We start from the raw sequence: 54,530 nt of genomic DNA on the forward strand, positions 1-54,530 counted from the left end.
GCGACGCCGACCGCAAAGTGGACCGAATCTGGCGAGTACTGTGATCGCTGCGGGGAGGAAACTCAGCGGCTGTGGACCGACGACGAACTGGCTGTCTGCCGGGACTGCAAGGAGTGGTAGCTGGCGGACAGGCTTATTGTGGACGACTGACAACCATTTTACATGGAGTTCGACGTCATCCAGGGGGACATCGCACAGCAGTCAGCAGACGTGCTCGTAAACGCCGCGGGAACGAGTCTCCGGATGGGCTCCGGCGTTGCCGGGGCACTCCGACGCGGCGCTGGCAGCGAAATCAACGAGGAAGCGATGTCGAAGGGCCCGGTCGACCTCGGCGGCGTCGCGGTGACGGACGCCTACGACCTCGACGCAGCGCACGTGATCCACGCGGCGGCGATGCCACACTACGGTGACGGCAAGGCGACAGCCGAAAGTATCGCCGATGCGACCCGGAACACCCTCGAACGGGCAGACGAACTCGGCGCGGAGTCACTCGTCATTCCGGCACTCGGCTGTGGTGTCGCGGGCTTCGATCTCTCCGAGGGTGCACAGATCATCGCCGAGACGATCGCCGAGTACGATGCGAACACACTCGAAGCGGTCTCTCTCATCAGCTACTCTGACGAGGAGTACGAAACAATCGAAGATGCTGTCGAGGGCGTTCGCGGCTGAACGGACAACTCATACTGCCGGCTGTAAGAAACTGAAGAATTGCGCCACCCCAGGGTAGCGCATCTCTTTCCGAATGTACAGCCGGCAGTATCACTCGTGGCCGCTGACAGAGACCGGCTCGTAGGGTGCTTCGAGATACTCGATGTCGCTATCGGAGAGTGAGATATCCAGTGCTTCGACGGCCTCTTCCAGATGTTCGACGCTCGTGGTGCCGACGATCGGTGCGTCGACCCACTCCTTGTGGAGGACCCACGACAGCGCGATCTGGGCCATCGAGGCGTCCTTGTCGGCAGCCAACTCCTGGACGCGCTCGTTGATCTCCTCGCCGTTCCCTTCGAAGTAGGGGTGTTCTCGTGCGTACTCGTCGGACTCCCCGCGGGTCGTTTTGTCGAACTTCTCGTGTGGGCGTGCGAGATAGCCCCGAGCCAGTGGACTCCACGGGATCACGCCGATCCCCTCCTTTTGACAGTACGGCAGCATCTCGCGTTCTTCCTCCCGGTAGAGCAGGCTGTAGTGGTTCTGCATCGTCAGGAACTGATCGAGTCCCAGCCGCTCGCTGGTGTGCTGGGCCTCGGCGAACTGGTGAGTCCACATCGAACTCGCGCCGAGATACCGCACCTTCTCGCGTCTGACCGCGTCGTCGAGCGCGCGCATCGTCTGTTCGATCGGGGTGTCGTAATCCCAGCGGTGGATCTGGTAGAGATCGATCGTCTCCATCCCCAGCCGCTCACGGCTCGCGTCGAGTTCCTGTTCGATCGCCTTCCGCGAGAGCCCGCCCGAGTTCGGGTCGTCGTCGTCCATCTGGAAGTAGCCTTTCGTCGCGACGACCATCTCCTCGCGTCTACCGTCGAGGGCATTGCCGACGATGCGCTCCGATTCACCCTTCGAGTACATGTTCGCGGTATCGAAGAAGTTGATGCCGAGATCGATGGCGCGTTCGATGATCGGCTGGCTCTCCTCTTCGTCGAGAACCCAGTCGCGCCACTCCGGCGTGCCGAAGCTCATACAGCCCAGACAGAGCCGACTGACTTCCATCCCTGTCTCTCCGAGTGTGGTATACTCCATATCTCGCCTCTCGGACGGCGCGAGTGAAAAGGTTCTGTTGAGACTCAAAGACGAACGATTCTTTCTGAGTTCGGATGGACTGAAAACTGGATCTACGACAAGCAAGAAGGTCCCACTCGGCCTGAAAAACCACGCCGGGCGGGACTGAAAGGGGCCGGAGGCTTTCTTGTTGTTCTCGACCGCTCCTCAAGATGCACTCCTCAAATCACATTCTCGATCCCTGCGACCGGGGACTTTTATCACCAACCAACTTACACCGCTGTATGACAGTTCTTTCCTTCGACGAGCACGGTGTCGACGTGGTTTACGAGGGTACCGAATTCCGTCTGGAGAAGACACTCATCGAGGATGCGACACAGAAAGAATACCCCGAGGTTACCGACCACGAGGTGTTACAGATCGTCGAAAAAAATCCCGCCCTCTCGGGCGAGCCGCAACGGATCGCAGAAATACTCGCCTAACAGCTCACAAATTCTCGGTTACGCTTCGACCGATTCGACTGCCTGCTCGGAGACTTCCTGGACCTGGGCCTGGAGGTCCTCGGCCTGATCCTGGACTTCTTCGAACTGCGCCTGCATCTCCTCGACGGCCTCGACGGACTGGCCTTCGAGCTCTTCGTGGGTGTCGTACAGCATCTCCATCTGGTCTTCGAGCATGCTGACGTACTCCTCGCTCATCTCGTCGGCTGCCTCGACACCTTCTTCCATCTCACCGGTGAGGTTGACGAACAGTTCTTCGTGACTTTCGAGCAGTGCCGCGTACTGCTCGTCGACCATCTCACGCAGTTCGAGCACTTGCTCGTCCATCCCCGGCACGTTCGCCTCGACGCCGTCGAGGAAGCTGTGGATCAGATCCTGCTGGAGTTCGACGGCACTTCGCTGGAACGACTCCTGGCTGTCCAGGCTTCCGACCGCCGCCTTCCCGAACTGAGTCTGCATTTCGACGCCCTGCTTGAGCGCGCGCTGTCCCTGCTCGAGTGATTTCCGCTGCATTTCGAACGTCGCTTTGACTGGCTGTGTGTAGTCTACCATTGTGTTGTAATTCTAACTACTCTTCCTGTCTATATAAACCTTTCTTCTATTACCATTGGCTACCATCTGTTGCCACTGGCGGGACTACTCTTCATATCTACACCCCGGGATCGGTCGTCCTCACTGTTTCCACATAACTATAACTTTAGTATAATTATTGGCCAAACAACTCTTAGACGTAATTATCCGGTGAATTAATTGATAGAGCCAGCAAAATTAAGTAGGGTAAATAAAAACACTCTTTACGTAATGGTCCGGAGCGATATACATACAGGAAGTGTCAGGGAGCTGCTACAGGGTGTTCTTGGTGAGGCGTCGGGTGGGCTCTTGCTTGTCAATCCGACACAGCGGACGATCCGGGAACTGGTAGAAACCTATCAGGATTCGGATTCACTCCCTGTCGTTCGGCTTCTCGCTGATGAACAACCGTTGAAGGAACTTACGGAGGACTTTCTCGTTGCGAGTGCGCTCGCAGACCTCGTCGCAGACGGGGCACTCGACGTTCGCATTCTGAGTTCTGTTCCCCGTCATTCGTTGCTTCTCACCGAGGAGTTCGTCGTCTCGCTGGTCGAGGGCGAGGAGATGGTCGCCGGGTTGACGACGCGTGAGGGGGCGTTCGTGGATTCGATCCACGCCGAGTACGAAGACCACTGGTCCGAGGCCAGTGAGTTCTCGTTCCGGACACCACCGCTTTCACACATCCGGGAGACCCTCGAAGCCGACATCGGTTCAGACGTCGTCGAGGATTTCGACCGCGTGCTCGAAAGTCTCGACACCGCCAAAGGTGACGGCAACGGACTCGACGAGGTGACGATCGCGTTGCTGGTCGCGGCGAACAACGGCGAACTGCTGTACGATATCAGCCGCTGGGGGGAAGATATCCGTCTGGCGAGCAAGGCAACCTTCTCCCGAAACAAGAACCGACTCGAAGAGGCCGGGCTGATCGACACGGAGAAAGTGCCGATCGACGTCGGCCGTCCGCGACTCCGGCTGGTGCTGGCGAACGGTTCCTTACAAGAGTCCGACATCGAAGCTGTCGCCGAGCGTGCACAGGAAGAACTCGCGTAGCCGACCGTATCACGGGCTTTTTGCCCCACCGTCGTCTCGGCTAACCTATGACAGTCGGGATCGTCGGCTCCGGACCGGCAGCTGCAGCCGCCGAAGCCGTCCTCGCGGACACAGAGACAGTCCGTACGGAGTCGGTCGGCGACCACGCCCTTTCGATCGTCACCGGACAGACCGGTGATCCGGTCTTCAGACGGGCCAACGAACAGGCACTGGAAACGGCGAGCCCGTGGCTCGCCGTCGAGATCGGCGGGATCGGCGGCCAGTCGTTCGTCCAGGCGAGCATCTCCGCATTTGGCCCCGAATCGGGCTGTTACGAGTGTCTCCGGGGGCGCGTACAGGCCAACAGCGCCCGTCAGGAGGAGCTGACCGACGACGGTCCGGCACACACCGAACGGTTCGCCGGTGCTGTCGCCGCCCGCGAGGCCGCCCGCTATCTGCAGGGCACGGATATTTTCGGACAGGTCGTCACGTTGCCCGTCGAGCGGCGACCCTTTCTCCCGCTCCCGAACTGCGGCTGTGCCGACCCCGTCGACCGGGAACTCGGCCGCGATCACGTCGACCGGGGACTCGACGAGTCGCTCGCACGCGCGGAGCAGGCACTCGACGAACTGGTCGGCATCGTCCAGGAGGTCGGGGAGGCGGAGTCGTTCCCGGTTCCGTACTACCTCGCGCGTGGCTGTGACACGACCGGATTCAGCGACGCGAGCGCTGCCCGGGATGCAGCCGGCGTCGCGATCGACTGGAACAGCGCCTTCATGAAAGCACTCGGCGAGGCACTCGAACGGTACTGTGCCGGCGTCTACCGGACCGAGCCACTCGAAACAGCCCCACCGAACGAGATGAGACACGCAGTCGACCCCTCGGCGTTCGTCTGCGAGGGTAACCCGGATCCGACGACACCGATCGAGTTTGCCGAGGGAGAACATCTCGCGACACGCGAGCGCGTCTCGCTGCCGGCGGAGTTCGTCTACCATCCGCCACCGGCCAGCCGGTATCACTCCCCGGTGACGACCGGGCTGGGGCTGGGCAACTCCACCGTCGAGGCGATCCTCGCTGGGCTGTACGAGGTACTCGAACGGGACGCGATGATGCTCTCGTGGTACTCCACGTTCGAGCCACTGGGATTGCAACTCGACGACCCGACCTACGAGACGCTCACCAGCCGCGCTCGCTCGGAGGATCTCACCGTCTCGACGCTGTTGCTCACACAGGATGTCGACGTCCCCGTCGTCGCCGCGGCTGTCCAGCGAGACTCGTGGCCGAAACTCGCCTTCGGGACGGGGGCTCATCTCGACGTCACCCGGGCTGCCAACTCGGCGCTGGCGGAAGCACTGCAGAACTGGACGGAACTCCGTGGGATGGGTGCCGACGAGGCCGGGAACGCACTGGGTGCGATCGGACAGTACGCCGACGAGCCGGGTGCGGCAGCCGAATTCGTCGATCACGATGCCGCCGTTCCGGCCGACTCCGTCGGCCCGGCCGACTGTCCAACTGGCGAGGCCCAGCTCGATGCCGTCCTCGACCGGGTCGACGAGACCGGACTCGATGCCTACGCAGTCCGTCTGACCACCCGCGACGTCGCAGGGATCGGCTTCGAAGCTGTCCGTGCGCTCGTTCCCTCGGCACAGCCGCTGACGTTCGGCTCACACACGTTTGGGGAGCGCGCTGTCTCGGTCCCCGAAGCGCTCGGGTTCGAGTCAGCGCTGGAGATGGACCATCATCCGTTCCCGTAAGACTGGCCCCTTCCTGGCTACAGCAACCGCTTGGCGTACTCTGCATACTCCGCAGGAACGAGTTCGTCCAGATCCTCGGTGTCGCCGTCGGCGTTGACGAGATACGCCCGGCCGCGCCGGTCGCCGTAGACGCGCTGGAAGTCGTAGACGAAACCGTACACCGTCACATCCTCGGGCACATCGTTGCTCTCGATCAGAAATTCTACCTGTCTGTCGACGTTGAACTCGACGAGTTGATCGACCAGACTCACGTCACGGTCCGGATCGACCCGGTCGTCTTCGAGGCCGTCCTCGACGACCGGCTTCAGGAGGCTGATCCACTTCTCGACCCCGGGCGGTGTTTCGGCTTTTCGCCCATTCTGTACGGTATCGAGTGCGGCCGTTATCGCACCACAGCCCGTGTGCCCGACGACGAGTGCCATCTTCGTCTCGGTATAGGCCATCGGGTAGAGCATACTGCCATCGACGACTCGCTCCCCGTCGTGGCGGTCCCAGACCTGGTTGCCGATCGTACTCGGGGTGAACAACCAGCCCGGTGTCTCGACGGACCACATCCCCTCCTGGGCGACACGGGAATCCGAACAGCACATAGAGACTGTCGCAGGCTTTTGACCCGCCTCGACATCGGCGAAGTACTCCTCCGGAAGTGAATCGACGTGTCTGGAATTTCGTTCGAAAAGCTCTACCAGGCTCGTTACTGACATACCCCGAATAAAATACTACTCCAGTTAATATCTGTGGACTCTGTCTCGGGGAATATTTGATTTTCTATCACGGCGTCGTCGGGGGTGGTGGCTACTCGGTATACTCAGGGCTCGTGTCCGATCGTAATATCACCGAGACTGGTGTGACAGTCGCCACACCGGTACTCTCTGACGATACCGTCCGAGCTCAGTTCGACGACGTCGCTTCCACAGTCACAGGCGTTGAGCTGTGAGGGTGGTGAGCATCGCTTCCAGTTCATCATCTGTGCTCCGTCGTGTAGCAACTAAACGTTGTTTTCACTTTCAGTGACAGTAGTTTCGACGCCCGAACATGTGGGCGTCTCGCCATTTTCGGTCCTTATTCGACGTTTCGTCTTCGTGTGATTTCTGTGGTTGCTCTCTTCGAGTGACCAAAAAACATACATCCTGTATCCGAATAGGAGGAACCATCTTCCTGCGCTGGTGTTTCATCTTTCATTCATGACTCCACAAGGCGACCGCTCTTCGAGGCAGGCTCTCACTGCCGGTGTTCGCAGGCTCTGGGCGCAACTCGCACCGATCCGTAGCCGGATCCACGCTCGTGCAACCGTCGAGACGCGATCGCTCGCCGCGTTCCGGATCGCACTCGCGACCGTCATCCTGGTCGATCTCCTCCATCGCTCCAGACACCTGGCGCTGTTTTACACCGATCAGGGGGGATACCCGGTGGCTGCCTACGAGGTGACCTACACCGAGTACACCGGCGTCTCGATCCACGCCCTCTCCGGTGCTCTGTGGTTCCAGCAGTTCATGTTCTTCGTTGCGGGGTTGTTCGCGGTCGCGATGCTCGTCGGCTACCGGACACGTCTCGTGACGTTTGTCTCCTTCCTGTTGCTTGTCTCCCTGCACGCCCGCAATCCGGGCGTTATCAACGGCGGCGACAAACTGCTCCGGCTGTTGCTCTTTCTCGCGGTGCTCCCGCCGACCGGTGAGCGGTGGTCGATCGACGCACTCCGACGCGGGACTGCACGTGATCACGTCGCCAGTTTCGGGACTGCTGTCGTGTTGATCCAGCCCGTCGTCGTCTTCACACAGAATGCCATCCGCAAACACAGGGGTGAACAGTGGTACGCGGGTGAGGCCCTCGAAATCGCGCTCTCGAGCGACGCGATGCGGATCGGGCTGGGGAACGTGATCGTCGAGTATCCGGCACTGCTGACGGTTCTCGACTACGGCTGGATCACGCTGCTCGCTGGCTCCTCGGTGTTCCTGCTGCTGACGGTCGGACGGCTGCGAACACTCGCAGCACTCACCTACATCGCCGCGTTCGTCGGGATGTTGACGGCGATGGCTGTCGGCCTGTTCCCGCTCGTGTTGATCGCATCCGTTCTGCCTTTCCTGACGGCGCCGTTCTGGGACCGGCTGGCTGCTCGTGTTCCCGCACGCTGGGTCGATCGGCTTCCCGACAGCGACCAGCTCGGCCCGCTCGGCAACCCACCGTTCGAGCGGCGGCTACTCGACAGACTCCGGGAGCGCGGCCACACCTCGTTTGTCACGTTCCCCCGCTCCCTGCTGACTGTGTTCGGAGCCCTGGTATTCGTCTGGATACTGCTGTTTTCTGCCAGCGCTGTCAGCGGATACGAGGTCCCCGATCGGATCGACTACGATCACCTCGATCAGCAGGACTGGGGGCTGTACGCACCCGATCCGCCGACAACGTACAGCTGGTACGTCGTCGAAGCGGAGCAAGAAGACGGGAGGAGAGTCGACGCGATCGACGGCGGTGCTGTCGACTTCGACCGGCCACCAGACGGCTCGGCCGCCTACAAAACGTTCCGCCATCGCAAGTTCATGCGGCTGGTCCGGAGCTCCGGACAGGGTCACACCTCGTCTACCGTCGCAGATAGCTACGGCGAGTGGGCATGTAGACAGGCCAACGACCGGTACGACGGGGCCACAGAGCGTGTGACCGTCTACCAGCTGCTCCAGTCGATCCCACTCGATGGGCGCTACGAGGAGCCAGACCGGCGTCTCGTCCTCCAGCAGGGCTGTGAATCCACCTGAACCGACCGCGCTACCTCCCGGAAACCGCCAGATTCAGTGTCTCCCCAAGAAAACCTCCACCGAGAACCGATGACTCGAATGCCAACACAGACATTACCGACAGGTGACGAACTCCCCCAGCTCGGCTTTGGCACCTACGCGCTCGACGGCGAAGAAACGACAGACGCTGTCAGAACCGCCCTGGAGGCGGGATACACGCACATCGACACTGCGGAGGGGTACGAAAACGAGGCGGAGGTCGGCGACGCGATTGCCGACGTCGACCGCGAAGAACTGTTTCTCACCTCGAAAGTCCTGCCGAAACACCTCGGCTACGACTCGCTGATCCAGTCCTGTGAGGCCTCGCTGGACCGACTCGGAACAGACTACCTCGATCTCTATCTCATCCACTGGCCGAATCCAGCCGTCTCGTTGCGGGAATCGCTGGATGCGATGGAGACGCTCGTGGATCGTGGGCTCGTCCGTAACGTCGGCGTCTCGAATTTCACAGCCTATCAGCTCGACTGTGCCCAGCACATCTCCGACGTTCCGATCGCGGTCAACCAGATCGAGTTTCACCCCTGGTTCCAGCGTCCCGACCTCGTCGAGTTTTGCCAGGAGGCCGGTGTCGTCGTCGAAGCGGCGGCACCGCTTGCCCGCGCCGAGGTGTTCGAGGACGACCTCCTCCAGGACCTCGCCGAAACGTACGACCGATCGATCCCGCAGATCGTCGTCAACTGGGCACTCCAGCACGATATCGTCGCTTTGCCGAAATCCTCCTCGCCATCACACATCCGGGAGAACTTGGACGTCTTCGACTGGGAACTCGACGCCGAGGATCTCGCAGCGATCGACGAGCGGGACCGCGAGTACCCGGTCTACGATACGCTGACACGGGACTGGTCGAACGACACCTACGGTATTCCGCGGTGAACCGCCTCGGCTTGCTCCACCTGTAGACCGTCGGCGGGTCACCCGAGGAAGATGTCGACTGCGTTGCCGGAGGACTGGCCCTTGTACAGTTCGGAGTAGCCACAGCTGGTACAGGAGATGACGGTGAAACTCCGGTTCTGTACGTCGAAATACTTCGAGAGTCCGGAGCCGGTCGTCGAGATCTCGTCGACTTCGGTCTCTTCGTGTCCACATTTCGGACAGCCGTGCTCGTCGTGGTCGAGGGGTGAGTCAGGGCGACTCATACGTTCCATTTCATAGTTCACCGACAAATTCTTTTATGTTTTCTGGACTACGTAGTAGCCGATGATCGAGATCGTGTTTCTCCTCGTGGTGCTGTCGCTGCTCGTGGGTGGTCCGCTCCTGTTGTATCTGGCGATCGACCGGGAAACGTCGGACCCGACGGTGGTGAACCGTTCGGAAGCCGAACAGATCGCACAGGACCGCGGTGGTCGCCCCGAAGCCCGTGAGCGGCGTCGGGAGCAGGAGACAGACGACTTCGGTGAGTGGGGCACTGACGACGAGTGGGGAGCGTCGCGAGACCGAGACGACCGCCGGTAACTGTCCCCCCGACTACAGCACAGAGAGTGCGAGCCCCGCTGTCGTCGTACTGATCAGCAGCCAGCCTGCGAAGTTCCACCACGGCACCGCCCGGTATCGGGGGCCGGGCAGGTCGTCAGTGTACGTCCAGTACCCCTCTTCGACACCTCTGTGATCTGTGAGTAGATCGTACGTCGTTGCGAGTCCTGTGGCTGCGATAACTGCCGGCCAGCCGCTGGTCACGAGAAGCACGGTCCGGACGGCGACGTAGACGACACCGGTCCAGCCGAACAGCACGTACAGGGGAACGCCGGCCAGTTTCGGCCCGATGTGGTGTTCGAGCCACCCCAGATGTACGACGGCGGCTTCGGCGACGAACGCGACGACTGCGCCACCACCGAACAGCGCGAGCACTGCGCTGGTCGGCCACGTCAACACGGCGTGACCGAGTGCCAGCGAACCGATGCTGACAGTGGCGAGTGCAAACTGCTTGCTGTCTCTCACTGCTGACCTGTTCGGCCGGATTATACAAAATCCCATAGGTACAGTGGCTGGTCTCGGCCAATCGTTCTGTCTCGCTATCATTCGCCGCTACAAACTTTTTGTCACCCACGCTCCCGGTTCGAGCCATGAAAGCTGTGTTCAACGACGAGTCGGAGAAGTGGCACTTGCTGGGTGCACGCGGCTGTGGCGCCCGGCCCGATGGGGAAACGCTCGACGCCGCCTGGTCGAAAATCCGGGATCGGGTGGAACGGGACACCGGCTCCCGGTGCAAGAACTGCGACTGGCCCTGAACGCTCCTGACCCTCGCTTCCATTTATCATTATTTTTCACCACATGAATCTCACATCTGTCCTGCATTATGGCGTATAACTTCGGACTATGTGAACTATTCTCGGATAGTCGCAAAAACAACACATAATTAACTCTCGATGGGTATGCACGAACACCCTCAATGGATTCCCGTTCCAGCTCGACGCGACTGCAGCTATCGTTGCTCAAATACCAGCACATTCTGGTTTTTCTGGCGCCCGTGTTGTTCGTGGTCGGCGTGTTCTTCGCCGCGCCGACAGGAGGTAGTTCGGGGGCTGCCTACTGGCTCGAATACTGGTGGCTGTTCCCGTGTTTCCTGCTCGGTGCGACGATCGTCAACACTGTCGGGATCAGTGGCTCGGCGCTTTTCGTCCCGTTTTTGATCTTCGTCTTTCCGGTGTTTGCGTTCGATCTGGAGCCGACGACGATCGTGAAAGTCGGACTGATAAGCGAGTCCTTCGGCCTTTCCAGTTCCGCGCTCGCGTTCATTCAGTACGGACTCGTCGACAGACGGCTGGCACTGTCGCTCGTCGTCGGTTCGATCCCCTTCGTCGTCGGCGGCGCGTTACTGTCCTTTGTCATTCCGGAACCGCTGTTTCAGTTCCTGCTCGGCTGTGCGTTGCTCGCCTCTGCCATCCTCCTCCTGCGTGCGGATCTCGACCACGGGGAACCGGGCGCTGGCTCGGACGACGCCTCGACAGCCCAGCAAAGCGTCAAAGCGGATGGTGGTGTCGAGGAAACGCTCCCGGACGACGACAACAAACTCGGCCCAGCAGGGACCTCGACGGACGACGAGGGTGTCGTCACGCGCGTCGACCGGGACGGCGACGATTACCGGTACACGCGAGTTGGCTACCTGGAGCGATTCGGTAACTACAGCATCGGCGGCACGTTCCAGGGGCTGGCCGGCTTCGGAATCGGCGAACTCGGCATCATCTCGATGCTGCGAACGTCGGTGCCGGTTCGTGTCGCCATCGGTACGAACCACATCGTCGTCGCTCTGACGGCGGTGCTCGCCTCGCTCGTCCACGTGTTCGGCGGCGGGCTGGTCGGTGGTCACTCGATGGATCTCGCCTCGACGCCCTGGAATATGGTCGTCTGGACTGTCCCTGCGACGGTGACCGGCGGCCAGATCGCCCCCTACGTCGCCTCGGCGCTCGATACCGAAATCCTCAAACACGGTCTCGCGGTCCTGTTTGCGCTCGTCGCGACAGCACTGTTCGGTATCGCTGTCGGCGGGCTGTAATTGGCATCGCGCGTTTCAGCGCGAGTTTATTTTCGCCACACGTTCGACTGGGTGGGAAAAGAGGTATGCCACCTCCCAGCATTTGGACCGTTTATCACTCTCAGTTATTCGTTTCCAGTAACCCATACTTTTGTTTATATAAATTTACTAATAATTAAAAAGAAGTCAAGAATGGTCTCCCAGTCATTCGGTTTCTCGTCACAGACTAGCCCACCTGACAGACAACCATTACTCGTGCTGGTGCATAAATTGGGGAACACATAGCGACGACCAACAGTTGTCGAGTGAATCGGAAACGGTTCGACTGTGAGTGGCATACTCGTGAGCATGAACATCGACGAGGCGACGATCCAGAGGCGGTGTCCCGACGCCGTCTTCGAGCGCGGTGTGAACTACCGCGACGAGGGACGCATCCAGCGCCTCGACCGATTCGACGATCTAGTTACGGCGACAGTCCAGGGGTCGAACTTGTACGACGTGACTGTCGAATTCGACGAGGAGGACCTCGAAACGCGGTGTACCTGTCCGTACGACGGGAGCGGCGACTGCAAGCACGTCGTCGCCGTATTACTGGATGTCGCCGCGAGCCCACCACGAGACGAAAGTGAGGACATCGAGACAGTCCTCGCAGACGTCTCAGCCGAGGAGCTACAAGCGTTCGTCCGCGAAGCCCTCGCCGAGAATGCGGAGCTGCGCGACCGGTTTCTCGCACGTTTCGGCGATGACCACAAATCGGTTGGCGAGTACCGCGAGGAAATAGGCCAACTGTTCGAGGCACACGCTGACCCGGTCGTGTTCGAGGCTATCGACTTCTCGCGGTTTTTCAAGGTTGCCGAGCGGTACCGCGACCGCGATCGGTCTCTCGGGGCTGCCGCTGTCTACCGGGCAATCTTCGAGGAGGTCGACGAAAGATCTAACATAGTCGACGGTGCCTACGATCACTACGCCCGGACCATCCAGCGGGCACTCGATGGCTACGTGGAGTGTGTCCTCGCGACCGATCCGGATCCCGAGGCGTTCGACACGTACGCCGGCGTGCTAGAGGCGCGAGCTACGACGGAGCCACGAATCAACGATGACCAGTTCTGGCGCGCGCTCAACGACCTCGAAGATCGATACAATACCTGATGCCACACGACATCACACCGCTGCCGAGCACACTTGCGGACACTTCGTTGTCACCCATCGATACCGCCCGGCACGATGTCGCTGGGTGTGAACAGTAACACGTCGTCACGTTCCGCAGCCACCTGTTGCAGGCCATCGGAAAACCCGGAGCGACAGAAACAACAGTACTGCTCCGTCCCATCGCTTTCGTTGGATGGCGTCCACTGGACCTCCGATGCTGTCCGTTCGAGGTCGGCCAGGTCGCCTTCGGTCATCTCTCGGCTGGTGTACTTGCACTCTCCTGCGGCGAGTGTCCCGTCGCTCGCGAGCCCCACGACATCGAGTTCGTGCTGCTTGTGCCACCAGTAGCCGATGCCATGGTACGTCTTTGGAATCAGCGATGGGAGCACATTCTGACAGACGCGCTCGAACATCGTCCCCATGTAGTCGGTGAAGGTCGGTTCGACCATTTGCTCGTAGGCGTCGTCGCCGAGCTGGACGAGTTCTCCCTGCTGGCCGTAGACGTACCGGAACCAGAACCGGAACAGCGGTTCCTTCAGCCGGTAGCGACTCTTCCGCGTCGAGTTGGGATCGGCGGTCACGGGTATGTCCCGTTCGACGAGCCTGAGACGCCGGAGCTTCGAGAGGTACGAACCCAGCGCGTTGGAGTCGACACCAGCGAACCCGGCGATCTCGTTTGCCGCGCGTTTCCCGGTCGCGATCGCCCGAAGAATCGTGTAGTACGTCTGTGGCTCGCGGATACCGAACTCGGTCCGTAAGAGGAACTCCGGTTCGTTGTGGAGGACGCCGTGCTCCGAGAGTACCTGCGACTGGACGTTCTCGGCCAGCGAGCGGGACGGGTCGAGTGCCTGGAGATAGTACGGCGTCCCGCCGAAGACACTCCAGACCTGGATGACCTCGTCCGGGTCGTCACCGGGGTAGAACTGCTGTGCATCCGTGAGATCGAGTGGTGGCAGGTCGATGGTCGCCGTCCGGCGGCCGTACAGCGGACTCCCTCCGCTGAGAACCGTGTCTTCCATGATGCTGATCGACGACCCGACGAGCACGAGTGTCGTCTCCGTCTCCTCAAGATGCGTGTCCCAGACGCGCTGTATCTTCGACGGGAGCGCATCGTCCGATTCGACGAGATAGGGGAACTCGTCCAGGACGACGATTGCGTCTTCGCGACCGAGTGCCCGGAGCAGGGCTTCCCAGTCGCGCTGGATGTCCGCCAGTAATGGAACCGTCTCGCTGGCCGTGTCGACGAAGTTAGCGAGTTGTGCGGCCGCGGTCTCCTCGGTTGCCTGCCAGTATATCGCATTCTCCCGGTCCCGAACTGCTTCGCGCACGAGCGCACTCTTGCCGAGTCGTCGTCGTCCGTAGATGACGAGCAGTTCGGCACTGTCGCTCTCGAACCGCGAATTCAGCAATTCGAGTTCGTCCTCGCGATCGACGAAACGCTGGGTGGTCCTAACCCCTGTTCCACCCCCAACGACTGTTATACTTCTGATTATCTTAATCGTGATTTTACTAACTGAGATTTTATAACTCGGGTTGAGCAGTCCCGGCGCCCACCGTCGAGAGAACAGTCACGGTATCGGTTCGATAAGAGAATGTGACTCGTCTGGTTCAATTCCGGTTCAAGCATACCGCGGCGAGCGAAGCGAGTCGCGGTTTCACCGGACGCGACCGCAGGGAGCGTCCGGCAGTTTTTCACCTAGTTTTTGCGACTGAGTGGTTCACGAGCGGAGCGAGCGAACCCGAAGGAGTAAAAAGAGGTATGCCGCCTCCCGGATTGTGAACCACGCCCGAGACGTTCCTGCTCGCTTCGCTGCGCGGGCTGCGTCTCGTCTGGTTCAAATCGCGGTCGGCGTCGTTTCTTCGAACTGCGACCGCTCGCTACGCTCCCGGTCTTGTTCTCAGAATATGCCGCCTCCCGGATTTGAACCGGGGACAGCTCGATCTTCAGTCGAGTGCTCTCCCAGTCTGAGCTAAGGCGGCCTGCACTCACCTCTCTTGTGAGGTACAAAAAAAGAATTACGATTACGCGGCCATCCTGTGATCCAGTCTAGAGTCGCTGAATATGTCCGGCGACGACGGCCGAAAACCCCATCGGAACGATCGCTGCGATCCCGAAAAAGAAGACGAACATCGTATTCAGGGCTAGCAGGGTGGTATAGGCGATCAGTTTCTGTCCCAGCGAGATCATAGGCCCCTGTTTTTTGCCACGATGGTATGTATCTTGCCCTGATCAGTCGACGTGGTCTCTCGGCATCAACGCGTCAAACTCCCGGGCCGACAGCCAGTCGGCGAGATCGACCAGCTGCTCCGTCGCAGCCTCGAACAGCTGCTGGCCCTTCTCGGCTGTCGCATCGGTCTGATCCCCGAGGACACCGTTGTCGGTGTTGTCGATCGCGTCGTAAAACGTTCGCGCGCCGTGCATCCGCACGTCGTCCATCTCCCAGTCGGTCAGCCCGCCGTCCCGGGCTGTCTCTAGCTTGTCTTCCCGCACCAGCTCCGGTGCAATGTGTTGGATCATCGCCGTCTCTTTCGGGCCGCCGTGGGGCCCGTTCGTCTCGAAGAGGTCGTCGACCAGCTCCGGGATGCTCTCGTCCCACATCCACTCGATCGCGTACAGACACTCCGAATCGCGGAGCCGCCGCCCGACCTCGCGGAGATGTTCGACGTTACCACCGTGGGCGTTGACGTAGATGACGCGGTCGATCCCGTGGTAGGCCAGGTTGCGCGTGAGACTCTCCATGTACTCCCGGAAGACCGGTGCGTCGACCCACATCGTTCCGTGGAACTGCCGGTGGTGTGGGCTGACACCGATGTTGACCGTCGGCGTACAGAGATAACCACTCCGGTCGGCCGCTTCCCGCGCCAGGGACTCGGCGATCAGGTGATCCGTCGCCTCGGGGAGATGCGGACCGTGCTGCTCTGTCGATCCGACAGGAACGAACGCGAGTGATTCCGACTCGAAGTACGACCCAAGCTCCGGCCAACGCTGGTCGGCGAGATACATACTCCAGCTATTGGGCGAGAGTGTCTTATAGTGATTGTTGCGGTTATTTTCGTGACCGAGTCACGGATATCGACGTGTCACGGCGTGTAACACAGAATTTGCGTCGCTAGAGCGGTACAGACTCGCAACAATCACTATTAGTCCCCGTGGATCGGCTGTCGTCGTCAGGTCACTGCGTTGCCACTGCTGCGGATCGGGTCGGCAGTCGACAAAAGCAGTGCGTCGTTATGCGCCAGCGGATTCGAGTGCGTCTTCGAGGTCGCCAGCCTGCGTAACGCCGACAAATCGCTCGACGATACCGTCGTCGTTCTCGATGATCAGCGTCGGAAGCGAACGGACCTGGTACTCGTTTGCGATATCCTGCTCCTCGTCGACGTCGATTTTTTCGAACGAGACACTCTCCCACTCCTCTTCTAACTCCTCGAGAATCGGATCCTGTGTCTTGCACGGCCCACACCAGTCCGCGTAGAAATCTTTCAGTGTAACACTCATGGATTCTTTACAGAGTAGCCTTCCGAATCTGATAAGCGTTTTTGTCCAGTGTACGGGGCCGACACAACCACATCTGTTGACAGTTCCGATCGACGCGTACGTTTGTAAATATATAACACCCGTATCTATATATCATAATGAAAAAGTATATGTATCAATTCATGAAATAATGTCTGTATGTTCACCCCCTTCGATTCACCCGAGACAACAGTACTAGGGGGCACGCTCGTCGTCCTGGGATATCTCCTCGCTGTTCACGGCTGGACGTTCCTCGTCGCCGGCTACGGCGAGGACACCGACATTCCACAGGCTGTCGTGGCCGACCAGATCGGCCGGTTCGCACTGGTCGTCGGCACGGCGACGATCGGATTCGGTGCCCTCACGTCAAGTGAGAGCTACGGCTTCGGCTGGCAGGGGATCGTCTTCGGTGCGACCGTCCTCCTCGCGACAGTCGGGCTCACCTACCGGCTCAACACCTCCGAAGAATCGGGGCCGTCGATCCCCGAGCCGGCCGATCAGCCGGCGGGTTCGCCCGAACCGCCGACCCACGAGCGAGCCACCGCCCAACCGTCGGCCGACTCACAGCCGGCCCGGCCGGTCGAAGAACCCACGGCTGGTACTGTCGAGTTGTCGGCAACGCCGGTCAGCCAACCAGCTCGGACGCCAGCCGAGAGCGCGACAGAATCCGCCGTCGAGGATCCGTCCCAGGCCGAAAAGCAGCCGGTCGAAATCTCGAACTGATCGCACGATCTGATTAGCCGAGCCACTCGTCGAGAATCAGCCGTGTTTTCGTATTCACTACCTCGTCGAGTTCGCGCGCTCGCGAAATGAGCTGGTTGAGATCGGTCGTATCGGCCGCGTCGACGACCATGATGATGTCGTCCTCGCCGGAGACCTGCCAGACGAAATCGACCCGCTCCCACTCGGCCATCTCTTCGGTGAGATCGCCGGTGTGGACATCGACGTCGACGCTGATCTCGATCATCCCCTTGACGTTACCCGTCCGCGTCGAGATCGTGAACCGCTCGATCACGCCGGAGTCGATCATCCCCTCGACGCGGTTACGGATCGTTCCCTCGGAGGTGCCGACCTGATCTGCGATCTCCGTGTACGGCGTCCGGGCGTCCCGCCGGAGGATGTCGAGTATTTCGCGGTCGAGGTCGTCCATCGAGATCTGTACCTTTCCCGGGGTCGTACTTGAACGCTACGAATTTCGTAACTCATCTTCGAAAGCAACGCTTATCTGCGGTACTTTCATACGCATCTCGTAATGACTGACGCCTACGTCGCCATCGAAGGCGAACGCATCATCGAGGCGCGTGCTCGCTCGCCCGGCACCACCCGCGGCGAACTGGTATTTACGACTGCCTATACGGGCTACGAGGAGAGCCTGACCGACCCCAGCTACGAGGAGCAGTTGCTCACCTTCTCGTACCCGCTGATCGGCAACTACGGCGTCCGGGAGGAGCGATTCGAGTCCGACCGCGTCCACCCACGCGGCGTGCTCGCCCGCGAACTGACCGAGGACGTCGCGGAGTGGCTCACCGAGGAAGGCGTCCCGGCCGTCGACCACCTCGACACCCGCGAGATCGTCACCGAGATCCGCGACGAGGGTGCGATGAAGTGTGGGATCGCCGCCGGGCCGGACGTCACCGAGGAGGACGCACTCGCCGAACTCGAAAAATGTGTCCACATGTCCGAGCACACCGATATCGGCTCGCAGGTCTCCGTCCGGGAGGCGACGGTCCACAACGAGGACGGCTCGGGGCCGGACGTCGCCCTGATCGACTGCGGCGCGAAAGGCTCGATCATCTCCTCGCTGATCGAACGTGATGCAGTCGTCCACCAGCTGCCCTACGACGCGACCGAGGAAGAAGTCGAGGCCGTCGACCCCGACGTGCTGTTCATCTCGAACGGCCCGGGCGATCCGAAGAACTTCGAACAGGCCGGCGAAATCGTCGAGAAGTACGCCGGCGAACTCCCGCTGGCGGGTATCTGTCTCGGCCAGCAGGTCGTCGCAAACGCACTCGGCGGTCGCACCACGAAGATGGAGTTTGGCCACCGCGGTGTCAACCAGCCGGTCCGTGATCTCCGGACCGACCAGGTCGTGATGACGACACAGAACCACGGCTACACGGTCGCCGATCCGGGTGACAAACTCGACGTGACGCAGGTCAACGTCAACGACGAGACGCCGGAAGGGCTGGACAACGACGAGCTGGGCATCATCACTCGCCAGTACCACCCCGAAGCGAACCCGGGGCCACACGACTCGCTTTCCTTCTTCGACGACGTCGTCGAACTCGTCGAGGAGTAAGCGCCAACAGATGGGCTTTTCACCACCCACCGTCGAGAAAGGATAATGAGTGAACGTGGGACCCAGATCCGACTCGCCACACGCGGCTCGGATCTCGCGCGCTGGCAGGCGGCACTGATCGAAGAGCAACTGAGCCAGCGCCGGCTGTCGGTCGAACTCGTCGAAGTCGAGACCACTGGTGACCAGATCCAGGACGAACTCATCCACGAACTGGGCACGACTGGAGCCTTTGTCCGGAGTCTCGACCAGAAAGTGCTCGACGGCGAGGTCGACGCTGCGGTCCACTCGATGAAGGATATGCCGACAGACCAGCCCGACGACCTCGTCGTCGCCGGGATTCCGGAACGTGCGAGCGCGGGTGACGTCCTCGTCACGCCGGACGGCACGAACCTGGAACACCTCCCGCCGGGCGCGACGATCGGGACCTCCAGTCTCCGGCGTGGGGCCCAGATTCTCGCCGAACGACCGGAACTGGAGATCGAACCACTCCGTGGGAACGTGGATACACGCGTCGAGAAACTGCTCGCCCCCTCGCTACAGGCTGAACACGAACGCCGCCTGGACGACGAGGAGACCGATATGGGAGAGTACGACTCGGCGAACAACGACGAAAAGAGTGACGACTCCGAGTACGACCAGACCGCCCAGGAGTGGTTCGATGGCCTCTCCGAGATCGAACGTCAGGCACTCGGCCGGGAGGTCGAGACGGAGTACGACGCGATCTGTCTGGCCGAGGCTGGCCTCGAACGGAGCGGTTTGCTTCACCATCTTGCGTACCAGCGTCTGGACCCGACGCGAATCGTCCCCGCACCAGCACAGGGGACGATCGCCGTTACTGCCCTCGACGGTGATATTTCCGACCAGATCAACGAGATCGTGGATCACCCGCCGACACGGATCGAGACGACCGTCGAGCGGACGATCCTCTCCGAACTCGGTGGCGGCTGTGTCGCCCCGGTCGGTATCTACGCCCGACTCCAGGGCGAGGTCGTCAACACGGCCGTGCGCGTCCTTTCCCAGGATGGCACCGAGCAGGTCCGGGGAACACGCGAACTGTCGGTGGGCCAGCACGCCAGGGCTGCCCGCGAGTTTGCGTCCCACCTCGCCGAGCAGGGTGCGAGCGAACTGATCGAACAGGCACGGCGGGCAGAACCCGACGACGCAAAACGAGTATGAGTAACCCGGACGACACCGATACGGCGGGACGTATCTACCTCGTCGGGGCCGGCCCGGGTGACCCTGAACTGCTGACGGTGAAGGCACGGCGACTCCTCGACGAGGCGGACATCATTCTTCACGACAAACTTTCCGGCCCGGATATCCTGGCCCAGATCGACGAGGACCGACTGGAGGATGTCGGCACACGCGGCCACGGTGACACCACACCCCAATCGTACGTCAACGACCGGATGGTCGAACTCGCCCGCGAGGGCAAAGCAGTCGTCCGGCTAAAGGGCGGTGATCCGACGGTGTTCGGTCGCGGTGGCGAGGAGATGGCCCACCTCGCCGAGGCGGGCGTCCCCTTCGAGGTCGTCCCCGGCATCAGTTCGGCGATCGCAGCCTCGGAGGCCGCCGGCATCCCGGTCACCCACCGGGAGCACGCTTCGACCTTCTCGGTCGTGACAGGCCACGAGGACCCGAACAAAGCGGAGTCCGCGGTCGACTGGGAAGCACTCGCTGCGACCGGTGGCACGATCGTCGTCCTGATGGGCGTCGGTCGGCTGCCGGAGTACACGGAATCACTGACGGCAGCCGGGATGGATCCCGAGACGCCCGTCGCGCTGGTCGAACGCGCCACCTGGCCGGACCAGCAGGTCGCAACGGGGACACTCGAAACCATCGCAACGGCCGCCGAAGACGCCGGGATCGAACCGCCAGCGGTCACAGTGATCGGCGAGGTCGCGAGCACGCGCGAGGAGGTGTTGGAGTTTCTCCGATGACACGGCCGACAGTCGCAGTGTTTCGGCCGGACGACGAGCGCGCGGCGAACGCGATATCGCTTCTCGACGAACTGGGTGTCGAGCCGCTCTCCGATCCGATGCTCGCGATCGAGGCGACGGGTAATCAGCCCAGAACTGACGCCGACTACACGATTTTGACGAGCAAGACCGGTGTGGAGTTGCTCGACGCCGACTGGCAGCCCGGTGGGACACTCTGTGCAATCGGCGAGACGACCGCCGGCCAACTCCGCGAGGCTGGCTACGATGTCGATATCGTCCCGGAGGAGTACACGTCGAGTGGACTCGTCGACCGGCTCGCGGCCGAGGTCGACGGTGCGCGCGTGGAAGTGGCCCGGAGCGATCACGGCTCGGACGTGTTGCTGGACGGGCTGGAAGGGGCTGGCGCGTTCGTTCACGAGACGATCCTCTACCGCCTTACCCGCCCGGCTGGTGCGGGACGCGCTGCCGAACTGGCGGCGGCGGGCGACCTCGATGCGGTGCTATTCACCTCGACGCTCACTGTCGAGAACTTCCTCGACGCGGCCACGGAGCGCGGCCTGCGCGAGGCGACAATCGAAGAATTGAACGACGCTGTCGTCGGCGCGATCGGTCCGCCGACCGCCGAGACTGCCCGGGAACGGGGGATCGAGGTCGATCTCGTTCCCGACACAGCCGATTTCGAGGTTCTCGCTCGGCGTGCCGTCGGACTGCTCGAACGGTAGCGTGCGACAGTCGAGGTATCGAACTACTCCTGACGTGCTCAAAAGGCTCGGAGTGCGTCGAGTCGATCTGCCCCAGAGCCATCGGCGATCACCTCGCGTGCAATCGCCAGTCCCTCTTCGAGTGAGTCAGCGCCGCTCCCGGCGTAGATCCGTATCGCCGCGTTGAGTGCGATCGCGTCCGCGAACGCGTCCTCTCGCTCGCCTGCGAGCACCTCTTCGGTGATCCGTGCCGAGTCGACAGCCACGTCGTCGACGGCGAGCTGTTCGCGTTCGAAATCCATGCCGTACTGTTCGGTCTCGATCTCGTAGTCGTCGAACTCGCCGTCGTACTCCGCGACGACGGTCGAACCGGGACGGATGTCGTCGTACCCCTCCAGCCCCTGAAACATGATGACACGGGGGACGTCCTGACGCTCCATCTCGCCGAAGGTGTCGACGATACGCTTCGCGAAGGCGAGATGATAGAAACTGCCCAGGTGGACGTCCGCATTCGCCGGGTTCGCGAGCGTTTCGATGGTGTTGACGAACGTCCGGACACCCATCTCTGCCCGGCGGTCGTAGAGGTCGGTGACGCCGTGGTTGAAGTTGGGCTGGTAGTAGAAGCCGAAGCCGACCTCGTCCGTCATCGCGGTGCTATCTTCGGGGTGGAGATCCGTCCGGACGCCGAGTTCGTCGAGGACGTGTTTGTAGGCGTCGTGTTCCTGTGTCGGAATGCGGTCGCCGCTGTGGGTGACGACTGGTGTGCCCGCCGCCGCAGCGACGAGTCCGGCCCCGACACCGAGCAGTGCCGTCCGATCTTTGCCGTCGTAGTTCGCCCCACAGTCGACCGGATCGCAGTCAGGTGTTGCCGTCTCGACGCTCTCCTCGCGCATCACGTCAGTGAAGGCAGCGAGTTCCGTGGGTGTGTTTCGTTTCCAGCGGTTTGCCAGCCAGAATGCACCGAGTGTCGTTTCCCGGGGCTCGCCGGACAGGATCCGCGAAAACGCTTCGCGGGCCTGTTCACGGGTCATATCCTCCGCGGATTTGTGTCCCGAGCCGACAACGTCGGTCATCAGTCGGCGCAACGGCCAGTCACCGCTCGTATCGCTCATGCCCCCGGTAGGGGAACCGTCGTCTAAAACAGCCCGTTACCAGCGATTTTTCGTGTCAGGCACAATAATTTTTGACTACCCGGAAACCTTTTGGGTGCTGTCGCCACTAGATACGACAGAATGAGTGGTACAGAGCCAGCGACGGTTCTCGTCGTCGACGACGAGCCGGACGTTGCTGACGCCTACGCGGCCCAACTGCAGGACGAGTTCATCGTTTCGACGGCCTACGGTGGGCAGGAGGCTCTCGACAAGATCGACGATGCGGTCGACGTCGTCCTGCTCGACAGACGGATGCCCGGCATCTCGGGTGACGAAGTGCTCGCCAAGATCCGCGAACGCGAACTCCGGATCCGCGTGGCGATGGTCACCGCGGTCGATCCGGATTTCGATATCATCGAGATGCCGTTCGACGATTACGTGATCAAACCAGTCTCGCGGGAGGATCTTTTCGAGACGATCAACCGGCTTCTCAGGACCTCGGAGTACGAAGAACGGCTCCGCCGGTACTACGCACTGACAGCGAAACACGCCACGCTGATGGCGAACAAACCCGAGTCGGAGCTGGCCGAAAGCGACCAGTTCCGCCAGCTCGAATCCGAACTTGGTGGGATTCGTGACGCGCTCAACGACACGATCTCGGAGTTCGACGACGACGATTTCGCCGCTGCGTTCCGTGATCTCGACCACGAAACTAGCCCCACCTCCGAGTAACGCTGTTTTGCCGAATGGTTTTCTAACTGGCCCGCTGACTCTCCACTGTGAGTGAGCTCTCCCTCAGCTTCGATGCGGGAACGATCCGCGTCGAGGGTGCAGAGGCGATCGAGTTGCCGGCGCTCGATCTCGAATCTGATCCGCGCTCGAACACCGGCCGGCTCCCTGCCGTCCAGTACGCCCAGCTGGTCGACCGTCTCCGCGAGCAGGGTGTTTCCGTCGACGATCGCGTATTCGATCTCCCCGATCTCGATCTCGACTCGGCCTACCAGCTCCGGGAGTATCAGGAGGAGGCGCTCACTGCCTGGCGGAGGAACGACAACCGTGGGGTGCTCGAACTGCCGACCGGGAGCGGCAAGACCGTTATCGGACTCGCCGCAATCGAGGCGCTCGGGACGCCCACGCTCGTCGTCGTCCCGACGATCGATCTGCTCGACCAGTGGGGCGACGAACTCGCAGAGTCCTTCGACGTTCCGATCGGCCGCCTCGGCGGTGGAACACAGCAGATCGAGGATATCACGGTCTCGACGTACGACTCGGCGTATCTGCGAGCCGAAGATATCGGCGACCGGTTCGGACTGGTCGTCTTCGACGAGGTCCACCACCTCGGCGGCGAGGGCTACCGCGATATCGCCCGCCTGCTCGCCGCGCCGGCCCGACTCGGGCTCACCGCGACGTTCGAACGACCCGACGGCGCCGAGGAGACGGTCGCCGAACTGATCGGCGACGTCGTCTACCGACTCGATCCCGAAGAACTCGCTGGCGACTATCTCGCGGCCTACGACATCAAACGGATCGAGGTCGCCCTGACGCCCGAGGAGCGCGAAACCTACGAACAGAACCAGGAGATCTTCACCGACTATCTCGCCCAGTCGAATATCCAGTTACGTTCCGGCAGTGACTACCAGGAACTGGTCAAACGTTCCGGCACCGATCCGCAGGCACGCGAGGCGTTGCTCGCGAAACAGCGCGCACGGGACGTCATGATGAACGCCGAGCGGAAGGTCGACCGACTGACCGAGATTCTCGACCGCCATCGCGCGGACCGGATCATCGTCTTCACCGCCCACACGGATCTGGTTTACCGCCTTTCGGAGCGGTTTCTCATCCCGGCGATCACCAACGAAACGGCTGCGAGTGAGCGCCGGCGGATTCTCGACCGCTTCCGCGAGGGCACCTACTCCCGTGTCGTCACTGCGAACGTTCTCGACGAGGGGGTCGACGTGCCTGCGGCAAATGTCGCGGTCGTGCTCTCGGGGTCGGGCAGCGAACGCGAGTTCACGCAACGACTCGGCCGGATCCTTCGACCGACCGCAGACGACAGACGGGCAATTCTGTACGAACTCGTCACCGAGGAAACTGCAGAAGAACGTGTCGCACGTCGGCGGCGGTGACGACCGTTTCTCGATACCGGCACATCCGATAGATCAGTCGTCGTCCTCGGAGACGTCCTCGACGAGCACGACTGCTTCGCCATCGATTGCTGTCTTCTCACCGTCCACAACGCGTGTCTGGAGCCGATACTGGTTGTTGCCGAGATCCTCGATAATCTCGCACTCGGCGGTCACACGGTCGCCGACCCGGACCGGGTTGTGAAACTCCAGATCCTGTGAGAGATAGATGACGAGCCCGGGAATCCGTGCTAGCGCGGCGCTGATCAGCCCGCCGACGAGCGTTCCGTGGGCGATGCGGCCCTTGAATCGCGTCTCCTCGGCGAACTCGTCGTCGAGATGGAGCGGGTTCGTGTCACCGCTCGCGGCGGCGAACCGTCTGATGTCCTCGTCGCTGATCGTCTTCGTGAACTCGAAGTAGTCGCCGACTGTGAGTTCTGTGGGATCGTCCGCGCTCGTCTCCGAGTGCCACTCCGGCAGCTCCGCGGCCGGCTCGATCTGGTCGATCGACGGCTCCGCTGTAGACTCCTCACTGCCCGACGACGGAAGATTCCACGCCTGTACTGCTGCCCTGTTGACGGTCAGGGCACTCTCGACGAACTGGGTCGAGGTCTCGGCCCAGTTGTCGAGTAGGGGGTTTCCGTACCAGTTTGTGCTCATACTGTCTAATGGCATTGAATGGTATTAAATGGTATTGGTTGGTCCCACACACTGGGAACAGCTCGGCGTGTCGCTGGTCTGGCGGTCGTCGGGCGCAGGAACAGGTACATACCGATCCCTGCCGAAGAAAGAACGTGTCCGAGCATTCGCCAGAGATACCGCTGTACGAGGGACAGCAAGCCATCGAGGAGGCCTACCAGCTGGCCGAAACCGAGCAGGAGCCGTTTTTTGCCGTCGAGCGGTACGAAGAGGGGTACGCGATCACGTTCGATCTGTTGCCGGCCGGCAAACAGCTCGCGCCGACAGCACGCAAGGAGGTCCAGACCAGACTCACCCACCAGATCGAACAGATCGTCGGTGACAGCTCCCTGCCCACGACCGAGGTGAGCAAGTCAGTCAACGATTCGCTGGGGAGCGTCTCGCTTTTCGACCGCGAGGAGAGCGCCCGCCGGGTCGCCAGGGCCGTTGCACCGATCGTCCTCGACGAGGCCAACTGGGTCGACGCTTCTCGATAACTCCCGGGCTGTTTTTGAGCCTCGCGGACGGAGACTCTCCTGTGCTGACGAAGGATCTGCTCCGGCTCTCCCGGCGCGGTGGCGGCTACCAGCCACAGTTTGCCACCGACAGCGACGAATCTCTCGCGGGCCGGGTGATCGGCTGTTATCAGGGCCACGTTGGTGAGATGCGAAGCGATCTACAGGATGCGCTCACTGCCATCGAACGCGACAGCGACGATTTCAAACTCGTCCGGGGCTTTGCGAAACTGCTCGACCGGGAGGCAGCCTGGGAGACAGACGCCGCGATCGAGCCACCCCGTGCCCGCGAGGCCGCTTTCGAAGCCGCCGAGGCAGTCAATGTCGTCACGGAAACCGAGCGCGAGCAGGCACTCGAACGCGCTGCGGACAGCCTCGATTCGACTGCTGATGCGGTCGAACGCTCGCTGTACGCCGACCGAGAGCGTCGCGAGAATCTCACAGACCTGACCGTTCGCTGGACCCCTGTCGAACTGGTCGATCGGTACAATCTCTCGCTCGCCCAGACGGCGCTTTTCGATTCGACCGAGGTTCGCATCCGGAGCTCCGACCCGCGGGAACTGATCTCGGCGATCAAGTGGCACGGGCTGATGTACGAGGTCCACAGCGAGGACGGCGACTGGGAGATCGTCGTGACGGGGCCGGACTCCCTGTTCAGGTCGACCCGGCGGTACGGAACGCGGTTTGCCAAACTCCTCCGGACAGTCGCCAGCGCCGCCGAGTGGAACCTCACCGCGACTATCGACGACCGTGGGACCGAGCGGACGATGCAACTTTCGGACGACGATCCGGTCACGGTTCCCGATGCTGCCCCCGAGGTCAGCTTCGACAGCGAGGTCGAGGCGGATTTCGCGGCCCGGTTCCAGTCGCTCGATCTGGACTGGGAACTCGTCCGGGAGCCGGAACCGCTCGTCGTCGGCGAGAGTGTGATGATCCCGGATTTCGCCTTCGACTATAGATTCGCCGACTACCGGCTCTTTTTCGAGATCATGGGTTTCTGGACGCCCGAGTACGTCGAGAAGAAACTCGACCAGCTCGAAGCGGTCGACGGCGTAGAGATGCTCGTCGCCGTCGACGAGAGCCTGGGCGTGAGCGAGGAGATCGAGGCCCGGGATCACCGGGCGATCACCTACTCGGAGTCGATCCGGCTCAAAGACGTTCGCTCGGTCCTGCGGCGCTACGAGGACGATCTGGAGCGTGCATCTGTCGCCGACCTGCCCGACGAACTCGTACCGGACGCGGATACGATCTCACTGGCGGCGCTGGCTTCGGAGTACGGCGTGAGCGAGTCTGCACTCGACGATCTCTCTTTCCCCGACCACGAGCAGGTCGGACGGACACTGGTTCGGCCGAGCGTGCTGGACGACATCGGCGCCAGACTCGACGCGGGGATGTCGCTCGAAACGGCCGAGGAGATCCTGGCAGAACACGATCTGTCCGAGACCAGTGCGGTACTCGCCGAACTCGGATACCGTGTCGAGTGGGAGGGACTCGGCGGCGGGACGGTGCAGAAACGCTGACTCTAGAGCTCGCGTCGCCGGCCTTTCGGTACCATCGACCGGAGTTCGCCGTAGGTAAAGAGGCCGACACCGATCGGTTCGGGCTCGCCAGCGAGGTCGTGGGTCACGATCAGGTATCCCCAGTCGCCGTCCCAGTCGATCTCCTGATCCTCGCCGGCCATGAACTGTTTCGCTCGCCCCGCTGTGAGATGGAGTCGGTTTTTCGTGGCGTGGTGACCGAACCGCTGGACAGCCTCCAGTGTGGGTTTCCAGTGCTCCTGACGGGTTCGCAGGGCCGTCATCCCCAGCCCCTCGATATCGACAGGTGAGGTAAGATCACCGTTGAACGCCCAGATCTTCCCTGCACCGCGCTCCCAGAACGTGTACGACTCGAACACTGTCGGTTCGATGCCGAACCGCTCCTCGAACCAGTCCAGTATCTCCTGGCGAGTGGCCCGGCCCTCGACAGTTCGCTCGGCTGCGGTCGCGGGCACTCTGTCGAACTGGGTGCTGACGTTCGTGGCCTGGTCGCTCATCAGCCGGTCACCTCCAGTTTCGCACAGCAAAAGCCACCCGTGTCGTTGAGATGCGGGTAGATCCGTTTGGCGTGTGTAACGCTCTCGTCGAATGCCATCGGTTCGTCGAGGTGGTCGTCGTCCCATTCTGTGACACCGGGCGCTGCCTCCAGTCCGATCTCGAAGGGCACGACTCGGCAGTCTTCCGCTTCGAGGACGTAATCGAGGACGGCCTCGTTTTCCTCGGGTGCGAAGGTGCACGTCGAGTAGACGACGGTGCCGCCCTCGCGTGTGGCCTGGATCGCTCGCCGGAGGATGCCCTTCTGGACGCCAGCCGTGCCCTGGACCTGCTCGTAGTTCCACTCGTCGAGTACGTCGGCGTTTTTCCGGATCGTCCCCTCACACGAGCAGGGGACATCCACCAGCGCACGGTCGTAGGGTTCACTATCGAACGGTTTCAGCGAGTGGTTGCGTGCGTCCTCGACGGTGAGTGCGAGATTCGTCACGCCCAGTCGTTCGGCGTTCGAGCGCAGGGCGGAGACACGACCCATGTTGTTGTCGGTGGCGACGAGCAGGCCGCGGTCGTCCATCAGCGCCGCGAGCTGGCTCGTCTTGCTTCCCGGCGCGGCACAGGCATCCCAGACGCGTTCGCCGGGTTGCGGGTCGAGTACCGTCGCCGGCAGCGCCGAGACCTCCTCCTGGCCGTGGAGCCAGCCGTGGACGTACGGCCAGTTCGCGCCGGGCTGATCCACGGGGAGTCGCAGGAGGCCCGGCAGCCAGTCGGTCTCTTCGTATGCGATGCCTGCGTCGTCGAGTGCGACTTTTCCGCGTTCGACGGTCGTCTTGATCGTGTTGACGCGAACGGCGGAGGGGAGCGGCCGCTCACAGGCCTCGCGAAAGGCCTCGACGTCGTCGATGAGCGGCTCGTACCGTTCGAGAACGGTCATTGCCCGCCCTACTCCGTGCCGGTGTTTGTGGGTTTCGACTCCCGGTCGGAGCGTTCGCCGCCAGCAGACCACTCCAGATCCAAAGAAAATTGACCACGCAGACCTGACCCACGGATATGGCCGTTGCAAACCGCGTCAGAGATGGGATCCGGGCGCGCCCGCTCGTGATAACCGCTATCTTGTCCATCCTCGGGTACATCCTCGTCATCGGGACGTTCGCCGGGGCGTTCGACTTCTATCCCGAACTGTCCGCAGACGGTGTCCGACTCTTCGCCCACGCGATCGCAGTCATCAACTCCCTCGCACTGGGGGCCCTGCTCCTCGGCGTCTACTACGTCAAAAACGGGGCGTATCGCAAACACCGCGCAGCGATGCTCACCGCCTTCGGGCTGATCTTGCTCTTTCTGGTCGTCTACCTGACCAAGGTCGGCGGCGGCTTCGAGCGCGAGATCGTCGGCGCACCGACGGGAATCTACGAGGCGTATCTGGCGATGCTCGCGATCCACATCCTGCTCTCGATTCTCTCGGTCCCAGTCGTCCTCTACGTAATCTTGCTGGGGTTGACTCACTCTTTCTCGGAGCTCGCCGAGACGAACAAGGCCCGTGTCGGGCGGATCGCAGCCAGCGCGTGGATTCTCAGCCTGGCACTCGGCATCGTCACCTATCTGCTGCTCAACCACGTTTACGGTGCACAGCCCCGGGAGCCACGCGGTGCCCTGTTGCTGCTGGCTGTCGGTACTGCGCCGGCGAGGGCGTATCTGCGCTCCGTCGCCAGTTCGCTGGCCCTGTCGTGAGCGGGGTGTGACGGGTCGACTTCAACCGTCCTGCCGACAAAACGGCCCCGAAACTCAAAATGTCCGACGTACACCCGGGTCAGCACGCCGACCCGAGCCAGTTTTGCGATCTGTGGTCGCCCTCCCGACAGTGTTTAATATTTCCGTTTCGTACAGCCAAACTGTAATGTCGGAAGTCTGCTCGACGTGTGGGCTGCCCGAAGAGCTTTGCGTCTGCGAAGATGTCGCCAAAGACTCCCAGGAGATCAGCATCCACATCGACGAGCGCCGCTACGGAAAAGAGGTAACGATCATCGAAGGATTCGACCCCAGTGACGTCGATATGGACAGTCTGTCCTCGGACCTGAAATCGAAGTTCGCCTGCGGGGGGACAGTCGACGATGGACAGATCGAACTCCAGGGGAACCATCTCGGCCGGGTGGAAGATTTCCTCCGGGACCAGGGATTCAACGTTGCCTAGCTGACTGATCTTTTGTGGCTGCCGACTGGTCGCGCTGCCACACTGTCGCTGCTTCGTTCTGTCGGTAGTCACGGCTCCGTCGATCAGAAGAATTTGAACAGATCGTCGCGCTGGGCGTCGTGGAGATGCTCGCGGATCGCCTCGTTCAGCGCCTCGATATTGCCGCGTTTGGCGCTGATCGGTGCGATGGTCTCCTGCCACTGCTCCCAGGGGGGCATCAGCCCGAACCGGTCGCCGATCTCGTTGAGTCGGGCGTCCCGGTCGTCGACCTTGTCCATCTTGTTGACGGCGATCACGGGCGTGATCCCGACATCCCGGAGGAAGTGGTAGAGTTCGACAGTGTGTGGGATCGAATCCGGGCCGGTGTGGCGGTCGATGATGTCGATCGCCGCCTTCCCGTCGAGGACGATCACGCCGACGAGGATGTTGTCGGCGTACTCCTCGATGTACTGCACGATGTCGGTTTTGATCGCCTCGCGGACGTCCTCGGGGACACCTTTCATGAACCCGAAGCCGGGCAGGTCGGTGAGCATGAAATCCTCCGGTGCCCAGTCGTAGTGGTTGGGTTTGCGAGTCACGCCCGGGCGTTGCCCGGTATCGAAGCTGTGGCCCGTGATCTCTCGCATCAGCGTCGACTTGCCGACGTTGGATCGTCCGACGAGGACGATCTCGTCCGTGCGATCCGGTCGTGTCTCGAACATACCGATCCTTGGATACCGACTCTGAAAGCGTACCCGGTCCGGGGCTCTACAGTGCCGTCGACACGCTCGAAGTCGTGACTGGGTGGCAGCGAAACGAATAAAAACGGCGGACTCAGGCGTACGTTTCTTCGAGATACTCGACGATATCGTTGCTTTCGGCCATCCCTTCGACGCCGTGTTCCTCGTCCACGAGGACGGGGACACCTGTCTGCCCGCTGATTTTCTCTACTTCGGTCCGCTCGCTGTGCGATCGCGGGACCATATGAGACTCGTATTCGAGGTCGAGTTCGTCGAGTTTGTCGGTCACTTTTGCACAGTACGGACAGCCTTCGAGTTCGTACAGTTCGAGGTTTGCCATCATCTTCGATAGGTGATGCGGATACAAGAAACGGACGGTACTGTGTCCGTAGAATACACGAGCGAACTGGTCGAAGCGACGATCACTCCGGTCGGTCGGCGTCGGCGAGCAACTGCGAGGCGGTCAACAGTGACTGGAGTTCGATATCGTGTTTGGCCAGGTTCTCTGCTGCACCTTCCTCGCGGTCGACGACCACCAGCACGCGATCGACAACTACTCCCGCATCGCGGAGTGCCTCGACGGCATCGATTGCGCTCTGCCCGGTCGTCGCGATGTCTTCGAGGACGACGATCTCCTCGCCGTCCTCGAACCGACCTTCGATCTGGTTGCCCGTGCCGTACTCTTTTGCCTTCTTCCGGACGATGACGTAGGGGTTGCCCGATTCGACGCTCGTCGCGGCGGTCAGCGGGACGGCTCCGAGGGCGACCCCACCGAGGGTCGTGTCGCCGACCCGTTCGGCGAAGGCTTCGGCGATGGCCGCCAGACAGTCGGGGTCGGTGTTGAAGATGTACTTGTCGACGTAGTAGTCACTCGTCCCGCCGTGTGAGAGTTCGAACTCGCCGAATTTTACTGCATCTACCTCGCGGAGGAGATCGATCAGCGACTGCGTATCCATACCTCGGGCAAGGATGTGGCTCCTTTTGGATTTGCCGGTTGGCGTTTCTGAGCGTGTGGTATCAGTGGTTCTGAATGAGTGGGCTTGGATTTGAACAGCAAGAAAGCCCCGGGCAGCTAAGATCCCGCGACTCGTTGCGCGCGCTCGCTACGCTCGCGTGCTTACGTCGTCGGGGTTCGCTTAGCTGCCCGCCCCTTTCAGTCCCGCCCAGCCTGGAAAATTACGTCAGGCGGGACTGAAAGGGGCCGGTCGCTCGCAGAGCGAGATGACGCAAGCACTGCAGCGAACGCAGTGAGCGAAGGGCGCAGCGAGTCGCAGCCTGCGAGCGACCGGGGGCTTTCTTGCTGTTCCCAACAATTCCGGTAGCCCAATCTACTACTCCCCCTAGGAGCGCAACCACTATGCCGGCCGGGTACACAAGTCCATGCGAATGGATATATTCGGATCGAGCGGCGTTCGGGGTGTTGCACTCGAGGGGTTGACACCCGCGTTCGCACTCGAGATCGCACAGGCGGCTGGCACCGTCTACGGGGAGGGCTACGACCGCGTCGCACTCGGCCGTGACACCCGGAAAACTGGCCGACTGCTCGTCGATGCTGTCTCCAGTGGCCTCGCAAGCGTCGGCTGTGACGTCGACCGCATCGGCGTCGTCCCGACCCCGTCGCTGCAGGCTTACTGCGCTCGCGAGGGCGTCCCTGGGGTGATGGTGACAGCCTCACACAACCCGCCGGAGTTCAACGGGATCAAACTCGTCGGCGCCTCCGGCGTCGAACTGACCGAGGAGACACTCGAAAATGTCGAACGACACCTCATCGACGGCGTCGACTGCGTCTCCTGGGACGAGTCCGGGACGATCCGCTCCGTCGACGGCGCGAACCGGGCCTACCACGAGGAGTTACTCGATGCGGTCGACCGCGAGCGCATCGAAGCCGCAGACCTGACTGTGGCACTCGATCCCGGCCACGGCGCGGGGACGCTGACCAGCCCGAAGTTCTTCCGCGATCTCGGCTGTGACGTCGTGACGGTCAACGCCCAGGCAGACGGCCGGTTCCCGGGCCGTGACCCCGAACCGGTCGAGGCACACATGACAGATCTCGAACGACTCGTCCGGTCCAGCGACGCCGATCTGGGTGTTGCCCACGACGGCGACGCCGACCGGGCGATGTTCGTCGACGAGAACGGCGAGTTCGTCTCCGGTGAGGCCCTGCTCGCCGCGCTGACCGCGAACGAAATCTCCGAGGGCGATATGGTCGTCTCGGCTGTCAACACCTCGCAACGACTCGTCGACGTGACACAGAATGCCGGCGCTGATCTCCACCTGACGCCGATCGGCAGTACGTACATCATGACCCAGATCCGGGAACTGCTCGATTCCGGACGGCGGGTTCCGATCGCTGGCGAGGGCAACGGTGGGATCATCTTCCCCGACTACCGGATCGCACGCGACGGCGCGTACACGGCAGCGAGGTTCTTCGAACTCGTCGCCGACAGCACAGTTAGCGAGGTCATCGCACAGTACGACGGCTACCACAGCGTGCAGGCGAATCTCGAATACGAGGACGACGACCAGCGCGCAGCGATGATCCAGGCGATCGAACGAACGGCCCGGGAGGCCGACGTCGAGGCCGATACGATCGACGGCTACCGGCTGGATTACGGCGACGCGTGGGTACTCGCCAGACCGAGCGGGACGGAACCGGTGATCCGCGTCTACGCGGAGGCCCGCGAGGAAGCACGGGCGAGAGAACTGCTCGACGGAATGGTCAGTGCGATCGAAGCAGTGATGTAACGCTTCACTCCTTCCTGACGGCTTCGCCGTCCGTTTCTTCGAGTTCCGTCCGGGCGTATTCGAGAGCACTCTCGCCGGCCACGCGGGCGTGTTCCACTGCAGCTGTCAGGTGTTCAGTGGCTGCCTCGACTTCCATCCGGATACTCTCTTCTGGATCTGACAGCTCCTCTGTTTCCGATTCCGGTTGTTCTTCGGCTGACTCGTCCGACTCCGGTTGTTCTTCGGTTGACTCGTCTGATTCCGGTTGTTCTTCGGTTGACTCGTCTGATTCCGGTTGTTCTTCGGTTGACTCGTCTGATTCCGGTTGTTCTTCGGTTGACTCGTCCGACTCCGGTTGTTCTTCGGTTGACTCGTCCGACTCCGGTTGTTCTTCTGTTGACTCGTCCGACTCCGGTTGTTCTTCTGTTGACTCGTCCGACCGATTCCGGATCGCTCTCAGTGTGACGATGCCAACGAGGAGCCCGGCGGCCCCGATCAGACCATTTCTTATTTTACTCATGGCGGATACTGCACAGGAGATAGCATAAAAAGCCTGCTCGGGATACGAAATCGGTATCTTCTTTTTATTTTCTATAGTAAAGAGTATTAATTTATTTTGCTACTGGCCTCTATCTGTATCTATACTTATATAACTTGTAGTTACTACTATCCGGGCAGCACAGATGATGGACACGACGAATGGTTGCGATGGCCATCGACTCTGCGTTTCCTGCGAGGCACGCTTCCCGTGCATCTCTTCGGTCACCTTGGTCACGTCCCAGAACGCTTTTATTTTCGCCTGCCAATCCGTCACACATGGTGTCCGAACCCCACCGACTGCGAACCGCCCGCAAGCCACCGCGAGCGACGGGGTTCGGCTTCTTTTTCGAGCGCTGACGGACGGCGGAGCCGGCCGCGGTGCCGGGCCGGTGAAACCGTCCGACCACGAGTGAGAACCGTTAACTGACTAACCCGCGGTGTATCCACCAACAAAACTCATGCAACTCCCCGAAGCACAGGTCGCGGTCCTCACAACCGCCGACAGTAACGCGGATCGCCCGATAACCGAGATCGCCGATGAGGCGGAGCTAAAACCCGAGACCGCCACACGCGCGGCGTTCGAACTCGAAGACGCGGGGCTGCTCGCCGTCACCGAACGGACCGAAACGTCGATCGAACTCACTGACGAAGCCCACGAGTACCTCGAAACTGGTCTCCCGGAACTCCGCCTCTACGAGGCCGCAGTCGACGCCGGGGCCGACGAGGAGCCGGTCTCACTCGGTCAGCTACTCGGCGAAGCCGGCCTCGACGGTCCTGCAGTCGATATCGCACTCGCAAACTTCGCCCGGAAAGGCTACGGCGAGGTCGACAGCGGTTCGGTTGCTGCCGACCCCACCGCCGACACCGAAACCGACGGTGAACTGCTCGCACTCGAATCGCTCGCGGCCGGCGAACCGGTCGACGACGAGAATATCCTCGACCAGCTCGACCGCCGTGGTCTCGTCGAGCGAAGCGACTCGACGGTCCGACTCGTTCAGGTGAGCGACGACGGTGTCACCGCCCTGATGGAGGGCGTCGAAGCAGCCGAGACGGTCGACCGGCTCACGCCCGAACTCATCACCAGCGGTGAGTGGGAGTCGGTCGAGTTCACCGAGTACAACGTCGAAGCCGAAGCCGAGGAGCCACCACAGGGGAAAGAACACATTCTTCGGCAGACCGCAAATCGCGTCAAGGACGTCCTCGTCGGGATGGGATTCAAGGAGATGGAGGGTCCCCACGTCGACGCGCAGTTCTGGATCAACGACTGTCTGTTCATGCCCCAGGACCATCCTGCTCGGACGCACTGGGACCAGTTCGACCTCGAATCGCCCGACCAGATCGAGGATCTTCCGGACGATCTGGTCGAGAACGTCCGATCCGCACATCTGGAGGGTGTCGGCGACGACGGCGAGGGCTACCATTCGCCGTGGGAGAGAGAGGTGGCAGCATCGCTCGATCTACGAGGGCACACCACGTCGCTCTCGATGCGACACCTGTCTGGGCACGCGAAAGGTGACCTCGAACCGCCCGAACGGTACTTCAGCGTCGAGAAGGTGTACCGTAACGACACACTTGATCCGACCCACCTGCTTGAGTTCTTCCAGATCGAGGGCTGGGTGCTCGCAGAGGATCTCTCTGCTCGGGATCTGATGGGCACGTTCACGGAGTTCTACGAGCAGTTTGGGATCACCGATCTGGATTTCAAACCCCACTACAACCCCTACACGGAGCCATCGTTCGAACTGTTCGGGACCCACCCCGAGACCGGCGAGATCGTCGAGGTCGGCAACTCGGGGATCTTCCGCGAGGAGGTGCTGCGACCGCTCGGTGTCGAGGCCGACGTAATGGCCTGGGGGCTCTCACTGGAACGACTCCTCATGCTCATGTACGGATTCGAGGACATCCGCGACGTCCACGGGACGCTGTGTGATCTGGAACTGCTGCGGGACGTGGAGGTGGTGTACTGATGCCCGTCGTCGACGTCGATCCCGACGAACTCCGCGACCTCGTCGGCACGACGAAAGACGACGACGAACTCCGCGAGGATCTGTTCGCGCTCGGCCTCGAATTCGAGGGCTGGACAGAGGACGACGAGTTCCAGCTGGAGTTCGCTCCCGACCGCCTCGACCGCCTCTCCGTCGAGGGGATCGCCCGCTCGCTGCGCTACCAGTACGGCACCGATCGTGGTGTCTACATCCCGAACACGAACGACGCCGAGTGGACGATCGAGGTCGACGGCCCACCAGCGGAGCGTCCCTACGTGACAGGTGCAGTGGTTCGTGGCCTCGATTTCGACGCCGAGTCGCTGGAGTCACTGATCCAGGTCCAGGAGAAACTCCACGCGACGATGGGTCGCCAGCGCGCCAAGGGCGCGATCGGTGTCCACGATCTCGTGGCCCTGAAGGGGACAGCGGGTGCAGAAGGCGAGAAGTCCATCACGTACACCTCGATGGACCCCGACGAGGAGACGTTCGTCCCGCTGGAAAGCGACGAGGAGCTGACCCCGAGAGAAGTCACGGAGCGCCACCACATGGGCTCCGACTACGTGGATCTCGTCGCCGATCTCGACGAATACCCCGCCATCTACGACGACCTCGGGCTGTTCTCGTTCCCACCGGTGATCAACGGCCGCCGGACGGAGGTCTCGGAGCAGTCCCGCGATCTTCTCATCGAGATGACTGGAACCGACCAGTGGACGATCGATCACATGTGCAATATTGTCTGCTACGCGCTCTCGGCCCGCGGCGGGCAGGTCGAGCGCGTCAACGTGGAGTATACCGACGACACGTCCGGCGAGTACGCCGGCCACACGCTCGACCGACCGGACTTCTCGGTCAAGACGAAACGCGTCGCCCACGACCGGATCGAGTCCATCATCGGTGTCGAGTTCGACGCGGAAACCGTCGTCGACTGCGCCGAACGGGCCGGGCTGGACGCCACGGAGTATACAGAAGACGGCGAGACGATCTACGAGGTCGATATTCCGCCGTACCGCGTCGACGTACTCCACCCACTCGACGTGATCGACGACATCGGCCGTGCCTACGGTTTCAACGATCTCGAACCGACGTATCCCGACGTGTCGACGGTGGGTGGTCGCCACGAGCGCTCGCGGCTGGAAGACGCCGCCCGTGACAGTCTCGTCGGCCTCGGCTTCGAAGATCTGCTCAACTTCCACATGATCTCCCAGGAGGAGAACTTCGACCGCCTCGGGATCAGTCCGGGCGACGACTATCTCGGTGGCGGCGAGCCGGTGACGATCCGCGAACCCTACAGTGAGGCCTACGAGATTCTCCGGACCTGGGCACTCCCATCCTTGCTGCTGGTGCTCGAAAACAACACCCACCGCGAGTACCCCCAGCATCTCGCGGAGATCGGTCTCGCGGCCCACCTCGACGATTCGGCGAACACCGGTGTCGAGGAGTACCAGACCGTGGCGGGTGTCCTCGCCGAGACAGATGTCTCCTACGAGGACGCACGCGCACGTCTGCAAGCACTCGCTGGTGCTTTCGGCGCGGAACTCGAAACGCCGCCGACCGAGCATCCGGCCTTCATTTCCGGTCGAACTGCCGAGGTCGTCTTCGGCGGCGAATCCGTCGGTGTGATCGGCGAGATCCACCCGAAGGTGCTGGTCGAACACGACCTGGAGTTGCCGGTCGCTGCCTTCGAGTTCCGGCTGGATGCGTTGCGGTAACGGATTTGCCGTTCCGCGAGCGAACGGCGTGAGCGAGCGGCCTTTGTGATCCAGATTTTTGCCGTGAGTGATCGCCGCAGGCGATCCGAGCGGAAAAAAGGTGGGGTCCTACCGGCCAATCCGCTCGCGGCTGATGCTGACACCGGTCGGCGTGATGATCAGTTGATCGTCGTCTTTCTGGACGATGTCGCCGTGGACTTCCTTGGCGACCTGTTTCAGTTCGTCGGTGATGTGTTCCATCGTTCGATCCTGTGTGCTGTGGCGTGTGATATCGGCGATGACGATGTTGCCGTCGTACACTTCGTCTTTGATGTCGATGACGTCTGTTTTCTCGCCGATTTTGGCGATTTTGATCTGCATCTCTGCGTCGACATCCTCCGTCGCGAGATCGTCGGCGCTGAGCTCTACGTAATCCTCGGTCTGGCGGGACGACCCCGACTCTCCGAGTATCTTGCTCATTAGTCCCATATATCTCGAACCGGTCGCTGGGTGTATAGGTTTTACGTCAGACAGGTTCATACTGCCGGCAGTATCAGAACTCGCCCAGCGTCGACTGGCCGCTCTCGCCCGCGTACTCGGCTGCCACCTGCAGTGCCTCGTCGAAGGCTGTCTGCTGTCCCGGGTCGTACAGCGTCGCCGCCGGATGGACACAGACGAGTACCTGCCACCGCTGGCCGTCGATCTCGATCTCGTCGATATCGCCGGCCTCGCTCGTGACGGCGACGGATCTGTCGAGCACCAGCTCCCCCGGCACCTTCCCGAGTGTGACGATCACTGCGGGGTCGACGGCGGCGATCTCGCGGTCGAGATACCCCCCACAGCTGTCCAGCTCTTCGCTCGTCGGATCGCGGTTCTCCGGTGGGCGACAGCGCACGCAGTTCGTGATCCGCACGTCCTGTCTGGCGAGGCCGACGTCCCGGAGCCCATCGTCGAGAACGTCCCCGCTGCGGCCGACGAACGGTTCACCCTGCTCGTCCTCGTTCGCGCCGGGAGCCTCGCCGACGAACAGCAAGTCTGCGTCGTCGGGACCGACGCCGTTGACGATCTGGCTGCGGGAGTCGACCAGTTCGGGACAGCGCTCACAGCCCACCACACCCACACGCTCCGTCCGCCAGCAGTCCGCTCCAGCGTCTTCGGTCATACCGCTCCCGACGGCTCCGGCACGCAAAGAAGCTACTATTCTCGGTGTTTCGGATCTCGCCACATTTACTTGCTGCTTCGAAAAATGTTTAGAGAATGCTCGGCGTGAATGTGGCCGGTACGCATGCTTTCGGTGTCGTGCCGACGACATTTCTGATCTGGTACGTCTGGCCCGAACGTCGGAAACCCGCCGTGCTCTGGTTTCTCGCCGCCAGGGGAGTCGGAACTGCGTGGCAGTTCCTCGGCGGGGTCAACATGTTGCTCGACCATCGGTTACTCTTCGGGGAGCACGATCCCGACGACGTTTCCACCGTCGCCGTTCGACTCGTAGCGGATGCGTCCGCCCGACCGGCTGACGATCAGGTTGACGAGCCACAGCCCGAGTCCGCTGCCGTGGTACACTGCGGTCTGATTTTCGTTCCCGAGCAGGACGGCCCGTTCCATCTCCGGGATCGGGGGGCCGTTGTCGACCACGCCGATCGTGGTCGCGTCGTCCGTTACCGTGGCTGTCACCGACACCCTGGCATCCGTGGTGTCGTTGTGGACGATGGCGTTGGTCACGAGTTCTTCGAGTGCCTGCTCGAACTCCCCGGAGACAGCGACTGTCACCTGGGCCGGACAGTCGATCGCTATCTCCGCCTCGGGATACTCCGTCCTGAGCTTGTATTCGATGTGGGCGAGGAGGTCGGCGAGGTCGACCTCGACCGACTGTGGGGCCTCGAGCAACAGCTCCGTAATCGCCCGCTCTTTCTCTGCCAGCTCGGTCAGCTGTTGGCTTTTCCGGATGATCTGCTCGGGCCCGTCCACGTCCTCGGTCCCTGCCTTGATCGTCTCTGCCCATCCCTGGACGACGTTCATCTCGTTTCGGATGTTGTGTCGCAGTACCCGCCCCAGCACCTCGAGCTGTTTCTCGCGTTGTTTGCGATCGGTGACGTCCTGCTGGAATCCGACGTAGTTGACGACCTCGCCGCTGTCGTCTCTGACCGGGGCGACAGTGAGCTGATTCCAGAACTCTGTCCCGTTTTTCCGGTAGTTTCGGAGTTCGACTGTGACCGGCTCCTCGGCGTCGATCGCCGCCCGGAGTCTGGCTACCTGGTCGGGATCGGTGTTCTCACCCTGGAGGAACCGACAGTTCCTGCCCGTGGTTTCGGCCGCCGTGTAGCCGGTTAGTTGTTCGAAGGCCTCGTTGACGTAGATCAGCGGGTTGTCCGACTGGGCGGGATCGCTGATCGTGATCCCGACGGGTGCCCGCTCGATCGCCTGTGTCCGGCGTTCGAGGGCTTCCTCGCGTTGCTTTCGCTCGGTGATATCCGTCTGGACCGCGACGAACGCACTGATCTCCCCCGACTCTTCGATCGGGGCGATCGTCTGCGTGGCGTAGTATCGTTCGCCGCTTTTTTTGCGGTCGACGAGCTCTCCCTGCCATATCTCGCCGTCGAGGAGTGTCTCCCAGAGGTCCTCGAAGTAGTGGTCGGGCATCTCCCTGGAGTGCAGCAGTTTGGGTGTCTGCCCGACCGCTTCCGACTGGCTGTAGCCCGTGATCTCCTCGAAGGCCGGATTGACGTACTTTATCTCCCCATCCCGGTCCGTAATATACACCGCGTTGCCAGAGTTGTCGACGGCCCGCCGGAACAGCTCCAGGGTGTCTGTCCGTTGCTGGAGAGTCAGCGACTGGATGCGCAGTCGGACGAGTGCCTGTATCCGCCACTCGAGTTCCGCCTGCCGGATCGGTAGTGAGACGATCTCGTCGACGGTCGTCGCGAAGACGTTGTCGGCGATTGCACCCCCGTCGGTGTCGATCACGTCGGTTCGTGTCTCAGGCAACAACAGGAGCACCGGCAGCAGTATCGGTGCCGCCTCGGCTTTGGCCTCCTGGAGACGCTCCCTGTACTGTTTGAGTGTCTCGCCGTCGACGATGCAGAGATCGAACTCGGCATCTGTGATCGGTATCTCGGTATCAGCGGCCCGATGACTGTCGTGGTCGGCGATCCACTCCTGGAGCACGCGCCGGTTCCCGGTATCGGCGATGAGCGGATAGATCGTCGCCCACTCGCGAACGTCGGACGGCTCCGTCCCCTCTTCGACCAGATCAGAAAGCGGCGTATCCTCTGGCATCACTGTCCTGTGGTACCCTCCCACTCTGGTGTTCCTGTCAGGATTCCCCGCAGCTCTGACAGCGGTTCGCCGACCTGGATGCCGTCGTCCGTGATCTCCAGTTCGCGGAGTCGGGGTTCGTACGAACTCGTCCGCTTTTTCAGGACGCCGACAACTTTCCGGAGTTTCCCCCTGTGTTCTACGTGCCGGAGAATGACGATCGTATCGGCGAGGTGGCTTATCTTCTGTTCGGTCGCCTGGAACTCCCCGGTGATCTGGTGGACCTCGTTCGTGACGATTCCTGTCACGCCCATATTCCGCAGATACCGTCCGAGCTTGACGAGTGGTCCCATCGGATCCGTGCCGAGACCGATCAGTGACTGCTCGAACCCGGTCGTGCCGTCGATCATGACGATCTCGGCCCCCTCGGTTTCGACTTCGTCCTGGACCTGGCTGGTAAACTCGTCGACAGTGAGTTCGTCCGGCCCGATCTCTTCGATCCGGAGGGTGCCCGTCTCGACCATCTCGTCGAACGGGATTCCGATCGATTCGGCACGGGTGCGCAGGGTCTGTGTGTCCTCCTCGAAACTGTACATGACGGAGCGAGTACCGTTGCGGGCCGCCTCACTCATAAATTGGATACCGGTGGTCGTCTTCCCGACACCTGTCGGGCCGCTGAAGAAGGTGATCGTTCCCGTGGTGAGACCACCGGAGAGCAACCGATCGAGTTCCGCGACGCCCGAGGAGAGGGTGGTCTGTTCCCGGTCCCGGCCGTGACGGCCCGGATCGAGCTGTGGCCAGACACGCATCCCGCTGTCGCTGATCGTGACCGTGTGCCGGCCGCTCCGTGTCGACGATCCCCGGAACTTCGGGATCGCTACCGTCCGCCGTCCGTCTCCGTCTTCGACGGTGACCACGGCGTCGGCGAGAAACTGTAGATCGTCGTCGGGCATCGACGCCGCAGCCTGGGAGGTCAACACCACGGTCGCTTCCTCGTTTTTGAGGAAATCTAACAGCCCGAGAATCTGTGTCCGGAACTGGTGTTCGTCAGCCGTCAGATATCTGAACTCGGTCGCGGGGTCGATGACGACCCGGTCCGGACTGACTGTCTCGATCTCTTCGCGGATGTTTTCGACGAGCGACGGCCCCTCGACCTCTGCCGAACTGAACAGATCGTACGTCTCGTCGCTTTGAAACTCCTCGCCGGTCGCAGACAGTGGGAGGAACTTTACCGGATCGATGGCGAGTCCGAACTGTTCTGCGGTCTCGCGGACGTACTCGACTGGTTCGCCGAGATTGACGTACAGTCCGGTCTCGTCGGCCTGGACACCGGCAGCGAGAAAGTGGAGTCCGAAGATCGTCTTTCCGGCCCCGGGTGCCCCCCTGAGAAGCGTCGCAGAGCGGCGTCGCAATCCACCTCCGAGCAGTTCGTCCATCCCTGGAATACCGGTCTCCAGTCGCTCCGTCGCGGTGGAATCTGATCCAGTCATACAGGTTTGTTCTACAGACGGCTAGGATGTTCATAACTGTTTTTGCTCTTTCGCTGGCCGGTAAGCTATCATCGTGGAGTGTGAACGGCTAGTAATGAGTACCGCCCAGACACTCCGAGAACTGCTCGCATCGGGCAGCGAGATCAACATCATCTGTCACAACAATCCGGATCCGGACTGCCTCGCGAGTGCGCTCGCGCTCGGCCGGATCGCGGCCGCGGCCGGCATCGACGAGCGACGCATCCTCTACAGTGGCGACATCTCACACCAGCAAAACCGCGCGTTCGTCAATCTGCTGGATATCAAACTCCGCCCGTTCGAGCCCGCTGCGATCGAGGATCGTCCCGAGGATTCGCTTCTGGCGTTCGTCGATCACGCCGTCCCGGGTGCGAACAACCGGGTTCCGGAGGAAACATCGGTCGATATCGTGATCGACCACCACCCCAACGAGGAAATCGAGGCCCGCTTTGTCGACCACCGCGAACACGTCGGTGCGACGGCGACGATCCTGACCGAGTACGTTCGGGAACTGGAACTCGACGCCGACACCGCGCTCGCGACTGCACTGCTGTTTGCGCTCCACCGGGAGACGCTCGACTTTCTCCGCGGCGCGACCGCAGCCGAACACGAGGCGGCGGCCTATCTCCACGAGTATGCGGATCACGACCTGCTCCGGCAGCTGTCGACGCCCTCGGTGACGGGCGCGACGATCGACGCGATCTCGACGGCGATCGACAACCGACTGATCAGGGATGCGGTGCTCATCTCACACGTCGGCCGGACCTCGGAGCGTGACTCGCTCCCGCAGGCAGCCGACTATCTCGCGACGCTCGAAGGTGTCGAGACGGCGATCGTGTTCGGTCTCGTCAAGGATGCGATCCACATAAGTGCCCGGTCGACAGACGCACGCACCCACATCGGCGACGCACTGGCCGAGGCGTTCGAAGACGTCGGCAGCGCTGGCGGCCACCAGGAGATGGCCGGTGGCGAGATTCAACTCGGCATCTTCGCGGACTACACGACTGACGACGACCAGCTATTCGAGATTGTCGAATCAGTCATCACGTCTCGACTCATCGCCGGTCTCAACCTCACCGACGGCTCGGACGATAGCTAACTGTTCGGACGGATCCCGCCGTAGTACAGCAGGTGTGCGCCGGTGGCGATCATTCCGAACCCGACGAGTCGGACCCGTCGTTTCGTCCGCTCGCCCGGTTCGAATCGAACACCGAGAATCCGGTCGTAGCCCACGCCTGCTAGCCACAGCAACAGCCCCGGCACGAGCAGGTGGGCAAGGCCGGCAAAGAGTAGCACCGCCCCGAACGGGCGCGGGGCCGCCGCTGTGACTGTTACTGTCTCATCGAGTATCGAACTGTCGCCGTCGGCTGTCGATGCTGCCATACGTGCCAGTTCGGTCTTCATGCACTACGGCGTATCGTTCGCGGCGGGACGCCACACAAATAGTTGCTGGTGAGATGAGGGTTCGATGCACAGTGGGGGTGGATTAAGGCTGCCCCGCTCTAGCCATCTGGTATGAGCGAGCCATTCGTTGTCGCCGGTGGTGACGCTGCCGGACTGAGCGCTGCGAGCAAATGTAAACGTGAGGACCCTGATCGAGAGGTGATCGTCTACGAAAAGGGTGACTGGATCTCCTACGCCCACTGCGGGATGCCCTACTACGTCAAGGGTGAGGTCGACTCGATCGGTGACCTGCTCTCGCTGTCGCCCGCCGAGGTCCGCGACCGCGGGATCGACCTGCACCGCAACCACGAGGTGCTCTCCGTCGATCCGGACAGCCAGACTGTCCGGGTCACCACTGGGGAGGACACGTTCGAGCAGTCCTATGGCGATCTCCTCGTGGCGACGGGTGCGCGAGCGCTGACGGCACCGATCGAGGGGACGGAACTCGACGACGTGTTCACGATGCACCACATGCACTCCGCGGCAGCACTTCGAGCGTTTCTCACACCACCAGAGGAGGCCGACGACTCGATTTTCGACGCTGGCTACGTGGATCTCGACGAGGTGTCACCGTACTTCGAGCGCGAACCACCCGAAACGGTCGCGATCGTCGGCGGCGGCTACGTCGGCGTCGAGATGGCCGAGGCCTTCCGCGGCTGGGACCTCGAAACACACCTCTATCAGCGCTCCGGGCAGCCCGCCCCTCCCTTCGGAGCTGCTGTCGGCGAGGCGATCACCGATACCCTCCGTGAAGCCGGTGTCGAACTGCATCTCGACACGGTCGTCGAATCCCTCGAAGGGACAGAGGGCGTCGAGCAGGTCCTCGCAGAAGATGGAACCCTCGACGTCGACTGCGTGCTCGTCGGTATCGGCATCCGGCCGAACACCGAGCTGGTCGCAGACACTGGCGTCGAGTTCGGGGAGTCGGGTGCAATCGCGATCGACGACTACGGACGGACAGCAGTCGACAACGTCTACGCGGCGGGTGACTGTGCGGAGAAAGTCCACACCGTCACTGGCGACCCGGACTGGGTCCCACTCGGGCTGACTGCGAACCGCGCCGGCCGTGCGATCGGACAGACTGTCGGCGGCGAGCCCGAACCGATCGGCGAGATCGCCGGGACGGCCGTCATCAAGGCCTTCGAACTGGAGTGTGGCCGGACAGGAATCATCGATCACGACCGGGCCCGAAAGGCAGGGTTCGATCCCGTCTCGGAGACGATAACCGCCGGCTCGCGGTCGGGGTACTATCCGGGTAACGAGGCGACGACAGTGACGCTGACGGCCGACAGGAAGAGTGGACGACTGCTCGGCGGAACGATCAACGGCGAGGATCGGGCGGCCGTGCGGATCAACAGCCTCGCAGGAGCACTGCACGAGGGGACGACTGTAGGGGAGTTCGAACGGTACGATCTGGCCTACGCGCCACCCTTTAGCCCGGTCTGGGACCCGCTGCTCGTCGCCGCGAAAGTGCTCAACGGAACAGTTGAGCAGTAGTCTCTCTGGTCGTCGGTCACTCCGAGGTGTTCGACTGACGGCTCTTCTTGGACTCGTACATTGCGAGCATGATGTCGTTCGTCTTCCGACGGATCTCGACGGGGTTGTTCGTATCGAAAGAGACGATGTAGCCGTCCGGATCGACGTTCGTCTCGTAGCCTTCGAACACCGCTTCGGGAAGATCGACGAAGACGGACGGATTGCTCCCTCCGGCACCGTCGACGCCGTAGAATTTGAATTTAACCTCACAGTGGCCACAGATGACGACACCGCGACAGCGGTAGAGGATCGCCTTCACTTTTATATCACGTCTCCCACCCAGCCGGATTGCGTCCAGTTGTTCGATCGACGAGCGGACAGCACCTCGTCGCGCGTGAATCAGTGACTCGAAGCTGATGATGACGACGACGATGATGCCGACCAGTGAGGCGATGTCGATCAACGAGGCCATGGATAGTTCCGGGCCTACTGTGGTGGCTCGTCGCTCTCACCGGGGACACCGCGGCCCTGGTAGAAATCCCCACCCCACTGGCTGATCCAGATCTCCTGGTTGGCGAGATACAGTGACTGCTCGGTGTCGAACCGGTCGTCGGTCACCGTCCACTCGTCAGCCTCGCTGTCGTACTGGATCTCGGCGTTGTACACCGCGGCCTGCCCGAACTCGCCGCCGGCCATCGGCGGGAGTGGGAGGGTGTGTTCTGCGTTTTCGTCGCGTGACTGCGGTCGCTCCGCCCGCTGGAGGTGACCGCGGTTGATCGTCTGGTCGAAGTACTCCGCGTAGATCTCCTGAACGTCCATACCGAGGACGGCATCGGCGGCGTTGAGTCCGCCGGTGATATCGCCGGCATCGCGAGCGGAGATCGTGTAGGTGGTCGCGTCCACACTGCTCGCGAAGGTCCCTGACTCCGCGTCCCAGAGTTCGTCGACCAGGTAGCCGAGGACATCCTCCGCCATGTCGGTGTGGTCGACACCATCGAGTTGCGAGGCCCACACGAGCCCCTGTCCGACGATTCCCTGTGTTGCGGCCTGATTCTCTGCGCCGTTTTCGACTCTGCCGTCGTCCGCGAGGTTGACCTCGATGACTTCTGCGAGTCCGTTCGCGTACTCCGCGGCAGCCGAGCGGCGGTCGTCGTTGCCGGCCTGTGGGCCGTAGTAGCCGACGGCACCGAGCATCTCGCCGACCGACCGCGTCGACTCCTGGTTGGCGACGTCTTCGGGTGCGAACAGCTCCATCGTCGTCTGTGCGACACCGTCGGTGATCTCCTGAATCCCGACAGGTGGGTCGAAGACGCCCTCGCTGTCGTTGTCTTTCGGGATCAGTGGCTGTGGGTTGACGTAGCCGAACCAGCCGTTCTGGGCGAGACTCGTGATATCCGCGAGGAACCACAGCATCGCGGAGTGGTGGTGTGGTCGCCGGCTGTCGTCCTCGATGACACCCTCCGACGGTCGGTACTGTGAGAGCAGTTCGAACGTGTTCTCGCTGGTGAGTGCACCGTTGTCCCGGGAGCCACCGTCCAGCAGCGCGGCTCTGATTCCGACCTGTGCGAGTGTCGTCAGAAGCTGGGCGCGGAACTTCGGTGCCATCCCTTCCGGCAGCACGTCGAAGTGTGCCTGGAAGTTTTTCGCCCAGGTGATGCCCTTGAGGTGGCTCCAGGCCAGCGAGGACGGCGAGACGACCCCGGAGGACTGTTCCATATCCCACGCGAGTGTCGATGCGTCGGGTCGACCCGTATCGTCCTCCAGCACTGGCTGCTGTGTGAAGGATGGGTCGCCCTCGGTGAAGGGGGCGAAGGTCAGGTTGGGGTTGTTGATCGGCGGCATCTCGACGTCGGCGTTTTCGACCATCGCAGGCAGACGCTGATCACGCAGGGTGGCCATCTGATCGTTGCCCGGAATCGGAAACGGGACGCCGTTGCCCGCCATCGCGATGTTGGTACTCATGTTGTACAGCGAGTACCAGTACGAATCCCAGGTGGCCTCCGTCCAGTCGTAACTGGCGGTCGTCTCTTCGGTTTCGATCCCCGCGAGAGCGAGCAACTGGTTCAGTCCGTCTGCCGCCGAACTGCTCTCGACGTCCTCCGGTGGTTCGGTGCCCGGTCCCGGCGTCGCCTCGGAGACGACGACGAGTCCGACCATGCCGAGCCCCTCGTGTGGCGTGCAGTAGTAGTTGTAGACGCCCGGCTCTTCGAATGTGTATTCGAACGTGTCGCCCTCTGATATCACTCCGGAGTTGAACGATGCGACACCTGTCGGGACCCGGTTCGGCCTGTCGTTGTTCGGGTGGTACGCCGTCACGGAGTGGCTCCCGCTTGCGTTCTCCCAGGTGATCGTCCCCCCTTCTTCGAGCCAGACGACTGCAGGTGAGAAGACGTTCTGGCCCGCTCCCTGGTCCGAGTCGAGTGCCAGCACCTCGACCGTGGCCTCCGACTGGAGGTCGTCGGCCCCACCCAGTACGTCCGCCCCCGGGGGGTGGTCGCCCCCGTTGTCCATCCCGTCGTCGTCCGTCTCGTTACTGTCACCTATTCCATCGTCCCCCGCATCGCCCTCTCCGTTGTCGGAGCTGCCACAGCCAGCGAGCGAGACGACCGACCCCGCAGCGAGTGCTTTCAGTACATTCCGTCTATCTGCAAATGGGAACTCGTCCATTGGTGTTCGTTCGGGGCTACCATTCACCACCGGTTAAGAGCAGTCGAGTCGTGCGTAACCCACGCAGATGTGGAAAAGTTATATATATGACAGCTATGGTTGGCCCAGCCTACTCGTCGAGGAACTCCGCCGCCCGGGTCCGGCCGAGCGTCATCAACTCGTCGATAAACTTCCGGTCACGGTCGAGTTTCGTCGAGCAGTGGTACCGTTTCTTCATCTGGATGCGGTCGATCGAGGTTTTCGAGAACTCGTCGGCCGGGAGTGTTCCGTCTTCGACCCACTCGTTTACTCGCTCGATGAAGCCAAGCTCCTGGTTCAGCGAGATGTTCCCCGAGAGTTCGTTCCGTCGGTCGGCGATCTCGTCGAGGTGGGTCGGATTGCCGTCCAGTTCCTGTGGATTGATCTGGACGATCCAGAGTTCGTCGGGTTTCCGGTCGGCCGGCTGGTGCATCAGATCGCTCACCGGCGGGTTCTGTGAGAATAGCCCGTCCCAGTGGAGGTGGCCGTGGATCTCGACTGCCTCGAAGAGATTCGGCACGGCTGCCGACGCGAGCACCGCGTCGACGGTGACCGCCTCGTTGGTGAACGTCTCGAAGACACCGGCGTTGATGTTGACAGTGCCGACGACCAGCTCCGGTGTGGTGGCCCGGCAGTACTCCGGGACCTGCTCGAAGTCGATATGCGTTTCCAGAATATCTCGGATGCGTTTCTTGCCGAGTTCGGGTCCCGGGATCTGGTACGGGCTAAACTGTGGGAACGGCATCCCGTTGCTCTGCATCTTGTCGAGTATCTGGAGCCACCGGTTCGTCGTTCGCTCCGAGTAGCTGTCCGCCGCGAGGTCGTCCCAGATGTCGGTGACCATCTCCGCGGCCACCTCCTCGCCCTCTGTAACAAGTCCGTACCAGGCCGCGAGTGCGTTGAAGGCACCGCCCGAGGTCCCACTCAGGCCGACGAGTTCGTGATCCTCGGGCCAGTTCTCGAACAGTTCGGCGAGTACCCCCGCGGTAAAAGCCGTGTGGCTGCCGCCGCCCTGGCAGGCGATGGCGACGTTCGTCTGCTCCGAACTCATTCGTAGGTCTTCGTGTAGCCACCGTCCCAGAGCATGTCCGCGCCGTTGAGATGTTTCCCGTGGTGGGAGAGACCGAACGTGAACAGGTTCGCAACTTCAGCGGGGGTCATCATCTCTTTCGTGCGCGCCTGCCCGAGCATCACGTTCTCGATGACCTCTTCCTGGGAGATACCGCGCTCTTCGGCGGTGTCCGCGATCTGGTTGACCATCAGCGGGGTCAGCACGTACCCGACCGAGACCGAAAAGCTCCGCAGTGTTCCAGAGCCCTCGGCCGCGATCGACCGCGTAAGTCCACTCAGCGCGTGTTTGGCCGTGATATAAGCCGCCTTGCTGTTGGTCGCGTAGTGGCCGTGGACCGAGGACATGTTCGCGATTGCCCCGACGCCGTCGTCTGTTGCCTCGATGTGTGGAATCGCCTTCTTCGCAGTGAGAAACGGCGCGCGGACCATGATATCCTGCAACAGATCGTATTTTTCCATCGGGAACTCGGCGATGGAGTCGATGTGTTGCATCCCGGCGATGTTCGCGACGTAACGCAGCGAGCCTTCCTCTGCAGCCGCCTCGACGACTGCGCCGACGTCCTCGTCGTCGGTCAGATTCGTCTCGACCGGGTGGAACTCTCCGGCTGCGTCGAACTCCTCGATTGTCGCTGCGGTGTTTTCCATCCCACTTTCGTCGATGTCGGCCCCGACGACTGTTAGCCCGTTCGTCGCCAGCGCGATCGCTGTCGCCTCACCGATCCCCGAGGCTGCACCCGTCACTAGCGCGACGTTGTCGGTCGTGAATCGTGGATCGTCGAGCAAGAGGAGGTCGTCTTTCGTCAGTTCCGGTGCCGTCAGATCGGTTGTCTCGTCAGTCACGTATCATGTTACGTCAGACTCGAATATAACAGTAGCTCACACTGCCGTAACCTGTTCTTTTACTGCGGTCTTCCAGCCGGCCTGGCCTGCAGTCACAGATAGATTTGTCCGCTGGCAGTTCACAGCTATCGCCGTGGCAGCCAGTTGCCCTACGGCGGCCAGATCGGGTTCGTCCTCGATGGTCTCGCTTTGCCAGGCGTACTGGATCTGTCTGTCGGGATCGACGACGAACACCGTCGACTTGGCCCAGTCGCTGCCAAGTTGGTCTCAAATGGGTCTGTTGGTCGGGACGAATCTATCGCAGTAGCCGCCCGAAAAACCCTTCCTGGTTGTCGAGTGATTCCTCCTCTTCGTAGTAGATGTACTTGAGCAGCCGACCGGATCGACTGTTCAGGGAGACGTGTCCGCGGTCGTCGTCGTAATCGACGACGCCGGCTTTTGCCATCTTGGGGAGATGGCACTGGTAGAGGCCGACGTAGGTTCGTTTGCGCTGCTGGGAGTTCAGCTGGCTGATCTCGCAGTCACATTCCTTACTCGCGATGTGCTCGGCAAGCTCCCCGATGTCCGCCCCTCCGTCATTTTTGTGTAGATACTCTAGTACTTCCTGACGCCGATCAGCACTTAGTATCTCGAAAATCTGTGTTTTCGATAGCTGCTTCTCGTCCTGGGTTGTCCTGTCTATGTCACCGACCGTCTGTTCCGGAGAGTCACTCATTATCAGACCCCTCTACTCAGTACTTCCGAGCATACAAGTTAGTTAGATAGACATTATTGCAGAGTAAGTACAGAAACTGCATTCTGTGGTCCCAACATACTCCGGGTAGAATCGCATCGTTCGACCACGGCTGCTATCGGATCGCACAGCTGATACTGGTGGCTGTCCGTTCGGACAGATCGCCGACCACCGTGAGAACGAGTGCTCACCGGTCGACGTTCTTTAGTTTGGTATAACTACCAGTATGACTCTCGAATCCCCGTTTGCGGTCCTCCAGTCGCGGCGACACCTCGCAGTGGACTCGGCGACGTTCGACGTCTGGCCCGAGTGCAATCGTGCCTGATGCGATAACTTCCAGTACGGCGATGGACCACAGTCTGTTTCCGAGCAGCCGCCCGACCAGGGGCTGCTGGTGGACCGACAGCCGTGGTGACCAGTATGGTCAGACAATCCCAGGCGGAACGTAAGGCACTGGCAGCTGGTTGTCTGCTGTCGAATCATCTACAGCTGTAGTGTCTTTTTATTTATATAACCGGGGCCGATGGTAAGGAACATATTAACTGGTTTACGGGCCTGAAAATCCCATCTTACCGGTGTTTGATGATTGTAGACACATATTAGTATCATATAAATTATTTATTTTAGATTATTATTTATACTGTAACTAGCGGGTCGCCGGTTCAGATCAAGCAACAAATTACTACGTCCGATACACCCCGAGAGATCAACGATGGTAGAACACATCTCGGAAGAAGAACTGCAGCGGATTCAGGAATTTGTCGATACCCCGGCGTACGAGCGAGAGCCAGAGCAGTTGATGCCGGAAGAGCAGGCAACGAAGGAATAAGGTGTCTGTGGTATCGACCCGTCGTGTCTGATTCGCTGCCCCCCGGTCCCCCAGTTATTCCGAACCGTCACCAGCAGTAGCTACGGTGGTCGACGATCTGTCCGAACGGACAACCACCAGTCTCGGTTCGATCGGGGCAGTGAGCTCGATCTCCCAGCCGTTTGCCCGCCTGTCGCATACCGCCTTAGTTCTGTAACTCGGACGGAATCGACTGCTTGTCCTGGAGTCGGTCGACGGCGTGCGCTGTTGCCGTGACGACAAATGCAGCGACGATAAACGCCGCGACGACCGCTTCGGAGATTGCCCCAAAAAAGAGAACATTCGCTACTGTCAGTCCGAGCAGTACAGTACTCGTCGCAGCGAGTCCGAGATACACCCACTGCCAGGGGAGTTCGTCGTCAGAGGAGTTGAGATAGGTGTCGATCTCGTCGGCATCCGGCTGAAGCATGACCATCCCCGAGTCTTTGTCGTAGCTTACGACGCCAGCCTCGTCGAGACGTGGAATATGTGTCTGGTACAGCGAGACGTAGACACGCTTTCGTTCCTGCTCGGTAATCTCTTCGATGCTCGTATTGTTTTCCCAGGCTGCGACCTGTTCTGCGAGGGTCGTCAGCTCGATCGGTTCGTTTGCTTCCCGGAGATGATACAACACGTACCGTCGTCTGGGACTACTAAGCAGCTCGAAAACATCGTCTTGCGAGAGAGATTGTTCGCTCGGGGCCATTTACTAGTGAATTTTCATCGACTGTGTTCGTTGTGAAATTCGCCTGCGACAGCACGGTATCAGCCACCCTCGTCCATGGACCGATACCCGGGGTATCGTCTGATAGGCGATCAGAGACTGTTCCCTGTCTACGTAGACCAACTAACCATCACTACTTTGTTACATTCGAAATACCGGGTGGAATAGTGCTGTCTCCCAGAATACACTCTACTTACCGTGGCTGCTCTTCCTCCTCGGCTTTTTTATCAAACTGTATACTATAATAGGAGTTATGTAACTATATAGAACGCATACTTCGGCTGGTCGGAACCATTTGTTAAGACCTTCCTACTCTGTTTCGTTCGCTCGAAAAGAGCCTCAGGCGGTCAGAGAACGCCACCTGGGACCACTGAAATAATGAGCGACCCATTCGCTGGCGATGCTGACTGGACGGATAGCACGGATGGGTACGAACTGGCTGACCTACTTTTTTTAATTGCTGGCTCTCAGAATCCTTTTCAGTAAAAACAAAACGAACGGTAAGAAGACTTTTATCGGTTCGTTCAGTAAGCTTAGCAGACAGAAATTGCACGCGAACCATTACTGCAATGACTAATTCAGACAGCGGCACGGGACAATCGCCACAGACGGGTGAAGCGGTCCAGGGACCGAAACCCGGTACACAGGAGACAATGGATGATGCACAGTCGGGTGAGCCCGATACAAACTCCCAAGACTCAGCGGAAGAGGCAACGTTGCCACTCGATCAGGCCTTCGAGATTCTGAAAAACAGCCGCCGCAGGGAGACACTTCATTATCTGAACGAACACGGTGGGACGGCAACTCTAAGCAGTCTGGCCGAGCATATCGCGGCGATCGAAAACGACACCACCGTTCAGCAGATCACCTCCTCGCAACGCAAACGCGTCTACGTCGGTCTCTATCAGTGCCATCTCCCCAAGATGGATAGTATGGACGTAATCGATTTCGACAAAAATCGAGGGACTATCGAGCTTGCGAGAAACGCGGAACAGGTCTGTTCGTACCTCGGTGACTCGGACAGTGGCGACTGGTACAAACTCTATCTCGGACTCGCTGTCGCCGGCAGTCTCCTCTTTGTGATCTCCATCGGAGGCGCTGCAAAGTACGGCCTCCAGCCATCAGTCGTCCTGTTTTTGCTTCTCGGTGGTATGTTCCTCGGCTCGGTCGCGCACGCGATGGGAGTGGATGTACGCTCCCGTACCAGCTGAACTCCCATCTAAACCGCCGATTTCCTGCAGTAGGAACGTATTAACACTCTTTTCTGGAGGGTATGGGCGTATTATCTCCGCGCATTCGGCCTGATATCTCCCGTTTTTGTAACTCGGTTCTCGTGAGTGATCCACTTGGTGTCCCCAATCTGCATGTATAGTACATCTATACTGTACGTAAAACTGGTAAACTGTGGGCCGAATAAACCGAAATCGGCAGAACGACTTTTACAGTAGGAGTATCTTAACCTATTGTATGGTTGGACTAGAGGTGCTCGGGAACTAACTATGACGGAGGAAGGAAACAGTAACACTGATTCTGACCGGTCAGTGAAAGGTCGGAAACCCCAGCACAGTGCGTCAGGTGCCTGGTCGCGGGCAGACTGGGAAGCACTCGAGTCGGATCCGGATTTCGGGGACGATTTCGAGTACGAACTCACAGAGTGGGAGCAGTTCGAAACTCTCGATGGGACTGATCAGGTAATGTTCCTCCCGAGTGACGAGTCCGAACTCAAAGACGCGGCGTTCGTCGTCGCCGAAGAAACCGATCTCCTCGAACTCTCGAATCACTGCTAACTGTCGACCGTTGGCCGTTCCTTACCGCGCCAGGTCGCACGGCGAGTCCGTACTGGGTTACTCGTCCGCGTTTTCGAGGACGGCGGATTGTTCCTGGTAGCGGTTTCGAATCGTTACCTCTGTCACCTGGGCGACGTCGGCGATTTCTGACTGGGTTACCTTCGTCTCGGTGTCGGTCGCTGCGATGTAGATAGCTGCACCGGCCAGCCCCGTCGGTGATTTTCCGGAGTGGACTCCCTCTTCTGCGGTCCGCTCCAGAATCCCCTGGGCTTCCCGCTGGATATCCTGTCCGAGTTCGAGCTCCGAACAGAAGCGGGGGACGAACTGCTTGGGATCGATCGGCCGCATCTCCAGATCCTGCTCTGTGACCAGGCTCCGGTAGCTGCGACCGATCTCGCTCCGGTCGACGCGGGCGATCTTGTCGAACTCGTCGAGACTCCGTGGGATTCCCTGTTTCCG

The 54,530-nt window shown here is 61.2% G+C and carries 61 protein-coding genes and 1 tRNA gene (2 of these 62 running past the window's edge); 29 read left to right on the forward strand and 33 right to left on the reverse strand.

Annotated elements, in window-relative coordinates; translation table 11 throughout:
• Nucleotides 1-120, forward strand: the final stretch of a protein-coding gene (locus EOW68_RS06235; protein ID WP_128224298.1) for a DUF7573 domain-containing protein. Its footprint begins 183 nt before the window's first position; 120 of the gene's 303 nt are visible here — the last part of the coding sequence; its start codon lies off the left edge, out of view; it ends in the stop codon at nt 118-120.
• Nucleotides 121-162: 42 nt separating this feature from the next.
• Nucleotides 163-669, forward strand: a complete 507-nt coding sequence (locus tag EOW68_RS06240; RefSeq protein ID WP_128224299.1) for a macro domain-containing protein — start codon at nt 163-165, stop codon at nt 667-669.
• Nucleotides 670-759: 90 nt separating this feature from the next.
• Here EOW68_RS06240 and EOW68_RS06245 read toward each other — a convergent pair whose 3' ends face one another.
• Nucleotides 760-1,734, reverse strand: a complete 975-nt coding sequence (locus EOW68_RS06245; RefSeq protein ID WP_128224300.1) for an aldo/keto reductase — start codon at nt 1,732-1,734, stop codon at nt 760-762.
• Between the two features lie 263 nt (nt 1,735-1,997).
• On the opposite strand from EOW68_RS06245, the gene EOW68_RS06250 reads away from it, so the two are divergent.
• Nucleotides 1,998-2,195 carry a DUF5800 family protein gene (locus EOW68_RS06250; RefSeq protein ID WP_128224301.1) on the forward strand — a complete coding sequence of 66 codons (198 nt, stop codon included), beginning with the start codon at nt 1,998-2,000 and terminating at the stop codon, nt 2,193-2,195.
• A gap of 18 nt (nt 2,196-2,213) precedes the next feature.
• Here EOW68_RS06250 and EOW68_RS06255 read toward each other — a convergent pair whose 3' ends face one another.
• Nucleotides 2,214-2,765 (reverse strand): hypothetical protein, encoded by a 552-nt coding sequence (locus tag EOW68_RS06255; protein WP_128224302.1) that lies wholly within the window; start codon nt 2,763-2,765, stop codon nt 2,214-2,216.
• A gap of 249 nt (nt 2,766-3,014) precedes the next feature.
• On the opposite strand from EOW68_RS06255, the gene tbsP reads away from it, so the two are divergent.
• Both tbsP and EOW68_RS06265 read left to right on the forward strand, forming a co-directional pair.
• Nucleotides 3,015-3,833: a transcriptional regulator TbsP gene (tbsP, locus tag EOW68_RS06260; RefSeq protein WP_128224303.1), complete on the forward strand. Its 819-nt coding sequence runs from the start codon at nt 3,015-3,017 to the stop codon at nt 3,831-3,833.
• A gap of 47 nt (nt 3,834-3,880) precedes the next feature.
• Nucleotides 3,881-5,566, forward strand: coding sequence for a YcaO-like family protein (locus tag EOW68_RS06265; RefSeq protein WP_128224304.1), 1,686 nt, complete (start codon nt 3,881-3,883; stop codon nt 5,564-5,566).
• 17 nt (nt 5,567-5,583) lie between these two features.
• Here the strand turns inward: EOW68_RS06265 and EOW68_RS06270 are convergent, their stop codons facing one another.
• Together EOW68_RS06270 and EOW68_RS18535 are read right to left on the reverse strand one after the other, a co-directional pair.
• Entirely contained in the window at nt 5,584-6,270 is a 687-nt protein-coding gene (locus EOW68_RS06270; RefSeq protein WP_128224305.1) for a carbonic anhydrase, read from the reverse strand.
• A 104-nt stretch (nt 6,271-6,374) separates the two neighbouring features.
• Nucleotides 6,375-6,530, reverse strand: a complete 156-nt coding sequence (locus tag EOW68_RS18535) for a hypothetical protein (RefSeq protein ID WP_431358775.1) — start codon at nt 6,528-6,530, stop codon at nt 6,375-6,377.
• 220 nt (nt 6,531-6,750) lie between these two features.
• Between EOW68_RS18535 and EOW68_RS06275 the strand changes: the two genes are divergently transcribed.
• Nucleotides 6,751-8,313: an HTTM domain-containing protein gene (locus EOW68_RS06275; RefSeq protein WP_128224306.1), complete on the forward strand. Its 1,563-nt coding sequence runs from the start codon at nt 6,751-6,753 to the stop codon at nt 8,311-8,313.
• Nucleotides 8,314-8,382: 69 nt separating this feature from the next.
• On the forward strand, nt 8,383-9,225 hold the full coding sequence (locus EOW68_RS06280; RefSeq protein ID WP_128224307.1) for an aldo/keto reductase: 843 nt from the start codon (nt 8,383-8,385) through the stop codon (nt 9,223-9,225).
• Nucleotides 9,226-9,263: 38 nt separating this feature from the next.
• Here EOW68_RS06280 and EOW68_RS06285 read toward each other — a convergent pair whose 3' ends face one another.
• Nucleotides 9,264-9,488 carry a zinc ribbon domain-containing protein gene (locus EOW68_RS06285; RefSeq protein WP_128224308.1) on the reverse strand — a complete coding sequence of 75 codons (225 nt, stop codon included), beginning with the start codon at nt 9,486-9,488 and terminating at the stop codon, nt 9,264-9,266.
• A 61-nt stretch (nt 9,489-9,549) separates the two neighbouring features.
• Between EOW68_RS06285 and EOW68_RS06290 the strand changes: the two genes are divergently transcribed.
• Entirely contained in the window at nt 9,550-9,804 is a 255-nt protein-coding gene (locus EOW68_RS06290) for a DUF8143 family protein (protein WP_128224309.1), read from the forward strand.
• Nucleotides 9,805-9,816: 12 nt separating this feature from the next.
• Here the strand turns inward: EOW68_RS06290 and EOW68_RS06295 are convergent, their stop codons facing one another.
• Entirely contained in the window at nt 9,817-10,287 is a 471-nt protein-coding gene (locus EOW68_RS06295) for a carotenoid biosynthesis protein (RefSeq protein WP_128224310.1), read from the reverse strand.
• A 125-nt stretch (nt 10,288-10,412) separates the two neighbouring features.
• Between EOW68_RS06295 and EOW68_RS18540 the strand changes: the two genes are divergently transcribed.
• The 3 genes from EOW68_RS18540 to EOW68_RS06305 all read left to right on the forward strand — a co-directional run bounded on the left by EOW68_RS18540 (nt 10,413) and on the right by EOW68_RS06305 (nt 12,970).
• Nucleotides 10,413-10,577, forward strand: coding sequence for a hypothetical protein (locus EOW68_RS18540; protein WP_431358776.1), 165 nt, complete (start codon nt 10,413-10,415; stop codon nt 10,575-10,577).
• 161 nt (nt 10,578-10,738) lie between these two features.
• A complete protein-coding gene (locus tag EOW68_RS06300; RefSeq protein WP_128224311.1) occupies nt 10,739-11,842 on the forward strand; it encodes a sulfite exporter TauE/SafE family protein in 1,104 nt (367 codons plus the stop codon).
• 327 nt (nt 11,843-12,169) lie between these two features.
• Nucleotides 12,170-12,970 carry an SWIM zinc finger family protein gene (locus tag EOW68_RS06305; protein WP_128224460.1) on the forward strand — a complete coding sequence of 267 codons (801 nt, stop codon included), beginning with the start codon at nt 12,170-12,172 and terminating at the stop codon, nt 12,968-12,970.
• Between the two features lie 50 nt (nt 12,971-13,020).
• Here the strand turns inward: EOW68_RS06305 and EOW68_RS06310 are convergent, their stop codons facing one another.
• From EOW68_RS06310 to EOW68_RS06325, 5 genes are all read right to left on the reverse strand, one after another.
• Nucleotides 13,021-14,451, reverse strand: a complete 1,431-nt coding sequence (locus EOW68_RS06310) for an ATP-binding protein (RefSeq protein WP_128224312.1) — start codon at nt 14,449-14,451, stop codon at nt 13,021-13,023.
• 425 nt (nt 14,452-14,876) lie between these two features.
• Nucleotides 14,877-14,950 (reverse strand) — tRNA-Phe (locus EOW68_RS06315).
• Nucleotides 14,951-15,017: 67 nt separating this feature from the next.
• Nucleotides 15,018-15,158, reverse strand: a complete 141-nt coding sequence (locus EOW68_RS18545; RefSeq protein WP_431358777.1) for a hypothetical protein — start codon at nt 15,156-15,158, stop codon at nt 15,018-15,020.
• Nucleotides 15,159-15,200: 42 nt separating this feature from the next.
• Nucleotides 15,201-15,974 (reverse strand): creatininase family protein, encoded by a 774-nt coding sequence (locus EOW68_RS06320; protein WP_128224313.1) that lies wholly within the window; start codon nt 15,972-15,974, stop codon nt 15,201-15,203.
• A 225-nt stretch (nt 15,975-16,199) separates the two neighbouring features.
• Nucleotides 16,200-16,466, reverse strand: coding sequence for a thioredoxin family protein (locus EOW68_RS06325; protein ID WP_128224314.1), 267 nt, complete (start codon nt 16,464-16,466; stop codon nt 16,200-16,202).
• Between the two features lie 177 nt (nt 16,467-16,643).
• Here EOW68_RS06325 and EOW68_RS06330 point away from each other — a divergent pair, with 177 nt between their 5' ends.
• Entirely contained in the window at nt 16,644-17,207 is a 564-nt protein-coding gene (locus EOW68_RS06330) for a DUF3784 domain-containing protein (protein ID WP_128224315.1), read from the forward strand.
• Nucleotides 17,208-17,220: 13 nt separating this feature from the next.
• On the opposite strand, the gene EOW68_RS06335 is transcribed toward EOW68_RS06330, so the two are convergent.
• Nucleotides 17,221-17,634 (reverse strand): Lrp/AsnC family transcriptional regulator, encoded by a 414-nt coding sequence (locus EOW68_RS06335; protein ID WP_128224316.1) that lies wholly within the window; start codon nt 17,632-17,634, stop codon nt 17,221-17,223.
• A gap of 102 nt (nt 17,635-17,736) precedes the next feature.
• Here EOW68_RS06335 and carA point away from each other — a divergent pair, with 102 nt between their 5' ends.
• Genes carA through EOW68_RS06355 form a run of 4 tightly spaced genes read left to right on the forward strand, consistent with a single transcriptional unit; the run spans nt 17,737 to nt 21,445 of the window.
• On the forward strand, nt 17,737-18,783 hold the full coding sequence (gene carA / locus EOW68_RS06340) for a glutamine-hydrolyzing carbamoyl-phosphate synthase small subunit (RefSeq protein WP_128224317.1): 1,047 nt from the start codon (nt 17,737-17,739) through the stop codon (nt 18,781-18,783).
• Nucleotides 18,784-18,828: 45 nt separating this feature from the next.
• Nucleotides 18,829-19,959: a hydroxymethylbilane synthase gene (gene hemC / locus EOW68_RS06345; RefSeq protein ID WP_128224318.1), complete on the forward strand. Its 1,131-nt coding sequence runs from the start codon at nt 18,829-18,831 to the stop codon at nt 19,957-19,959.
• Nucleotides 19,956-20,723 (forward strand): uroporphyrinogen-III C-methyltransferase, encoded by a 768-nt coding sequence (cobA, locus tag EOW68_RS06350; RefSeq protein WP_128224319.1) that lies wholly within the window; start codon nt 19,956-19,958, stop codon nt 20,721-20,723. The genes hemC and cobA overlap by 4 nt, the downstream gene beginning before the upstream one ends.
• Nucleotides 20,720-21,445, forward strand: coding sequence for a uroporphyrinogen-III synthase (locus tag EOW68_RS06355; protein WP_128224320.1), 726 nt, complete (start codon nt 20,720-20,722; stop codon nt 21,443-21,445). Before cobA ends, EOW68_RS06355 begins: the two co-directional genes overlap by 4 nt.
• A gap of 38 nt (nt 21,446-21,483) precedes the next feature.
• Here the strand turns inward: EOW68_RS06355 and EOW68_RS06360 are convergent, their stop codons facing one another.
• Nucleotides 21,484-22,536, reverse strand: coding sequence for an anthranilate phosphoribosyltransferase (locus EOW68_RS06360; RefSeq protein WP_128224321.1), 1,053 nt, complete (start codon nt 22,534-22,536; stop codon nt 21,484-21,486).
• A 120-nt stretch (nt 22,537-22,656) separates the two neighbouring features.
• On the opposite strand from EOW68_RS06360, the gene EOW68_RS06365 reads away from it, so the two are divergent.
• Both EOW68_RS06365 and EOW68_RS06370 read left to right on the forward strand, forming a co-directional pair.
• Complete coding sequence (locus EOW68_RS06365; protein ID WP_128224322.1) at nt 22,657-23,247, forward strand: HalX domain-containing protein; 591 nt, start codon at nt 22,657-22,659, stop codon at nt 23,245-23,247.
• A gap of 47 nt (nt 23,248-23,294) precedes the next feature.
• Entirely contained in the window at nt 23,295-24,641 is a 1,347-nt protein-coding gene (locus tag EOW68_RS06370) for a DEAD/DEAH box helicase (protein ID WP_128224323.1), read from the forward strand.
• A gap of 33 nt (nt 24,642-24,674) precedes the next feature.
• Here the strand turns inward: EOW68_RS06370 and EOW68_RS06375 are convergent, their stop codons facing one another.
• Nucleotides 24,675-25,298: a MaoC family dehydratase gene (locus EOW68_RS06375; protein ID WP_128224324.1), complete on the reverse strand. Its 624-nt coding sequence runs from the start codon at nt 25,296-25,298 to the stop codon at nt 24,675-24,677.
• Nucleotides 25,299-25,432: 134 nt separating this feature from the next.
• On the opposite strand from EOW68_RS06375, the gene EOW68_RS06380 reads away from it, so the two are divergent.
• The gene (locus tag EOW68_RS06380) at nt 25,433-25,813 is read left to right on the forward strand and encodes a hypothetical protein (protein WP_431358778.1); all 381 of its coding nucleotides are present in this window, start codon (nt 25,433-25,435) and stop codon (nt 25,811-25,813) included.
• A 41-nt stretch (nt 25,814-25,854) separates the two neighbouring features.
• Entirely contained in the window at nt 25,855-27,351 is a 1,497-nt protein-coding gene (locus EOW68_RS06385) for a DUF790 family protein (RefSeq protein ID WP_128224325.1), read from the forward strand.
• A gap of 2 nt (nt 27,352-27,353) precedes the next feature.
• On the opposite strand, the gene EOW68_RS06390 is transcribed toward EOW68_RS06385, so the two are convergent.
• Together EOW68_RS06390 and EOW68_RS06395 are read right to left on the reverse strand one after the other, a co-directional pair.
• Nucleotides 27,354-27,866 carry a DUF7122 family protein gene (locus tag EOW68_RS06390; RefSeq protein ID WP_128224326.1) on the reverse strand — a complete coding sequence of 171 codons (513 nt, stop codon included), beginning with the start codon at nt 27,864-27,866 and terminating at the stop codon, nt 27,354-27,356.
• Entirely contained in the window at nt 27,866-28,792 is a 927-nt protein-coding gene (locus tag EOW68_RS06395; protein ID WP_128224327.1) for an RsmB/NOP family class I SAM-dependent RNA methyltransferase, read from the reverse strand. The genes EOW68_RS06390 and EOW68_RS06395 overlap by 1 nt, the downstream gene beginning before the upstream one ends.
• Nucleotides 28,793-28,908: 116 nt before the next feature.
• Between EOW68_RS06395 and EOW68_RS06400 the strand changes: the two genes are divergently transcribed.
• On the forward strand, nt 28,909-29,586 hold the full coding sequence (locus EOW68_RS06400; RefSeq protein WP_128224328.1) for a DUF420 domain-containing protein: 678 nt from the start codon (nt 28,909-28,911) through the stop codon (nt 29,584-29,586).
• Between the two features lie 166 nt (nt 29,587-29,752).
• A complete protein-coding gene (gene yciH, locus EOW68_RS06405; protein WP_128224329.1) occupies nt 29,753-30,046 on the forward strand; it encodes a stress response translation initiation inhibitor YciH in 294 nt (97 codons plus the stop codon).
• Nucleotides 30,047-30,129: 83 nt separating this feature from the next.
• Here the strand turns inward: yciH and engB are convergent, their stop codons facing one another.
• From engB to pyrE, 3 genes are all read right to left on the reverse strand, one after another.
• Nucleotides 30,130-30,747 (reverse strand): GTP-binding protein EngB, encoded by a 618-nt coding sequence (engB, locus tag EOW68_RS06410; RefSeq protein WP_128224330.1) that lies wholly within the window; start codon nt 30,745-30,747, stop codon nt 30,130-30,132.
• A 112-nt stretch (nt 30,748-30,859) separates the two neighbouring features.
• The gene (locus EOW68_RS06415; RefSeq protein WP_128224331.1) at nt 30,860-31,105 is read right to left on the reverse strand and encodes a glutathione S-transferase N-terminal domain-containing protein; all 246 of its coding nucleotides are present in this window, start codon (nt 31,103-31,105) and stop codon (nt 30,860-30,862) included.
• Between the two features lie 82 nt (nt 31,106-31,187).
• Entirely contained in the window at nt 31,188-31,721 is a 534-nt protein-coding gene (pyrE, locus tag EOW68_RS06420; protein WP_128224332.1) for an orotate phosphoribosyltransferase, read from the reverse strand.
• A 430-nt stretch (nt 31,722-32,151) separates the two neighbouring features.
• Here pyrE and glmM point away from each other — a divergent pair, with 430 nt between their 5' ends.
• Nucleotides 32,152-33,510 (forward strand): phosphoglucosamine mutase, encoded by a 1,359-nt coding sequence (gene glmM / locus EOW68_RS06425; RefSeq protein WP_128224333.1) that lies wholly within the window; start codon nt 32,152-32,154, stop codon nt 33,508-33,510.
• Between the two features lie 4 nt (nt 33,511-33,514).
• Here the strand turns inward: glmM and EOW68_RS06430 are convergent, their stop codons facing one another.
• Nucleotides 33,515-34,009 (reverse strand): hypothetical protein, encoded by a 495-nt coding sequence (locus EOW68_RS06430; protein WP_128224334.1) that lies wholly within the window; start codon nt 34,007-34,009, stop codon nt 33,515-33,517.
• A 478-nt stretch (nt 34,010-34,487) separates the two neighbouring features.
• Here EOW68_RS06430 and pheS point away from each other — a divergent pair, with 478 nt between their 5' ends.
• Nucleotides 34,488-35,996, forward strand: coding sequence for a phenylalanine--tRNA ligase subunit alpha (gene pheS / locus EOW68_RS06435; protein ID WP_128224335.1), 1,509 nt, complete (start codon nt 34,488-34,490; stop codon nt 35,994-35,996).
• Nucleotides 35,996-37,723: a phenylalanine--tRNA ligase subunit beta gene (pheT, locus tag EOW68_RS06440; RefSeq protein WP_128224336.1), complete on the forward strand. Its 1,728-nt coding sequence runs from the start codon at nt 35,996-35,998 to the stop codon at nt 37,721-37,723. Before pheS ends, pheT begins: the two co-directional genes overlap by 1 nt.
• A 108-nt stretch (nt 37,724-37,831) precedes the next feature.
• Here the strand turns inward: pheT and EOW68_RS06445 are convergent, their stop codons facing one another.
• The 4 genes from EOW68_RS06445 to EOW68_RS06460 form a co-directional block, all read right to left on the reverse strand.
• Nucleotides 37,832-38,191, reverse strand: a complete 360-nt coding sequence (locus EOW68_RS06445) for a cell division protein SepF (RefSeq protein ID WP_128224337.1) — start codon at nt 38,189-38,191, stop codon at nt 37,832-37,834.
• Nucleotides 38,192-38,255: 64 nt separating this feature from the next.
• The gene (locus EOW68_RS06450) at nt 38,256-38,864 is read right to left on the reverse strand and encodes a uracil-DNA glycosylase (protein WP_128224338.1); all 609 of its coding nucleotides are present in this window, start codon (nt 38,862-38,864) and stop codon (nt 38,256-38,258) included.
• Nucleotides 38,865-39,136: 272 nt separating this feature from the next.
• Nucleotides 39,137-40,978 carry a PAS domain S-box protein gene (locus tag EOW68_RS06455; RefSeq protein WP_128224339.1) on the reverse strand — a complete coding sequence of 614 codons (1,842 nt, stop codon included), beginning with the start codon at nt 40,976-40,978 and terminating at the stop codon, nt 39,137-39,139.
• Nucleotides 40,978-42,447, reverse strand: a complete 1,470-nt coding sequence (locus EOW68_RS06460) for an ATPase domain-containing protein (protein WP_128224340.1) — start codon at nt 42,445-42,447, stop codon at nt 40,978-40,980. Before EOW68_RS06460 ends, EOW68_RS06455 begins: the two co-directional genes overlap by 1 nt.
• Before the next feature lie 94 nt (nt 42,448-42,541).
• On the opposite strand from EOW68_RS06460, the gene EOW68_RS06465 reads away from it, so the two are divergent.
• Nucleotides 42,542-43,564, forward strand: coding sequence for a DHH family phosphoesterase (locus EOW68_RS06465; protein ID WP_128224341.1), 1,023 nt, complete (start codon nt 42,542-42,544; stop codon nt 43,562-43,564).
• On the opposite strand, the gene EOW68_RS06470 is transcribed toward EOW68_RS06465, so the two are convergent.
• Nucleotides 43,561-43,848, reverse strand: a complete 288-nt coding sequence (locus EOW68_RS06470) for a hypothetical protein (RefSeq protein WP_431358779.1) — start codon at nt 43,846-43,848, stop codon at nt 43,561-43,563. The two genes, EOW68_RS06465 and EOW68_RS06470, sit on opposite strands and share 4 nt — an antisense overlap.
• Before the next feature lie 132 nt (nt 43,849-43,980).
• Between EOW68_RS06470 and EOW68_RS06475 the strand changes: the two genes are divergently transcribed.
• A complete protein-coding gene (locus EOW68_RS06475; RefSeq protein ID WP_128224342.1) occupies nt 43,981-45,405 on the forward strand; it encodes an FAD-dependent oxidoreductase in 1,425 nt (474 codons plus the stop codon).
• 16 nt (nt 45,406-45,421) lie between these two features.
• Here EOW68_RS06475 and EOW68_RS06480 read toward each other — a convergent pair whose 3' ends face one another.
• From EOW68_RS06480 to EOW68_RS06510, 7 genes are all read right to left on the reverse strand, one after another.
• Nucleotides 45,422-45,856 (reverse strand): hypothetical protein, encoded by a 435-nt coding sequence (locus EOW68_RS06480; RefSeq protein WP_128224343.1) that lies wholly within the window; start codon nt 45,854-45,856, stop codon nt 45,422-45,424.
• 14 nt (nt 45,857-45,870) lie between these two features.
• Nucleotides 45,871-48,051, reverse strand: a complete 2,181-nt coding sequence (locus tag EOW68_RS06485; protein ID WP_431358780.1) for a cupredoxin domain-containing protein — start codon at nt 48,049-48,051, stop codon at nt 45,871-45,873.
• A gap of 109 nt (nt 48,052-48,160) precedes the next feature.
• Entirely contained in the window at nt 48,161-49,120 is a 960-nt protein-coding gene (locus EOW68_RS06490; protein ID WP_128224344.1) for a patatin-like phospholipase family protein, read from the reverse strand.
• Nucleotides 49,117-49,980 (reverse strand): SDR family oxidoreductase, encoded by an 864-nt coding sequence (locus tag EOW68_RS06495; protein ID WP_128224345.1) that lies wholly within the window; start codon nt 49,978-49,980, stop codon nt 49,117-49,119. Before EOW68_RS06495 ends, EOW68_RS06490 begins: the two co-directional genes overlap by 4 nt.
• 36 nt (nt 49,981-50,016) lie before the next feature.
• Nucleotides 50,017-50,214: a hypothetical protein gene (locus EOW68_RS06500; RefSeq protein WP_431358781.1), complete on the reverse strand. Its 198-nt coding sequence runs from the start codon at nt 50,212-50,214 to the stop codon at nt 50,017-50,019.
• A 61-nt stretch (nt 50,215-50,275) separates the two neighbouring features.
• On the reverse strand, nt 50,276-50,695 hold the full coding sequence (locus EOW68_RS06505; protein ID WP_128224346.1) for a DUF7344 domain-containing protein: 420 nt from the start codon (nt 50,693-50,695) through the stop codon (nt 50,276-50,278).
• A 1,031-nt stretch (nt 50,696-51,726) separates the two neighbouring features.
• Entirely contained in the window at nt 51,727-52,266 is a 540-nt protein-coding gene (locus tag EOW68_RS06510; RefSeq protein ID WP_431358782.1) for a DUF7344 domain-containing protein, read from the reverse strand.
• Nucleotides 52,267-52,853: 587 nt separating this feature from the next.
• Between EOW68_RS06510 and EOW68_RS06515 the strand changes: the two genes are divergently transcribed.
• Complete coding sequence (locus tag EOW68_RS06515) at nt 52,854-53,495, forward strand: DUF7344 domain-containing protein (RefSeq protein WP_128224348.1); 642 nt, start codon at nt 52,854-52,856, stop codon at nt 53,493-53,495.
• A 288-nt stretch (nt 53,496-53,783) separates the two neighbouring features.
• Entirely contained in the window at nt 53,784-54,071 is a 288-nt protein-coding gene (locus EOW68_RS06520) for a hypothetical protein (RefSeq protein WP_128224349.1), read from the forward strand.
• A gap of 57 nt (nt 54,072-54,128) precedes the next feature.
• On the opposite strand, the gene EOW68_RS06525 is transcribed toward EOW68_RS06520, so the two are convergent.
• Nucleotides 54,129-54,530, reverse strand: the 3' end of a protein-coding gene (locus EOW68_RS06525; RefSeq protein ID WP_128224350.1) for a transcription initiation factor IIB. Its footprint extends 576 nt past the window's final position; only the last 402 of its 978 coding nucleotides appear in the window; its start codon lies beyond the right edge, outside the window — the gene reads right to left on this strand; the stop codon is at nt 54,129-54,131.

This window comes from Halovenus amylolytica, assembly GCA_004015825.1.
In the GTDB taxonomy this organism is placed as follows: Archaea; Halobacteriota; Halobacteria; order Halobacteriales; family Haloarculaceae; genus Halovenus; species Halovenus amylolytica.

Excerpts from the sequence above, each read along its gene's own strand:
- EOW68_RS06430 (WP_128224334.1), bottom strand. The coding sequence starts at position 34,009 with ATGAGTAAAATAAGAAATGGTCTGATCGGGGCCGCCGGGCTCCTCGTT.
- EOW68_RS06485 (WP_431358780.1), bottom strand. The coding sequence starts at position 48,051 with ATGGACGAGTTCCCATTTGCAGATAGACGGAATGTACTGAAAGCACTC.
- pheS (WP_128224335.1), top strand. The coding sequence starts at position 34,488 with ATGCAACTCCCCGAAGCACAGGTCGCGGTCCTCACAACCGCCGACAGT.
- EOW68_RS06520 (WP_128224349.1), top strand. The coding sequence starts at position 53,784 with ATGACGGAGGAAGGAAACAGTAACACTGATTCTGACCGGTCAGTGAAA.
- tbsP (WP_128224303.1), top strand. The coding sequence starts at position 3,015 with ATGGTCCGGAGCGATATACATACAGGAAGTGTCAGGGAGCTGCTACAG.
- EOW68_RS06480 (WP_128224343.1), bottom strand. The coding sequence starts at position 45,856 with ATGGCCTCGTTGATCGACATCGCCTCACTGGTCGGCATCATCGTCGTC.
- EOW68_RS06505 (WP_128224346.1), bottom strand. The coding sequence starts at position 50,695 with ATGAGTGACTCTCCGGAACAGACGGTCGGTGACATAGACAGGACAACC.
- EOW68_RS06375 (WP_128224324.1), bottom strand. The coding sequence starts at position 25,298 with ATGAGCACAAACTGGTACGGAAACCCCCTACTCGACAACTGGGCCGAG.
- EOW68_RS06270 (WP_128224305.1), bottom strand. The coding sequence starts at position 6,270 with ATGTCAGTAACGAGCCTGGTAGAGCTTTTCGAACGAAATTCCAGACAC.
- pyrE (WP_128224332.1), bottom strand. The coding sequence starts at position 31,721 with ATGGATACGCAGTCGCTGATCGATCTCCTCCGCGAGGTAGATGCAGTA.
- pheT (WP_128224336.1), top strand. The coding sequence starts at position 35,996 with ATGCCCGTCGTCGACGTCGATCCCGACGAACTCCGCGACCTCGTCGGC.
- EOW68_RS06365 (WP_128224322.1), top strand. The coding sequence starts at position 22,657 with ATGAGTGGTACAGAGCCAGCGACGGTTCTCGTCGTCGACGACGAGCCG.
- EOW68_RS06450 (WP_128224338.1), bottom strand. The coding sequence starts at position 38,864 with ATGACCGAAGACGCTGGAGCGGACTGCTGGCGGACGGAGCGTGTGGGT.
- EOW68_RS06335 (WP_128224316.1), bottom strand. The coding sequence starts at position 17,634 with ATGGACGACCTCGACCGCGAAATACTCGACATCCTCCGGCGGGACGCC.
- EOW68_RS18545 (WP_431358777.1), bottom strand. The coding sequence starts at position 15,158 with ATGATCTCGCTGGGACAGAAACTGATCGCCTATACCACCCTGCTAGCC.
- yciH (WP_128224329.1), top strand. The coding sequence starts at position 29,753 with ATGTCGGAAGTCTGCTCGACGTGTGGGCTGCCCGAAGAGCTTTGCGTC.
- EOW68_RS06455 (WP_128224339.1), bottom strand. The coding sequence starts at position 40,978 with ATGCCAGAGGATACGCCGCTTTCTGATCTGGTCGAAGAGGGGACGGAG.
- EOW68_RS18535 (WP_431358775.1), bottom strand. The coding sequence starts at position 6,530 with ATGAACTGGAAGCGATGCTCACCACCCTCACAGCTCAACGCCTGTGAC.
- EOW68_RS06390 (WP_128224326.1), bottom strand. The coding sequence starts at position 27,866 with ATGAGCGACCAGGCCACGAACGTCAGCACCCAGTTCGACAGAGTGCCC.
- EOW68_RS06250 (WP_128224301.1), top strand. The coding sequence starts at position 1,998 with ATGACAGTTCTTTCCTTCGACGAGCACGGTGTCGACGTGGTTTACGAG.
- EOW68_RS06395 (WP_128224327.1), bottom strand. The coding sequence starts at position 28,792 with ATGACCGTTCTCGAACGGTACGAGCCGCTCATCGACGACGTCGAGGCC.
- EOW68_RS06290 (WP_128224309.1), top strand. The coding sequence starts at position 9,550 with ATGATCGAGATCGTGTTTCTCCTCGTGGTGCTGTCGCTGCTCGTGGGT.
- hemC (WP_128224318.1), top strand. The coding sequence starts at position 18,829 with ATGAGTGAACGTGGGACCCAGATCCGACTCGCCACACGCGGCTCGGAT.
- EOW68_RS06355 (WP_128224320.1), top strand. The coding sequence starts at position 20,720 with ATGACACGGCCGACAGTCGCAGTGTTTCGGCCGGACGACGAGCGCGCG.
- EOW68_RS06330 (WP_128224315.1), top strand. The coding sequence starts at position 16,644 with ATGTTCACCCCCTTCGATTCACCCGAGACAACAGTACTAGGGGGCACG.
- EOW68_RS06325 (WP_128224314.1), bottom strand. The coding sequence starts at position 16,466 with ATGAGTGTTACACTGAAAGATTTCTACGCGGACTGGTGTGGGCCGTGC.
- EOW68_RS06320 (WP_128224313.1), bottom strand. The coding sequence starts at position 15,974 with ATGTATCTCGCCGACCAGCGTTGGCCGGAGCTTGGGTCGTACTTCGAG.
- EOW68_RS06305 (WP_128224460.1), top strand. The coding sequence starts at position 12,170 with ATGAACATCGACGAGGCGACGATCCAGAGGCGGTGTCCCGACGCCGTC.
- EOW68_RS06475 (WP_128224342.1), top strand. The coding sequence starts at position 43,981 with ATGAGCGAGCCATTCGTTGTCGCCGGTGGTGACGCTGCCGGACTGAGC.
- cobA (WP_128224319.1), top strand. The coding sequence starts at position 19,956 with ATGAGTAACCCGGACGACACCGATACGGCGGGACGTATCTACCTCGTC.
- EOW68_RS18540 (WP_431358776.1), top strand. The coding sequence starts at position 10,413 with ATGAAAGCTGTGTTCAACGACGAGTCGGAGAAGTGGCACTTGCTGGGT.
- EOW68_RS06415 (WP_128224331.1), bottom strand. The coding sequence starts at position 31,105 with ATGGCAAACCTCGAACTGTACGAACTCGAAGGCTGTCCGTACTGTGCA.
- EOW68_RS06400 (WP_128224328.1), top strand. The coding sequence starts at position 28,909 with ATGGCCGTTGCAAACCGCGTCAGAGATGGGATCCGGGCGCGCCCGCTC.
- EOW68_RS06285 (WP_128224308.1), bottom strand. The coding sequence starts at position 9,488 with ATGAGTCGCCCTGACTCACCCCTCGACCACGACGAGCACGGCTGTCCG.
- EOW68_RS06280 (WP_128224307.1), top strand. The coding sequence starts at position 8,383 with ATGACTCGAATGCCAACACAGACATTACCGACAGGTGACGAACTCCCC.
- EOW68_RS06465 (WP_128224341.1), top strand. The coding sequence starts at position 42,542 with ATGAGTACCGCCCAGACACTCCGAGAACTGCTCGCATCGGGCAGCGAG.
- EOW68_RS06515 (WP_128224348.1), top strand. The coding sequence starts at position 52,854 with ATGACTAATTCAGACAGCGGCACGGGACAATCGCCACAGACGGGTGAA.
- EOW68_RS06490 (WP_128224344.1), bottom strand. The coding sequence starts at position 49,120 with ATGAGTTCGGAGCAGACGAACGTCGCCATCGCCTGCCAGGGCGGCGGC.
- glmM (WP_128224333.1), top strand. The coding sequence starts at position 32,152 with ATGGATATATTCGGATCGAGCGGCGTTCGGGGTGTTGCACTCGAGGGG.
- EOW68_RS06255 (WP_128224302.1), bottom strand. The coding sequence starts at position 2,765 with ATGGTAGACTACACACAGCCAGTCAAAGCGACGTTCGAAATGCAGCGG.
- EOW68_RS06300 (WP_128224311.1), top strand. The coding sequence starts at position 10,739 with ATGGATTCCCGTTCCAGCTCGACGCGACTGCAGCTATCGTTGCTCAAA.
- EOW68_RS06460 (WP_128224340.1), bottom strand. The coding sequence starts at position 42,447 with ATGACTGGATCAGATTCCACCGCGACGGAGCGACTGGAGACCGGTATT.
- EOW68_RS06445 (WP_128224337.1), bottom strand. The coding sequence starts at position 38,191 with ATGGGACTAATGAGCAAGATACTCGGAGAGTCGGGGTCGTCCCGCCAG.
- EOW68_RS06470 (WP_431358779.1), bottom strand. The coding sequence starts at position 43,848 with ATGGCAGCATCGACAGCCGACGGCGACAGTTCGATACTCGATGAGACA.
- EOW68_RS06510 (WP_431358782.1), bottom strand. The coding sequence starts at position 52,266 with ATGGCCCCGAGCGAACAATCTCTCTCGCAAGACGATGTTTTCGAGCTG.
- EOW68_RS06240 (WP_128224299.1), top strand. The coding sequence starts at position 163 with ATGGAGTTCGACGTCATCCAGGGGGACATCGCACAGCAGTCAGCAGAC.
- engB (WP_128224330.1), bottom strand. The coding sequence starts at position 30,747 with ATGTTCGAGACACGACCGGATCGCACGGACGAGATCGTCCTCGTCGGA.
- EOW68_RS06265 (WP_128224304.1), top strand. The coding sequence starts at position 3,881 with ATGACAGTCGGGATCGTCGGCTCCGGACCGGCAGCTGCAGCCGCCGAA.
- EOW68_RS06360 (WP_128224321.1), bottom strand. The coding sequence starts at position 22,536 with ATGAGCGATACGAGCGGTGACTGGCCGTTGCGCCGACTGATGACCGAC.
- EOW68_RS06275 (WP_128224306.1), top strand. The coding sequence starts at position 6,751 with ATGACTCCACAAGGCGACCGCTCTTCGAGGCAGGCTCTCACTGCCGGT.
- EOW68_RS06245 (WP_128224300.1), bottom strand. The coding sequence starts at position 1,734 with ATGGAGTATACCACACTCGGAGAGACAGGGATGGAAGTCAGTCGGCTC.
- carA (WP_128224317.1), top strand. The coding sequence starts at position 17,737 with ATGACTGACGCCTACGTCGCCATCGAAGGCGAACGCATCATCGAGGCG.